The sequence below is a fragment of the Aliiglaciecola lipolytica genome, from assembly GCF_018860635.1.
In the GTDB taxonomy this organism is placed as follows: domain Bacteria; phylum Pseudomonadota; class Gammaproteobacteria; order Enterobacterales; family Alteromonadaceae; genus Aliiglaciecola; species Aliiglaciecola lipolytica_A.
The window spans coordinates 1-57,671 of record NZ_JAHKPT010000007.1 but is presented as its reverse complement, the minus strand read 5'-3'; the positions used below and the strand labels follow the sequence as shown (position 1 = coordinate 57,671).

The following is a 57,671-nucleotide window of genomic DNA, read 5'->3' as shown; positions in this document are numbered from 1 at the left end:
GCATTTTTTGTTCGCTGTGACCGCACCACTATGACTCAAAACGATTTAGATAACGGTCGTTTGGTTTGTTTAATTGGGATTGCACCAGTAAAACCTGCGGAGTTTGTGATTTTCCGGATTGGACAATATACAGCTGATGCAAGCTAACTAATTTACAAGAGGACTATTGTTATGGCGACATTTAGAGAAGATCCCTACAGCGCCTTTAATTTTCTAGTATCACTCAATGATGGACAGGAATCCGAGTTAGTCGGTGGTTTTTCTGATGTCAGTGGTTTAGGGGTAGAGGTGAGTTATGCCGAGTACCGAAATGGTAATGAAAAAGTCAATACTGTGCGCAAAATTGCCAATACTTTCAAAGTGGATGACGTCACTTTAAAACGAGGCTTAATTGGTTCTACTTCCTTATGGGAATGGTTGAGTAATGTCAGCGCAGGAGCCCATGAACCGCGATTAGTGGTGATTACCTTATTGGATGAAGCAAGAGAAGCTGTAGCCAGTTGGGAGCTTCGCAAAGCTCAACCGAAAAAATGGACTGGACCCTCGTTGGCCGCTAAAGGGGGCGGAGAAGTGGCGATGGAAGAACTTAGCTTAGTCTGTGAAGGCTGTAAATACAGTTAATTGGTTGGTAATTTAGGAGCAATTCAATGGCGTTAGGCATGGTACTTGGTGCACCTAATATCATCTCCATAGCAGATCGAACTCAGCGTCAACTGGGTCAGGTAAAAATGGATGTGTGCGCTTTTGTGGGCGTTGCTCCTAAGGGGCCGTCAAGGCGTCATCAAATTACTTCTGATGAAGAACTCGATTTGCAAAAAATTGCCAATAATTGGTTAGTTAGAGATAGAACCGTCGCTGTAAAAGTGAGTAGTTGGGAGCAGTTCAGACGTCTTTATGGCGGCTTTGAATCCCCAGCAAGATTGGTTTACGCAGTTGCAAATTTCTTCGAACAGGGTGGTCAAGAGGCCTACATCTGCCGGATTGTCCATGAATATGCAGACAACATCGTGAATGCTGATGCAGTGGCATCTTGCCAAATTCATAACCTGAGCGCTGATGGTTTAGCCATAGGTTTAAGTGCAAAGAACGAAGGTATTTGGGGAAATCAACTCAAGGCCGCGGCAGGCATTTCTTTTACTCCTATTGAGTTTTTAAGGGACATCAGTGACACCACTTCAGTGTGTTTTGCGGCAACTCAGGGGTTGGAAAGTGGATGTTTATTACGCTTGCTTAATGATGATGCTCATCATCCTGAGGAGCAATTCTCAGAATATCGCTTTATCAACCAAATCAAATGGCAAGGCAATACCCTCGCTGCATCGGAATTTTGGAAACTGGATTTCAGTACTGCTCCGTTACCTAGTAAACCCACGAAAATTGAATGGGTAGAAGGTCAATTTAGTATTATTGATAGTGCAACAGGAATAACCGAAGAATTTATAAAACTAGCATTCAGCCCTAGTCATCCGCGTTTTCTAGGACGGGTTTTATTGACTGAGTCGAATTTAGTCGATCCGCAACTTGACTGGTTGTTAACTGAGCTTGTTCCAGTGACCTTGGATCCCTTTAGTCAAAACTTAGACTCGCTAAGCAGTGCGCAGCAACTAAGCGTCAATCCTTGTTTGTTTAGTGGTGGAGAAGATCGTTATCAGGATATAGATCACGCAGATTTCTTTGATACGAGTTGGGTGCCAGGCGATGAGCGTTTTGGCAGCGGAGTACATTGTTTAGCGAACCTAGTTGATTGCTCACTATTGGCAGTACCAGATTTATATGCGCCTGAGTCTTTTGACAAGGTAGATCATAATCTTCAGCCTGAATTGTTGTCTGGCGCAGATTTCGCTCCTTGTTTTGAAGTGGAAACTGAGTTGCTGGAAGTTGACAAAGCGCTCCCTTCATTACCTAAATTACGCTTAGATCCGCAAGACCATCAAGACCGAGAACTCATAATAGCGCTGCAACAACAGCTCGTTTATTTCGCCAGTCAATTGAAAGAGTTTGTGGTGTTGCTAGACGTACCACCAGAGCAGACACCGCAACAAATATTGCAGTGGCGGTCTAAGTTCAACAGTGAATATTGCGCCGCATATCATCCTTGGTTAAAAGTGAATCAATACAATCCCGATGGCCAAGTTGGCGGCACACCTAAGATTATTAATCCTTCTGCGGTGGCAGCTGGCGTTATCGCGGCAAGTGAATTACAGCATGGATTGACCCATGGTCCTGCGAATCGACTAGCTAAATCGGTATTTTCTTTACAAATTAACGTCTCCGAAGATTTTCATAATCAGTTGCATCCAATAGGTATCAACGTCTTTGTGCAGCAGCGCGACGGCATTTGGCTAAGTGGCGCAAGAACCATTAGTCAGCAGCGCCAATGGAGGCAACTCAGTGTGGTCAGACTAATGGTGATGTTGAAAAGGGTGCTGTTACAACAGATGCAGTGGGTGGTATTCGAACCCAATACCCCAGCGTTATGGCTAGATGTGAAGTTCAAACTTGAGAGTTTTTTGAAACAACTGTTTATTGCCGGCGCCTTTCAGGGGGCAGCTCCTGAGCAGGCCTATTTTGTACGTTGTGATGAAACCTTAAATAACGCTCAAATTATCGATTCGGGGAGGTTAGTTGCGCATATTGGAGTTGCTCCAGCAGAGCCCTTGGAATACATCGTTTTACAGTTTAGCCGCGAAGCCGATGGGTCTTTGAAAATGGTGAGCAAATAATGGAAACACGATTTCTACTGTCAAATTTCAATTTTGAAATTAGCTTAATTAAAGCTGCAAATATTGAATCTGGGAGCAATCTTTCGCCAAGTGCAAATAGCAGCGGTAAAGATGTGTTGGGAGATGGAGGCTTCGCTGAATGCAGCGGTTTAGAAATACAAATGGACGTGCAACAGATTCAAGAAGGTGGACGAAATGATGGTGTAATCCAGCAAGTTGGTTACGCCAAATATCAAAATATAGTGCTCAAAAGAGGCATGTTTTATAACAGCGATAACAAACTTGCCACAGATGTTTGGGAATGGATTCAATCGGTGGTGGGAGGAAGCCTACCGGTTTCTCGGTATGACGGCATTATTAAGGTCTATGGTCATCGAAAAAACACGTCCAAAGATGCGCCAATTATTGCCACTTGGGCTTTTGACCGGGCATTGCCCACTAAAGTCAGTGGCCCCAGTCTCAATGCAAAAAGCGGTGATGTTGCATTAGAGGAACTGCACTTAGCCCATGAAGGTTTACGGATGTTAATTGACTAGTGTTTTAAGCATTGTGATAACAATATAAGGATTGTATTAGTGAGTAATTTAGTAAAAGCAACATTACAAAAGGTCTTGGCTGATGAAGCGGAAACCGAAGATGGTGAAGCTTTTCCTGTGCAGTTTAATCCGTCCTCTTTAAAAATTCGCATCACCAATCAAATTGAAGGTGGTCGTTCAGCTGCCAAACAGGTACGCCAACAAACGGGGAATAGCTCTCGTGTCCTTAGCATGGAACTTGTTTTTGATACTGCCGATGAAGGCAGTCAAAATGCGCCTGTTTCGGTGCGCCAAAAAACCAAACAATTAGAACAATTTATATCCACACCAGAAAACAATCCTGATCCGCCTCCTAAACTTAAATTCAGCTGGGGAGACCTTACCGTCGTTGGTATTGCTGACAGTATTGATGTCAGTCTGGAGCACTTTGCAGCTAACGGGTATCCGTTAAGAGCAAAGGTTAATTTAAGTATAAAAGAGCAAGACCCGACAATCGTTTTTAAGCCTGCAAATCGCGGTACTGGCAATGCAAAAAGTCCAGGAGCGAAGCTTGCATTACCAGGAGCTGGAACTAATTTAGGCTTCTCTGCAGGTGTGAGTATGGGGGCGGGATTAGGTGTCTCTGCAGGCATAGGTATTAGCGCTGGTATAGGTGTTAGTGCCGGTATCGACTTATCCGCTGGAGCAAAAGTGGGTTTAGCGTTAGAGGGGGAAATGGGCGCTGAGTTCGCTGCCAGAATGGGAGTAGACCCAGCCGCATGGCGAGGCTTGGATACTGGCTCAAATAGAGGGGGAAATCTTGCCGCCGGCAGTCAGGTTGCGTTTAATTCAGCCTCAGATAGTAGTCCTGGTATAGGTGTTAGTAGTGGTGTAAATGCCGATTCAGATGTTAACCAAAAAGCATCTTCGGCTTTAAATTTGTCCAATTCCTCAGAGTCAGATATTGCCGGCTCTATGGTTTCCGCAAATAACAAAGGCGATGCTGATTCTGCGGGCAAAGCAATGTCTAGTCTCGGTGGTATTGGTGCAACGATTAATGCCGTTAAATTTCAAAAGAATCAACAGCAAACCCAAATGAGTGTGTCTGCATTTGGCATCAATAGCGATTTGTTCAGTTCTGTTAGTTTGGCCGATCGAGATCTCGCCATTGCAACTGATAACAATGCGTCTATTACCCGTACCCCTCTGGTTCGAGCACACAATACAGGTGTTACAAAAGCATCAGATGAATCTGCTGTTCTCTCAGAAGTTATCGATCAAAGAGCGATCACCTATGGTCAAGGCATTCCATTAGAGCCTTTATTTGGCGTGTCGCAAACTCAAAGCCTTATGAAAGTGTACACAGACCGTGATAGTTCCATTGCTCGCAATACGCGAGATGTCCCTTTTAGTTCTAACGCCTCGACTCCGGCTTGGGTGGCTTTACCTCACAAAGATACTCAGCGACAAGCAATTGATTCTGGGTCAAAGGGGAGTTCAAGTTCGGGCCAATCGAGTGCATGTCTATGTAATGGAGTAATGAAATGACCGCCTATATTGAGCGCATTGTAACTGAAGTGGTTGTTCAACCTGAGCGTGAGCAAGGTAAACAAGAAACGGATATGCGCTATCTAGAACAACAAAAAATAGAAGCAGCGATTAAACGTCAATTTAGTAAATCACAACGAACTAAAGCAGAAGGTTTGGATGACTGACTCGCTATTTTTTAACGCCAAACCAGCATTTAACGTGGATGGTGAAGACATCAATGAACTGATTCGAGATGTGGTGTACATGAGTGTAAAAGAGGGGCTAGACGGACTCAAAACCCTTGAAGCAAGGTTTACCGCAATTGGACCAATGGCAGGGCAAAGAGCAGAGAGTTTGTTGTATTTAGATGGACGTTATTTGGATTTCGGCAAACAGGTGAAAGTAGCCATTGGTGCAGGTAGCCGGCAGCGATTGATTTTTAATGGCTATATCAGTGCGTTGGAAATCCATTTTGAAGAAGGACAAGAGCCAGAATTTAGTTTTTGCGCGGAAGATAGATTGATGGATTTGCGTATGACTCGTATCTCAAAAACCTACGAAGAAATGAGTGATCAACAAATTGTCGAGGAAATCGCCAACCAACATGGTTTACAAATTGAGGTGGATGCGGATGGACCTACTTATAACCAAATTCAGCAGTGCAATATGAGCGATCTTGCATTTTTGCGGGAGCGCGCCCGTTTATTGCAAGCAGAAGTATGGGTAGATGCTGAAACCTTACATTTTAAAACGCGAGATAAGCGCAGTGGCACTAGTTTAACGTTAATTCGAGGCACAGATTTGATGCAGGTACGGGTAAGTGCAGATTTAGCCCATCAAAAAACAAAAGTGCACGTTGCTGGATATGACGCTATGCAAAAACAACCCATCGATGAGTGGGTAGATGAAGATGCCATTAGCAGCGAAATCGGAGCAGGGCGTTCAGGTGTCAGTATCTTGAAAAATGCCTTTGGTGAACGGATTAGCAAACGCGTAATGGAAGTGCCCTTGCAAGCTGAAGAGGCTTCAGTTTGGGCGATAGCTGAGATGCAACGCAGGGCGCGGCAATTTGTAACTGTCAATGCCATATCGGTAGGTGTTGCAGATTTAGTAGTCGGTAGCTCTATTACTTTAGAGCAAATTGGAACACCGTTTTCTGGAGATGGTTATTACGTAACTAAGCTGGAGCAATTATTCACCTTGGCGGAGGGGCATCAAACTCATTTTGAAGCTCAACGAGCATATATTAATTAGCGAGATGGATTTATTTATACAATTTTCAATTGAGGATACAACATGCATTTAAGGAGTGGCAGATGACAAATCAATATGCGCCTGATGGCGGCAGACAACGCTATTTCGGTGTTTATCCGGCGATAGTGGTAAATCTTGTTGATCCTCAAAATTTGGGAAGAGTGTTAGTCAGTTTTCCTTGGTTGAGTGATTCAAATGTTGAAGCTTGGAGTACGTTGACTACACCTTATGCGGATGATGATCAAGGTTTACAAATTATGCCTGAAGTAGATTCTCAAGTGGTCGTTGCGTTTGAGGCAGGTAATTTGCGTCGACCTTATATTATCGGTTCTTGTTGGAACGGTGCGGCTGTGCCACCGGAACAAGCTGAAGATGCAAACAACATTCGTACCTTAAAAACCCGCTCGGGAAGTGAACTTAAATTTGATGATAGTCAAGGAGCGGCCAAAATTACATTAAAAACCGCAGGTGGGCATGAACTGATATTGGATGAGGCATCGAGTGCCATAACGTTGACACATTCAGGTGGGCATAAAATCGAATTTTCAGCGTCTGGTGCCATCGAAATTACCGCTAATTCTACGGTTGAATTGAACGCTGCGGCGTTTAACGTGCACGCACCAGTGGCTAATTTTGACGGTATTATCAATTGTACAACGCTCATCGCCAGTGCCGCTGTAGTGTCACCTTCTTATACTCCTGGGGTAGGTAACTTATGGTAACTCTGCCATGTTAAATACATCAGAGCATCCTTGGAAATTGGTTGGTCCGTGGTATCGGCCTTCTTCTTTAGGTGGTTACGCGGTCACCAAGACGGCTTTAAACCGCTTTTCTGCTCCTATTATTCAGAAATATGCGGATGCTAATTTTGCGAACAATCTTGTCAATGAACCGCAGCACTCATTGCGCTTTAATAGTGAAGATTTTGTTCAGCCCTTTAGCGGTGATCCTAATCAGGTGATTACTCCCATAGAGCGCGCGCAGTCTCACACTCCTTTGAAACTTTACCTAGATACCCATAGCCGTTTTTATGTTGTGGTGTGTGAATTGCATTGTGATGTGGCTGGGTTCCCGCAAGTCGAGCGTAACAAAGTGTGTGAAGCAGGATTTGTGGTTCGTCGTCGTGTGCCAGTTATCACACCGGAACTAAAAGGCAAAGTTGAGACCTTATTACAGCAACGCAGCCAACTGCAAAATGACCTCAATAAAGTCAATATGCAAGTAAAAACAGCACAGTTGCAAGAATCTCAACGGAGCAGCGATATTAGTGGACTGTTAAAAACCAAAAGCGCGCGATTATTTTCTGGTTTGCAATCTGGTACGGCTGAAAAACTCACTGAAAAGCTGCAAGACACCAATGGACAGTTAGACCAATTGAGCCAAAGCGGCGACATTAAAATTGAACTACAAGGTTGGAAGTCCAGTGATTTAAAAGGCGTGGGAAACTGGCTCCCAATTGAAGAAACACCTGAGCAGATTACAGAACAGGTAATTCCCATGTATCCGCTTATCGCTGATCCAACTAATCCTAATCACTCTGCCAATGGCAAAACCCTTTGGTTTGGCGTTATACCAACTAGTTTAGCTGATGTTGATAGCAACAATAATCCAAGGTTTGATGACGCTGATCTATATGAAATACGTTGTTTTGTGCGTCGACACCATAGTCAATTCCCCATTCAGAAAAACCACGCTGACTGTTGCGGTGATGTAATTTGGAGTGAAGCAACCGAAGGTTATCAAATTGCTGCTCATTTTGATCTAGATGGCACTAGCCATCGACCGGTAAATATCAAATTACCTGACTTACCGGCTATTCGTAATCAAGTCAATAATGCCCCTGCAGGGCGAGGAGCAAGTGCTCGGATTATAGCTCCAGCGGAGTCGTCCCTTAACTTTGCCACTGATAGTATGGATATGCCCCAAGGCGGAGAGCCGTTAACTCGTGCGGGTCAGCAAATCTGTTTCTTCTCGATTTTTCTTTTTTTCATTGTTGCGATGTTTTTATTCCGTCTGTTTTTACCTATTTTGCTATTCATTTTCAATTTATGGTTTTTGCTAAAACTAAAATTTTGTATTCCACCCTCATTTCAGTTTGATGCGGGCTTGGTGGGCAGCTTGAATTTTGACGGTTCTTTTGGCGCAGATTTTAATGCCTCGATTGATGCTCATGTCGAACTGATGACCGAATTTACGGCTGATTTAGCGGTTCAGGTGGCCATTGAAGGTCCCGATTTGGAAGCTAAATTTAATCAACCGAATTTCAGTATCACTGTAAATAAAGGAAAAGATAACGAAAAAACCTACGTGGATGAAGGGGTTTTGGCTAACGACTTAGGATTAATGATAGCCAACGGCATCAATGCTAGTGACGACATGCGAGCTGACATCAAAAATGGTGGCGATAGCCCAGGTTTAAGCAGTCTCAGTTTGAATGAACTGGCGGGCATTTTTATCGCTATGCAAACGGAGTATCAAGACGTAAAACACCCTGAATTAGCGGGGATACTGCCCACTCCTGATAGTGGCTTAGTGTACTTTGAAAAAGTTGAATTGAACAAGGAGGCTGCATGACCCAGTCGTCCCCACTGAAGGCATTTTTAGGCAAGGGCTGGGCATTTCCAGTCCAACCTAGCCAAGCAGATAAAACTATCGCTTATGTTGAAGGTGCTGAAAAAGTGCGACAGTCAATTTGGATGATTTTGCAGACTGAGCCTATGGAGCGAATTATGCGACCTAATTTTGGCTGTGGTTTACGACGTTACTTAATGCAACCGAATAATTCTGCTACTTGGTCTGGGATACAGCGGGATATTGAACGCGCGCTTAGCCGTTGGGAACCAAGAATAAAGCTCGAAGAAGTCAAAGTGAATGGTGGCGAAGATCCCTCTGTCGCAATGATCAGCATTCGATATTCTCATGTTCAGGACGGAAGTCGTGAAAATCTTGTATTTCCCTTTTATCTGGAGTAGCTAAGGATGAGCCTAAATAAACCGATTTTAGACGACCGATCATATCAGCAAATCCGTGATGAATTGATAGCACGTATCCCGGTCTACGCGCCCGAATGGACGGATCATAACCCTAGCGATCCAGGGATTGCTCTGATCGAATTATTCTCTTATTTGACTGAAAATCTGCTCTATCGTTTTAATCAAATACCCGATTCCACCAAAATAGAATTTTTGCGGCTGTTACAAATTCCATTAAAAAGTGCGTATCCAGCCACCGCAATGCTGTCTTTATCAACAAAAGAACCGCAAGGTGTTGCTGCCAAGCTAGCGAGTCAAGCTAGCGCTGGTGATCTGAAATTTACCACCTTGCAAGAAGTACATGTTTTACCGGTATCTGCCCTAGGTGTGCTCAAGGTAATCGATCAAGTTCCTGATGAAGATAGCGAAGAAGGTATTTTCTATCAACAGGCAGCGGCAAGTGTTGATGCAAGTGCAACCCAGCCCTATCACACCGAAACGATTTGGCAGGATGAGCCTGGACTTTCCAGGGATATGAATAGCTCAGTTGATGGGATTTTGTGGGTGGCCATATTGGCAGAAAAAGCCATAGAAACAGAATTGATTAAACAAAATTTATTGGCGCATCCCAAAGCGCCTCTTTTACTCAATATCGGTTTCATTCCTGAGATTAGATTAGAGGACGATCTTGATCACCATAGTGCCGATTTTGCACTACGTTTTCGTTGTCCTGGCGAAGGGATGCAAGCTACGGGGAGTCCGGTTAGTTGGCAAATATCTACGGGACGAATTAATAGTCAAAATAAACCTATCTATTATCCGTTGCAGATACAAGGAGATACCACCAACGGATTAGAAAAAGAAGGCGTCGTTCGTTTGCAAATGCCCACTGAACAGCAAAATATGTCGGTGTATCAACTCGATGATGTCAACATGCAGGGCGTTGGCGATTTCCCCCCCATTTTGGATGACGATACACAATCTCGGGTTATTTGTTGGTTGCGTGCTTTTCGCAATGATGACACTGCCATTGGTAAAATTACCTTTATTGGCGCTAATACCACATTGGCTGAACAAGCGGTTCAAGGGAAGTCTGAATTTATTGGCACCGGAAACGGCCAACCTAATCAAGTTTATGCACTAAATCATCAACAGGTATTGGCCAACTCAGTTAGATTGCAAGTTGAAGAGCCCCAAGGCTGGACCGACTGGCACGAAGTTGAAGGCTTTTATGCAAGCACTGAAAGTGATCGGCATTTTATGCTGGATAAGCAAGGTGGACAAATCCGTTTTGGCACAGGTATTAACGGAGCCGTTGTGCAAATAGGTCAACGGGTAAGAGTGATTCAATATCGTTACGGAGGTGGCAGAGTAGGTAATGTGGCGGCCGCAGCAATTAACAAACTTGTTGCTAATCCGCTAGTCAAAGTGAGTAATCCCCTTAATGCTTATGGCGGTACAGATGCAGAAACCTTGGAAGCCGCTTTAGAGCGGATCCCCAGTGAGCTGCGCAGACGCAATCGAGCTGTCACCCGTTCAGATTTTAAAGAATTAGCGCTGCAGGCACCTGGTGCGGATTTGGCTCGTGCTGAAGTTTTACCCCGTTATCATCCTCAACTACCACAATTAGAATCTGCCGGTGTTGTTAGTGTGGTGGTGTGGCCAAAAGAAGATAAACACAATCCTAATGCGCCACTTCCTAACAAGAATCAGCTTCGTAGTGTCTGTCGATTTTTAGATGCGAGACGTTTAATCACCACGGAAATATATGTGTTGCCGCCTAAGTATGTGCCGGTTGCCATTGCTGTGGGAGTCAAAGTGAAAAATGGCTTCGGTATTGATGCAGTTCGCCATTGGGTGGAACTGGCATTGCGTCAATTTCTAGCGCCCTTACCCCCTTATGGACCAGGCGGGCATGGTTGGCCGCTGGGACGTCGAGTGCATAACGCTGAATTGGAAGCCGCAGCCCATCAAGTCGAAGGGGTCGAATATTTAGAAGGTTTGGAATTGGTCGGGTGGGATTCTGCAGGCAATGAAATTCCGAATACTGTTACGCTGCAAAAGAATGAGGTACCGGAATTAATTGCTATCACTGTTGAAAACGGCCCCATTACCCTCAGCCCTGGAGAGATTATATCGCCCACTGAATCTGATGCCATAGCTGTGCCTGTGCCAGTGATTAAGGAAGTGTGCTGATGTCTCAGTTTGCCATGATTGCCGGTGTTGATCAGTGGATGCGTGTCGCTCACGAAAATACCAGTGTGGATATACAACAACAAATCGTTCAGTTGGCCTGGCATCATCAACACTTGCACGATTCCCATGCTTTTAAAGTGAAACCCGCAGGTCTGACGTTTGACCCTTGGTGTCGTCTTTATCATTCGGTTCCTGAAGACAATGGGATTAATAAATTATTATGGACTGAAAAGCGCCAGCCAAGTTTGGCTAAATCTCTGTTTCATAGATCGCAACAGGTTTATGGTGAATTTGTTGGTCAACAAGTGCAATCTGATTTAAGTCTTCCTATCGGTCTTGCTGTGGATAAAAAAGGACGACTATTTATTGCTGATAGCGGCAATCAGCGGATCTTAATATTTGATCTAATTGACAATACATTATTGCGCAGTGTTCATCTCGACGGCACCCCCAGTGTCATTCGTGGTGACGGCCAACAAGTATTTGTTGTTGTGTCGCCGGTGACACCCCCGGATATGGGCAATCAGCTCAATCAATCTACTAGCTTAGTCAGATTTGACGCCACTAGTATGCCAATTGAAATGGATCTTAAGTTTCCCAATGATGTCAGTGATTTAGCTATCAATAGTGTGACAGTCAATACAGATGGCCGCATCTTCGTATTATTAGGCGCAGGCGAGGAGTCTGCGGTGCTATGGGCGATAGATGGCGAAAATGAATTAATTGACGTCCCATTTGCCAGTGATATTTTAGCTACTGACGATAATATGATTGTTGTGTCTGGCGCGCCAAATGCAGATTTTCAGCGGTTTAGAATCACTCCCAACAGTATTGCGCAAATGCCTCACCTGCAAGCTCCTTATTATGACGGACGGGGCATGGCATTAGACCCCTTTGGCAAAGTGGTTTATTGGTCTGCTAAAGGATTGATGTATGCAACTGTGGCCAAAATTCAATATAGCAGCCAAGGTCGCATAGTGTGTTTTAGGCTCGATAATAATGAAATGCAACGTCGCTGGGGTAGGATATTCATTGATGCCTGTTTGCCGGTTGGGACCTCTATGAAACTGGGTTACATTGTTAGTGATGAACATTTAAATGGTCCCCAAGTAGACGCCACTGCACCACAAAATATTGGAGAGTATGAATTAACCAGACCTGATCTAACGCCGCCGCTGCCATCTAAATTAGCGGTAAATGAAGTGTTAGTTAGTCAAAAATTGCATAGACGTAGTCAAAACCGAGAATTACCTTGGTCGTTTAGCGACGAACCTTGGCGGACCTATGAAGCACCGGTTAATGCGCCGCCAGGGCGCTATCTTTGGTTAGTCATCGATCTCTTTGGAAAATCACATGCATCACCTAAGATCAAAAATATTCGGGTGGAATATCCTGCGCTGGATTTATTACGACGTTTACCCCGTGTTTTTTCAGAGCAAGGGGCTGCAAGTGACTTTTTACATCGATATTTAACCTTATTAAACACTAATTTTGATGAACTTGAACAACGTTCGGATACGCGCCATTGTTTACTCGATCCACTTTGCTCACCAATATCTGTATTGCCTTGGCTTAGCAGTTTACTTGGAATAGAGCTTGACAATCGTTGGCCTGAAACAACCCAAAGACAGATCATTAAACACGCAATGTGGCTATTTAAATATCGCGGTACTGTCGCTGGATTAAAGCGTTTTATCGAAATTTATTTACAGCGTGATATCACCATTATTGAGCATTATCAGGTGCGCGGTTTAGGTGGTGCATTTGTCGGTGAAGATGATTCCCTAGCGGCAAACTCGATTCTTGGCGCGGGCTTTCGGATTGGCGGAAAATTAGGGGAGGCTGATACTACCAGTGTTATCAATGAGCAAGATTCGAATGCAGCAGATGTACAATCGTCCTTTAGCTATTCTGATGCAATAGCACTGCACGCCCATAAATTCAGCGTCATAGTGCCGCTAATTCTAGATGAAGAAAAGCGTGCTGTAATTGAACATATTTTAGAGGTTCATCGTCCAGCGCATACGGTTTTCGATATATGTTCCGTTGACTCAGGTATGAGGGTGGGAACTGGCTTGCATTTAGGTATGTCTTCGGTGGTTGGTCAAAGTTCAGGATTTGGACAATTGCAAATTGGCAAATCGATTCTGGGTACAACTGATGTATTGGGGCAGGCCAAATATGGAACCATAGTCGGTAATAGTCAAGTGGGTTTTGACTCGAGGGTTGGCTGATGGACATTCAAATCAATCAAGTATTGCGTCGTTATCAGTTAAGCGCCTCTCAACGCACTTACAAGGCGAGATTAGATTACCTCACCGAACAATTATTACGTGAGTACGTTGATTTGGCGTTATTGCACAGTGGATATTCACAAAGAGATATAATCTGTATTCGCAATTGGTATCTGCCCATCGATTTTGATAACAGCAAAACTGATGTTGAGATATTTGAATGTTGGCTAATCGAGCTTGAATCATCTTTACAGAAGTTATTTGCAACTGCTGACGCTAAAAAATGGATTCATTATCGCTCAAAAGTTGAAGCCCTTAAATCCGTTGCTATTGATTTGGCAGCGCAACAACTTAGTCATGTTTGGGCATGGCATCAAATGGGGATTGTCTCTCAATCTAGCCTAAACCTGCAAGAAGCGAAATCACAATGGCTGGCCTATCTAATTAGGCAACCAACTCTGCTCAAAGCGGTGTTAATTGGACTCGCTGTTGAGGGCCGACTAGAGATTTTAATTGCACGAAGAATTATTGAGTTTGATGATGCCCTGAAACTGATTGGTGGATTGTTAGAATTTACGCCAAATTGGGTGTCTATTACAGCGCATATCAACACCCATGTAGAGATTAATTGGTCAGGCCTTGTTGTTACCTTTCGCCGCTATTTAGCGTCACAGAGTAATCGTCGTATTGATGAAATTACACTGTTGCCTGAATGGATCAAAGGTTACTTAAGCATGCAGTTAAATAACGGACATTCAGGAATTGACCTTAATAAAATAACAAAACTGAATGTGGATGATATTAAGTGTTTACTATTTTCCGGCGTTTTATCGGAATGGTCGGGTAGTGGTGTTCGTAAGGTTATTTCCAATAATCAGAGTTTAACTGCCTACGTGATGCAATTAGTTGAGGAAATTAAAACGGTGGCTGGAGTCGTTTCCACCGCATTTCCTTTCAACCACCAACATAACCAACCAAATAGCCTGCAAGCGACTAAACAGCAGAATGACAATAACTTCACTGTTTTTCGTCAGACAGAACCTATTTCCGTGCTAAGTGCAGAAAAAGTGGCGCTGTTAAGCAGCTTTGCTGGAATTTTGTATGTATTGAATATTCTTAAACAGCCAAAATGGCAACAACAATTAGCAACTTTAGTGGATAAACCTTACCCACTTATTCAGCAATTAAACCTATTGGGCCAATATCTACAGCCACAAGGGACATTCGATCCTGCGCTTAACGTATTCAGTGGTGAATTAATGGTGTTTGAGCCAACTCAAGATGATGATTGTGCTATCAGCACTGAGGATAAGGCTGACTATCAAATCTTTGCCGAGAAAATTAAATTAGCAATATACACAAGCTTAGCTAAACCTTTGAACAACAACGTGAGCAAGACATTTGACTGGTTATGTCAGCGTAATGCACGGATAGAGTATCAAGCCGGTTGGGTAAACATTGTATTTGAAATGGATGCGATTGATACGCAAATCCGTACTGCAGGTTTAGATTTGAATCCTGATTATGTGCCATGGTTAGGTTACGTAGTGAAGTTTTATTATGAATGACTCATTACATTATTTAGCGGGCGCCGCTAAGCAACCTGTTCCTTTATTTGATTCTGTTCTTGGTACTGAGCCATCGGCCGAGTGCAGAGGTCCTGTGCTAGAACAAGTAGTATTTCTCACCAATAACTTAATTCAGTTGTTAGAGGTGAATTTTAGTAAAGATGATACCTACATTCAATCTGGAGTGGACTTTTTGCATAGCTATTTGCAGTCCATCGACGATTACAAAAAAAGCGTGCAACAAGCTCACTCAAATGCATCTGAAACAACTTCCGCACAAAGTGCTTTGTCTCGTCTAGTCCTTGGCTTGAATCTTTCGCAATTGGAAATACAGTTGTTAGTACTAGGTGGAATGGCACAAGAACATGAAGGTTTTGCAAATCTGTTTTGTTCTTTACACCCGCGGCAACAGCCTTATCCCACAGCTGCACTGTTAGCAAAATTGGTGTGCACTGATCAGCCACTCCGAGAATCTTTGTGTAATTGTTTAAATGAGTCGGTTTTGTTCGACCTTGGGATTGTGGAAATAGCAGATCAAGCGCCAATTTTCACCCAATCAATTATGGTTAACGCCAATACTTGGTATGCAATAAATACCGGAAAGTCTTGCTTTTTACAGACGCCTGCTTTGAATATCCAGAGTTGTTTCCTGGGATTGTCTAAGTGGTTACAAACGGCGATTGTTGAAGATGCAAAGCTGTGTATTTCGAACTCACTTGAATCCCATATTATGATTCAAGATATGGATAATTTAGTCAGTTTGAACCGCGCATTAGCATTACTAGAAGAAACAAAGCGTAAATCCGTAGTGGTGCAACTTAACGACCAATTTAGCCAGCAAGAATATAAACAATTGGCATGTCATTGTGTATTGTCTGCTGCTGTCCCTATTTTACTTTACGACAGTCAACGCAGCACCACCGCATTGCATTTAGGTGTGCTCAATCAATTTTGTCCTTGTGTGATCATTTGCGCAACTAGCAATATCAATATCATCGAATCTGGCTGTATTAAACTAGATCTTCCCGTGCAACGCCTTGAACACAACGAACTTTTGCTTATGTGGCAGACGTTGTTACCCGAGTTTGCATCTGACGCTGGACAGCTTGCCTCTTGGTTTCCACTTGATCCTTATCACGCAATGCAGCGGGTCAAAAGTTGGCGTTCATTACATCAATCAACACAAAAAAAACACTCACTGAGCGACATTAGTCATGCATTTAAGCAGTATTCTGGCGCGCTGTTACCGCAAGGAATTAAACGAGTGACGCCGAGGTTAGGATGGTCAGATTTAGTGTTACCAGAGACTAAATTACAGCAGCTTCGAGAAGCCATTGGTCGTTTGAAATTACAATACAAGGTGTTAGATGAATGGCAGTTTTTGCAAAACCGAAGAGGAGCTAAAGGAGTACGGATGCTTTTTTCTGGTGTCCCCGGTACTGGAAAAACCCTATCTGCTGAAGTATTGGCAAATGAACTGCAGGTTGATTTGCTGGTTGTCGATTTGGCAGCCGTGGTCTCTAAGTGGATTGGAGAAACCGAAAAAAACTTGGCAAAAGTCTTTAGTTTTGCCGAGCAGTCTCAGGCGGTTTTATTGTTTGATGAGGCGGATGCCATTTTTGGCAGACGAACAGAGGTAACAGATTCCCACGACCGATATGCAAATCTTGAAACGGCTTATTTGTTAACCCGTTTAGAGGCGTATGACGGGATGACAATTTTAGCCACGAATTTTAGAAATAACATCGATGTGGCGTTCATTCGTCGACTTGATTTTATCGTGGATTTTCGTGAGCCCAATGTGACCGATAGGGAACACTTATGGCGTTGTCATGTTCCACAAACTGCGCCCTTAAACGCAGATGTGAATTTTACTCAACTGGCCTCTTTATTTCCGTTGGTCGGTGGAGAAATTAGAAATGCTGCCGTTGCTGCTGCTTTTTCTGCAGCGCAACAGCAACAAGATATACAACAAGAGCACTTCATTATGGCTGTTCGCAAAGAGTTTGAAAAAACCGGCAAGGCCTTCAGAGAAGTGAACCCATCATAAGGATTATTGGAGAAATATTGTGAGCGCAGAAGCATTAGTGAATCAAACATCTGGCACTGCTGGTTTATCTAACCAAATGTTGCCAGTGGATCCGTTTCGATCTCTGTATGTGCATTTTGGCATGCTCCTAGGGGTCGACGATTTTCAAACTTTAGATGCCTACCATCGTGGCAAAATGTGGTATCACAATGCTTGGTTGCACGGGCAGGGCGTTGTGTGGGGCCTAGATGTGAGTTTGCCGCAAGCGGATAGTGAAGATTCTGAGCAAACCCGGTTCTTGGGAGAAGTAAAAGTTACCTCTGGTTTGGCCATGGATGCCGCAGGCCGAGAATTACTTTTAGAACAGGCTGCGTGCTTAAATTTAGCTGCCTGGTATCAAGCCAATCAAGACGAGGTTGCACTGCAACAGGTCGTCACTGTGGATGAAGAAAGCGGTGACGTGATATTTGACGCCCATGTGACCTTGGAATTTCATGGTTGTTTAAGTCGCCAAGTGCCAGCACTGAGCGAAAGCTGTGATGCAAGCAGCACCTCAACGGCTTATTCTCGGGTTGTCGAGACTGTCAAAGTGTATTTGTCACCAGGTGGGTATCAGCAGTCTGCAAGCACTGACTATTATCGCTTGAATTTACTATTTGGTTTGGTTGAGGCCAGAGAAGATGATGACGGAATCATTTTAGAAAGTGACGCGGATGTTTTGCAAGCCAAAGCACAGATACTGGCAGCTGAACCCAGCGATAAAGCTGCGCTGTGCCAACATTGGTTTAATCATTTTGCGGTGTTAGATGGCATTGATATCAGACCACAAAGTAGCGTTGGCAGTAGCCAATTTGGCAGTTTTCCTCAGCCACCACCTTGCAAAGTGCTGTTAGCAAATTTACATGGTTTAAGGTTGCATAAAGACGAACAAGGGTGGCAACTGATAGAGGGGGAAGTCGATCCATTTGTGCGGCCCTATTTATTGCCCACCACAACTATTCAAGACTTATTGTGCGGTAGTTGCCATCCAACACAGGAGTCAGTCGCTAATATTTCTGTGACGCCAGAAGATGATGCTGGTGGCCCTCGAATTGATTCACAAAGCGTTGCTATGCAAGACAGCGAGTTTATCAATATGACAGTTGTTGGTTCCCCCTTAATGAAAGCCAGTGTCGACGTTAAAGGAATTAGTGTGACGGCTTTTGATACTCGAGATGGTTGGGTGAACTGCGATATCAAACGTGTTTCTTACCAAAGTGCGGAAAATCGTTTGCAGATAGAACTGCGTGATGCCCCAGCTGGTGTGCTTGTGAGATTGATTGTTAAAGGGACGGGAGAGACGCCGATTTTAGGGCGTAATCGCATCCCTTTAGCAGGAGGCATCGACAGCCCTGCAGGTAGCGCTTATCAGGGCAATGATTTTATCTACATGTTTAAAACAAGGAGCGGATCATGAGTAGTCTTAAACCTTCCAATGTGAGTAGTAAAATATCGAGTAATGCCGCTGGACAGGCCAACGCTAGCGGACACAATGTTATTGACAGTTCTAGTTCACTCACTCGTTTAAATTATTTTGATGGTAAGTTTCTACGTGCTCCTGATCTGCAATTAGAACAAGCTGCATTGTTGAACCAAATACGTTTGTCCAATCAGGCAGCCGGTGGTGGTATTGTAAATGGCTTTGACTGTACCCTTGCTTCTGGCCAACAGATAGCGATCAGCGCTGGGCTCGGATATGACTGGCAAGGCAGAGCGTTGGTGTTAAGTCAGGATATCGAAGTTGGGTTAGGCCAATTGCTGGTTCAAACTCAAAATACATCCACGGCAAAGCCTAAATCCAGCGAGTTCATTAGCAGTGACTTTATAGCCTGTGAGTTGCGCAAATCCGATACAGGTTCAAACAACGTACTTGCCAATCAAGAATTGTATTTGATTGTTTTGTATCACTTAGAAGCCTACTGCGGTGAAGAAGACGTTTACGGTAAATTATGCTCGGAGGCGTGCATAAGCAGTACCCAGCGCACTCATATCGTTGAAGGCTTAAGTATTCGAGCTGTGCCCCTTACATTAACTGAAGCACTTAAAAGTTCCACTCATGTTAGCTTGGCCCAAAAACATCTTCGCTCACGTACTGTGAGTGCTTATTTTGAGCAAGAAAAGAATGCCATTTCATCACTTATCAGCCAACAAGGACTCAACGCCGCGACTTGGTGTTTGGGAGCCGAAGGATTAAGTGGCGAAGGTATCGCCATTGGTATGTTATCAAAAATTGGTGAAACAGTGGTGTTCTTAGATGCTTGGAGCGTTCGCCGTGAGCGCATAGTACCTCCGGCTCAGCAATATTGGGCGGCTAGAATGGGCATGCGCAACTGGCAAATTTATCTGGCACAGATATTACAATTCCAATGTCAATTGAGGGATTGTCTAGGCAGTTTTGATCCCCTTGATCCCCCCGTTACCCATGATCCCTGTGCGGATGAAAAAGCCTTACTTAAAAGCGCAGCAGCAGACATGCAACGTTTGTTGTCTTACTACACGGACATGTCTGCAAAGCTTACCCAAATTGAAAAATTACCCAAAGCCAGTATAGAATCGCAAGTCAGTATTGCCACTTTAGATGTGGATGCATTGCGGGTTAGCATCGACAGGTTGCAAGCGGTAGGAAGTAGTCAAATAAGCCAACAATTATTAATTGATTGCGGCATTGTTGAATTACCCAGTGCTGGTTATTTGCCAGTGGTAGCAGACTCTGACTTATCGATTAATCAGCAAGTTTATCAATTAATGGGCAAGGGCGTAGATTTGCGCTTTTGCGCAGTTCGCGAAGACTTTGTTCATCATGCTTTAGAGGAAGCACAACATATGCAGCGCATATGTCTGCTCTCTGGTCTGGATAATGCTGCAAATATTCAAGAGGTCGATATATTGGTTCCTGAGGGGCAGATTAACCTCTTAGAACAAGCGCAAATTCAACCTGGATTTCAAGCGCACATTGACTCATCCGATGCTGGTCTTGGCATGATGTTGCACTTAGTTGCGGATGCCTTTAAAGGCACTTTGGACAAAAATAGTATCCGTGATGAAATGGTTTTACATTCTGCTTCAAAGAGGTCTAACCTTAATGCCAGCGACACTATCTTATCTGCTCAGCAATTTGATTTTGGTAAAGACATGACCGGTGCTGCTAGAGCCGAAAATAGTGACAACAAATTAGCTTTTTATTTGGCAACCGAAAATTCTGCTTCGACCACATTTGAAGGTCAAAAAGTAAATGCAGATATGAATTTATGGGGACAGATGCAATCTGATAAAGATGTATTTTCCCTAAACTCAGGTGCTAGGGCGCAAGTGTCTGCGCGCTTTATAATGGAGATGAGCTTGCGCTACACAGGCAACGATCGCGATGTTGCTCTGGATATCATTATTGAGCTGAACATCACTGGGCAGGTGATTATCGAAACTATTTCCCAGCGCAATGAAACCAAAAAATTAAATGGCCGGTTTGTGGGCAACAGCACATTGCAATACACCACAACACTTGACGGAACACCTATAAATCAAGTGACGGGCGCTAACCTCAATGACGATATTATATTAAGTCGAGAAACCACTGAGTTCGGTTCAAATATTGTGATTAACATACCTAGCCCCTCACTTTTTGGTAACTCTGATTTAGTTGATATGACCTATTCGCAAATATGGAATGCTGCAGGTGAATGTGAAGTAGTCGGTCAAATCAGCACGGTTGTAAATGGAACGCCGACACAAGGTAACTTTTTGTCAGGTAAATTTGTACCTGATGAAAGGGTGTTAATCCCAGGTAATCTTTTTTACAACAAGTCATTGCTTGCATTAAACCAAATCGCAGGCGCTCTGAATAATCAAGGATTTGTCGAAACTGCCAGTCATCTCTTATTCCCGCCACCGGAAAAAGTACCCAACGAACTTGTGGTTAAGGGACAATATCCGTGGGTTTTATTCCATCGAAGACGGACTAAAGCATGTGAAGGAGGATCTATTCCAGAGGTGTTTCAGGAAACGCGACTATACCAGATCTATCTTGTGGAAGTTGCCGCCGATGCGGATACAGAAAAGCTACTAGCGTCAATGGAACGGACGTTCGAAAGGACAATCGCCAATGCAAAACCTGTCGTTGATGTGCAGTTCTCAGCCAGTTCAGCGGTGATAAATACTGCTCATAAAGCCTTACAAGAAGCATGGAAAAGTGCAGTAACCAGTCAGGCGCAAGTGTTAATAGCCGCTATTGCAAGTGCTGGTGACGTGGTGAGTGAAGGGGATGCGATTGCTACTTCTCGAGTCAATAGTACTAACGCGGTACTTGATGATGTGAGCAATTTTGCCACAGGAATTCCAGTCGTGGTGAAACAAACACTACCGTCGTCTCTAAATGCCGGCGAAAGAGATGGCGCTATAGTGTATTTTGTTCAGCAACAGCAGCAACAAATAGCAACTGATTGTCATACTGTATACCACGTTCTGACGTCTAATCCTGAAGAAGTACTGATTAGGATTAACCAATTTGTATCGAAATATGTGCCGGGTTCAAATATCACCTTAGACAGTGTATTTGATAGTAACAATGATAAAAAATTAAATGTGCAGCCACTGTTTAAAAAGGGCACAGGTGATTTCATTTCAGAGCATCAAGTTGCTAACTTAAAAGATATTTGGCTGGAAGCTGGGAATTATATCATTACTCATGCTGGTGCCATTCACCCCTCAGAAGATAAGGATAACGCGCAAATTACCCGTGAGCAAACCAACACTATTGTTAACACGTTGGGAATAGCGACGGATGAGCCTGATGAAAATATGGACACGTTAACCATACCTAGAGGCATGTTTGGTGAGTGTCAAAAAGCCTCTGTACTGTTAAGTGCTACGCAGTGCCATCAAGTGTATCTAGTCACATCCTCGGACTTTGATATTGAAATCATTCCCGGCCAACAAGTCGATGAAGCGCAAAGAACTGCATTAGATCAAATTCTAATTGATTTTGATACTGGGGTTGGAAGTAACCAAGCCGCTTATTATGAGCTTAATTCAATGCAATTTTACTGGGACACTAATCAGCCTGAAGCGAGTTCTCGTCAATTGTTTATGAACAATTGGCAGTCACACTTGAGCACAAATATTGCCTTACGGGAACTTCTAAATAATGGTAGTGCAATTTCATTTTATTCCAGCATTAAACCTATTGCTGTTGCCCACGGCAATTTCGAATATAAACCGAATGTGGATCAAACTAAACGTCAGAATGAAGTTATAGCTGAGTTGCTTAACCTAAGTGACTCGCCAAATCATTCTATAATGGCGAGTCAACGCACTTCATTTCCGAGCAATTGTCCGGTGATCACCTTCGTTATAATAACGCCGAGTCTAATCATTGGTGTGGTACCGGGAGATTTAGCCCGCGTGGTTAGGTTTGACGATAATAACGAGGTAATTCGCGATGCAGCATTAGAGAAGGAAATAAAAAATTTAACTGAAAGCTCAACCCAAATAAAAACCATCGAATTAGTCAGTAAAGATGATTCAGCGGCATCGGTAAAAACCGCAGATAAGCAAGCTAGGGCGTTAAAAAAAGTATTGCAAGAAGCAGGGCTAGCAACACGAATGGCGACAATTAAAGCCCGCACGCCAACGTTAGCGGAAAAGAACATGGATAAAAAATTGTTGTTAAATCTTAATTAGTCAAAATTAGGTGAAAGCTATGCTGAAAGCTCAGTCAAGTGTTGCTAATCAGTGTGAAATATCCGCAAGACGAGCAGCAAAAAAGCCTGCTGAGGCTTTTCATGCTGCCAATTCGGCTGAGCATACATCAGCGAAACAAGACGCTACTGAACGCGCAGGGATAACGCCAATGAATCCCTTATGGGGAAGGTTGGTCAGTTCTCCCTTGCCAAGCAGCCCGATACAGCGAAAATGCGAACACTGTGAACAACAGCAAGAAGAGACATTAACACTACAAACAAAGTTAACCGTGGGGCCGGCCAATGATGCCTATGAACAAGAGGCAGATGCGATTGCCAATCAAGTGATGAGCGGCAATCGTGGTAAGGTTAGTTATATTTCAAGGTTTCAATCTCCGCGAGCCTCTGCCAAGACTGAAAATTCAACTTTAAATTCAAACACGGCTCATAATGGTAACCCGCAACCCAGTCACTTAAGTTTCTATGTTAATGGCTTGAATGGCAGAGGTAATCCGTTGTCTACAGCAGAGAACCGATTTTTCTCTAGCCGCTTTAATCGCTCGTTTGATGGAGTGAGGATACATACTAATAGTGAGGCCAATCAAGCGGCCAAAGGTATAAAAGCTAAAGCGTTTACCTATGCCAATCATATTGTTTTTAATCAAGGGGCTTACCAAGCCAATCAACCTAATAGTATGCATTTGTTAGCCCATGAATTGACTCATGTGGTTCAACAAAGTAAAGGGGGGAGCAGTGGATATAGCCATTCTGTACAACGTAAACCAAGTGAACAAAACTCGCCGCTAGTTGTATTGAATAACCCGCGCTTTGCAAATGACCCGCAACTCACAAAAATTGCTAATGGTCAGATTGAGGCATTAAGTAGCCAACAAAACGGTATTCATGGTGCAGTATCTAAGGTGCAAAGAGCGTTGGATGATATGGGATTCGATCTACCTTTACATCGCGTAGATGGTAGCTATGGAGATGAAACTCGTTTAGCTATCAGCCAATTCCGTTCGAGATATTTAAGTGATGATTTGGATAAGTGCGATAAGGATGCAATTATTCTTTTAGATCAGGTCGCGCCAGCTGTTGATCAGCGTCATGAGCATGTGTTTGATTACAGCAGATTGTTAGCCGACAACCGCTTAGACGTGACGGTTGCCTTTGGTCATGCAGGTGTTAATACCTCATTTGTCGATATTGATAATAAACGCAAGGATAGCGGCGAAGATAGTGGTACAGCCTCTGCTCGTATATTTCGTGACTGGCTGACAGCTCGTGGATTTGCTCTGGCTTTGTTAGGAATAAATTCAGATGAGTTTTGGGCACTACGCACGCCTATTCGCTTCCCTAAAAGTGATGGCAGTTTTGAAACAAGAGATATTCGTGTCTGGGTACACCTAATTGAACCTGGAGTAGGAGCCGCTAGTGCGTTTGGAGCTGGACTTTCATCATCGGAAATTACCCTTTATAACGGTCATGCTCGATACGGGAGCGGTCCAGATTTTGATGAAAAAGCATCTCCTTTAGAAAATTTTAGAATCGGAATTGATGCGGCTATGGCTGCTGCAGGAAGAGGCACTCGCTATCAAGAAGCCAAAAAACATGGTGTTGAAATGGATACTGAACATGATTTAAAAGAGATGGTAGCAAGTGATCAGTTTGACCCTGATAAATATCGTGTATTGTTTTTCCAGGCGTGTACATCAATGGCTTATTTGGATGAAGTCCGCAGCGAAATCGGAAATACTGAAAATACAGATGTGATTGGTTCTCGAGTACCCACCTATTTTACCACGGACGCTGCTAAGGTTAATCCCCACGAGATTATCGATATGCTTTCCGGTATTTTAGAGGGGAAAACCGTAGAAAATATCCTCGATGCAATAGAAAAACGTCAAGAAGTATTTTATGCAAATACCAAAGGAGGCATTCCATCAAAAGGAATTTATTCTACCTCTGGTATTGGTGATAACGAAATTGTTCCCTAGAAGGTAAATAGACTAATGGAATTTCGGCAACTGTTGTTGATAAATGGTTCTATGTTAGGTTTTACTATCACGACAGCTTTCATCTGAAAACTCAAACTCTATTGTGGTGTGCGCGAGGTTAAAGGGGGCTAATTGAGCATTAAGATCGGCTTTTAAATCTTTCATTAATTGAATGCCAATTTGTTCATTTAACACTAAATGTGCTGTCATGACATGTTGCTCGCCATCTAAGGACCAAATGTGCAGGTGGTGAACATCATCAACACTACTGGGAGATAATAGAATACTTTTCACAGCATCCCTGGTTGTATTGTCTGGTGTTGCCTGCAGAAAAAGTACTAAGGTGATTTTTAAATTTTTTAATACATTGATGAGAATAAATAGCGTAAATGCAATGGATAAAATGGGATCTAAAATTGGCCAAGGTTTAAACATCAACACCACAGACACAATTAGCACGGCTACCCAGCCTAAAACGTCTTCGATTAAATGCCAGTTCAACACGCGTTCGTTTAAAGTCTCGCCGTCACTTAATTTATAAGCAGCATAACCATTCACTAAAATACCGAAAATGGCTAAAGCAAACATACCTTCTGCCTGCGGCATTTCGGGGTTACTCAGTCTTGGAATTGCTTCAAACATTATCCACACTGAACCGACAATCAGTATCAAACTATTGATCAATGCACCTAATAACGAAAAGCGTTTGAAGCCATAGGTGAAAACCTGATTTGCATCTTTCTCACCTAATTTATTCAACCACCAGGCTGTGCCAATCGCTAAACTGTCACCTAGATCATGGACCGCGTCTGCCATGATCGCGGTGCTATTGGTTAACCATCCACCAATAAACTCTATAATGGTAAAAGTGACATTTAAAAAGAATGCCCAGCCAATACGATTGGATGCCGTATGTTGGTGAGCATGCATATGAGAATGCCCGTGATGATGGCTATGTGCATGCTGATGACTGTTTACGTGCTGCTCGCTCTTACCCATGGGGAATTCTCTGTTTCCTAATGTTGTATTTGTCGTTCAATTGCTTTTATTATTTTTTGATTGTCAGCGGATATCGGCATAGCTTTGAATGGACTGACATTCACACCACCAGTATTGCCCGTCGGTAATAAGCCAATACGTGTTTTTGTAAAAGCGCCGATTAATCGGAATGCTTGGCCAACGATTTCCATTAAATTTAGCTTACTAAAACCTTGTTTTAGCATTAAGTAATGAACTAGACAATGTAAGTACGTGGATTTTTGTCCAATGACGTGCGCGTCTTCCAAAAAGCCAAATGCTTTTTGTTCATTTCCGTTTTTTCTCGCCTGTTCAGCTAGCGCAATTTTTTCAAGAACAAATGGTTTTGCGTGATCAGTGTATCCCATAACAATTTATTTCCATATTGATGACTGAAGGATTGCAGTGTAAAGTCTATATCTACTATAGAGTCAAGGTTTCGATGCTAAAAATGAAAATAGGTATGCTCGCTACCAAGTCTGGTTGTTCTGTTCAGACAATTCGCTTTTACGAAAAACAAGGTTTACTGAAGCAACCGTTGCGCAGTGCCAGTAACTATCGCGACTATGATACCTCTGCACTAAAACAGTTAACATTTATTCGTCAATGTCGTTCGTTAGGTATCTCTATAAATGAAATCCAGCAATTAATTGCTTTACGGGAAGAGCCAGACAGAAGCTGTGAATCAGTCAATCAAATGGTTAACCACCACATCAATGAAGTTTCAGTACGCATTGACGAATTAACAAATTTAAAAGTCGTATTAACTGAAATTGCCTCCTCTTGTTCGGCGGGACATTCTATTGGTGAATGCGGTGTATTGAAAAAACTAGATGTATAAACTGATGGAAATCGTATACCATTTTTAAACGTGAGCCTTTGTTTAACAATTTGGGAAATTGAATGAAAAAAATTGAAGCTATAATTAAACCTTTTAAAATTGATGATGTTAGAGCTGCACTGACGGAGGTTGGTGTCACTGGCCTTACAGTCACAGAGGTAAAAGGTTATGGAAGACAAAAAGGTCACAAAGAAACCTATCGCGGCGCTGAGTACAGTGTGGATTTTTTACCTAAGGTTAAAATTGAACTAGTGGTAACTGACTCTGATGTAGAGCGTTGTATCGAAGCGATTATGGAAGTGGCTGCTACCGGTAAAATTGGCGACGGTAAAATTTTTGTCACCCCAGTTGCCCAAGCCATTCGTATTCGCACCGGTGAAGAGAATGATGAGGCACTTTAAGGTCTAATTAATCGGTTTCTACTCGACTAAAAGAAAATAGATTTTAAGCTGAATATTCAGCCATGCATCCAAGTTTGTTTGTAAAGGCAAAAGCTGATGTATTGCAATTACCCATGCTAGATACCTATGAAATTTTAGCCGAGTAAAAACGCCCTTATTTCTTCGTTTCATAGTGTGAAATGGATAAATCCTTTTATCCTCAAGATACTGCTAATCTAATTGATAAAAGTAGCCTACTGCAAGTCTGTCGTTGATTTAAATAATTTCAATGTGTTGATATCTAATTGTTTGATTATGTTGCGATTTAATGCCTGCGTTAATTAATTGTTAAATTAGATTAGGGTAATCTAATTTTCCAATAGCTAAACGCAGCTGATGTTTTCATTTTAGGTCTATAGTTTGTGTGAACTCATACAAACCTATTACAGGACTTAACAATGTTTAAACGTACTGTTCCTCTTTTTGCTGCTATTTCACTTGCCTTTTTACCGGCGGTGGCAATTCATTCAGTAACTGCCGCTGAAACTCAAAAAAATATGCATTTTTGGTGGCCCGATAAACTCAATTTGCAACCATTACGCCAACAAGATCCGCGATCAAACCCTTATGGGAATGATTTTAATTATGCAGAAGCATTCGAAACATTAGATCTTGATGCTGTAAGAAAAGACATTAAAGCTGTTTTAACAGACTCCCAACCTTGGTGGCCAGCAGACTATGGACATTATGGGCCTTTTTTCGTGCGCATGGCTTGGCATAGCACTGGGACCTATCGATTGTCTGATGGCAGAGGGGGCGGCGCAGGTGGACAACAACGATTCGAACCGCTGAATAGTTGGCCGGACAATGTAAGTTTAGACAAAGCGAGGCGCTTATTATGGCCAATTAAACAAAAATACGGACGTAAAATTTCTTGGGCTGATCTTATGGTATTAACCGGCAATGTTGCGATGGAATCAATGGGTTTCACAATTTACGGTTTTGCGGGCGGTCGCGAAGATGATTGGGAGCCTGATATGGTGTTCTGGGGACCAGAAAAAAGCTGGTTAGCAGACGAGCGTTATAGTGGTGATAGAGAGCTTCAAAAGCCCCTTGCAGCAGTACAGATGGGACTTATTTATGTCAATCCAGAAGGACCTAATGGTAATCCTGATCCCTTACTTGCAGCAAAAGATATCAGAGAAACCTTTGGTCGCATGGCAATGAATGACGAGGAGACAGTGGCGCTTATTGCTGGTGGACATACATTTGGTAAAGCCCATGGAGCGCACAAACCAGAAGAATGTTTGGATGCAGAGCCGGCTGCTGCGGGCGTCGAAGAACAAGGCTTTGGTTGGAAAAACAAATGTGGCAAAGGCCATTCTGAAGACACTATCACCAGCGGTTTGGAAGGGGCATGGTCGGTCAATCCAACAGCTTGGACAAGTCAATATTTAGATAATTTATTTGCTTTCGAGTGGGTAAAAACCAAAAGTCCCGCAGGTGCGACTCAGTGGATCCCTAAAGATAATGCTGGCGCAAACTTAGTGCCGGATGCTCATGATGCTTCTAAACGTCATGCACCCATCATGTTTACCACCGACTTGTCGTTAAAATTTGACCCTATTTATCGGAAAATTGCGAAGCGTTTTCATGAAGATCCTAAAGAATTTGAATTGGCATTTTCTAAAGCTTGGTTCAAATTGACCCACCGTGATATGGGACCGAGGTCACGATATGTTGGTGAAGATGCGCCCAAAGTCGATTTAATTTGGCAAGATCCATTGCCAGAAATGGATTACAAAGTAATTAGTGATAGGGATGTTAGAAAACTCAAAGCGGCAATACTCGATACTGATTTATCCATTGCTGATTTAGTGAGAACTGCTTGGGCCTCCGCTGCGAGTTATCGAGCAACTGATATGCGCGGTGGGGCAAACGGTTCACGTGTTCGACTTGCACCGCAAAAAGACTGGGATGTTAATAATCCACAGGAATTGGCACGGGTTTTAGCCACTTTAGAGTCAGTCCAAACAGAGTTCAATAAAAAATTGAAACGAGGTAAGAAAGTATCCTTGGCTGATGTCATTGTTTTAGGTGGTGGGGCGGCAATTGAAAAAGCGGCCGAAAATGCAGGTTTTAAAGTCGAAGTGCCATTTTACGCAGGTAGAGTCGATGCGACTCAAGCTCAAACAGACGTAGAATCCTTTGCGGTTCTTGAGTCAACTGCAGACGGCTTTAGAAACTATTACGCAAAAGGTGCAGCTTATTCACCGGCAGTGATGTTAGTAGATAGAGCCAATACATTAAATCTAACGGTGCCTGAAATGACAGTGTTGGTGGGGGGCATGCGAACCTTAGGTGCCAATGCCGACCTAAGTAAACACGGTGTGCTTACTGACAATACTGATAGCCTGAATAATGACTTTTTCGTGAATCTATTAGATATGTCTACCAAGTGGGCGAAGTCTAAAGACCAAGCGGGATTGTATGAAGGCAGAGATTGGGCGTCAGGTGAACTAAAGTGGACGGCAACACCTGTTGATCTGGTGTTTGGTTCTAATTCAGAGTTACGTGCCGTGTCTGAAGCCTATGCTTCTGATGATGCTAAACAGCAATTTGTAGACGATTTTGTTAAGGCTTGGTCAAAGGTGATGACTGCCGATCGCTTTGACATCCAATAGGCGATTAACAAACTAGCATAAAGTAACGGCAACCAATACGGTTGCCGTTTTTACTAGGCTACTGTTTATTTGCGTTTTAGTGAAATAGGAGCTCTAGTTATATGCGCCGCTAGAGTAAATTAATTCGTAGCTGTGGCTGTAAATTTCTAGAATATTTCCGAACGGGTCTTCCATGTAGATCATCCGGTATGGCTTTTCACCAGGGTAGTAGTAACGTGGCTTAGGCATGCGTTTGTTTAGGCTGTGTTGCTCACGCTTGTAGGCTTGCTCACTGCGAATAAGCAACCAATTTTGTTTCACACCGCCGTATTCACTGTCATAGCTGACGCCTTCATACCCTTGGGAAATAGGCGTAAACGTTAAGCTGGGAGCTTGCTTCACCAGCGCCTTAGCTTCTATGAGCGTTTGTGGTACACGCGTAATAAATAATTGCCCTTGCGCGTCTAAATCTATAATGGTTTCTTTCACATAAAGCGCTGCATCGGCCACTAAATAGCGACTCGTTTGGGCGGCCTTTAAACTGCTAATATGTGCTTTTACAATCTGTTTAAAACCTTCCATGTCGTTGCTGTTGCCACTGGCGGGCTTCATATATACCGGGATACCCGACTGATTCTCGCAAATAAGGTTGAGGATGACTTGGTTGAGCTCAGGCCGATGGTCACGCGAATATCCCTTGGCAATGCGGATGTGACTAGGCTCACCATCTTCAGTGGCTTGACCATCATAATGAAAGCTTGTCGAATCAAGATGTAGTGCTTCAGTCGCTAGGCCTAGCTTTGCTACGACAGCCTCACCCAACTGTTGATATAGTTTAGATACGCCATATTCATATAATGTATCTAAACAGCGTCCAAGCGCATCATCGTTAATGTGCTCAGCCAGCACGCCTTCCCCAATCAGCCTGTCGACGGGCTTGTTTCTAAAGTACTCGCTGTACATATGTAGCGTTCGGCCGGTAAAGCCAAGTCCATTTAGGACCATTGCGGTCACCAATTGACCACAACTAATTTTACGCTCAGGCGCATCGCCATTTACTGCGTTATCAATTATGTCGGCAAAACCAAGGCTATTGCAAAACCCTGCAACGAGTCCGTGGTGGTCGAGTATTTTGGAAGAAGGTACAGGCATAATATTACGCTCTCAAAAGAGAGTAATAGATCTAAACTGGGGATCGGCGTCAAGCTATTTTTAACAAACTTAGATCAACCGCTTAAATATTAAGCAAATTTAATTCCAAATTAGGGTGCGGAATGACAGCTAAATGCAACCAACTTCTCATGCTTGCAGTCGCCACACACCACGCGCAAAAAACCGTGCTCTAGTCGTCCACAACGCAAGAACTCATCAAACTCACGCTCAACATACTTGGGTAAATACTTGCCTTGGTCAGCTAAGTTTGCGGTAAAATCTGGGTAGTAACGTTCAACCAATTGATAGAGTAGCGTTGTTTCTGGTCGATGGCGCTTATAGGTTCGGCCTTGTTGCGTTGCCGGCACATCCATTCATCCTTGAATTTAATACTGACAAGTGTGGCAAAAACAGGCTCAATTTACGACTGGCTGACAGTCCGGTTTTGCCGTTAACTTGCCTGTCAGTAACAAAAATAGCCGCCCTAGCCGAAGTAACAAGGCAACACGCGCTTTGTGATTGAGTTAACGAGAGAATGCTTGCTCTCCTATAAATCTAAGTCTAAACCTTAGCAAAGCATAGACGAGATCTTGACCCTATTAGTATTTTGTAAAATGAGCAAAGTAAATTGTCCACAATATCATTGACTCGCTTTGTTGGTGGCATCACGGCGATAAAACAACACTCCAGCTCCCCATCGGTCAGCAAAACCGGGCCAAGCTTCACTTAGTTTACCATTGTCTTGTTTCGTTTGAGTGATATCTTCCCTAGTCGGGAGATAAGCACATCGCTTTGAATCCTCTTTGACGTGGCAATCAAGAAAGGCTAAAACCATATGTTCATTAACTCTATTTAGTCGCTCATTACTCCAAACCGGTTCTATATATTGTCCAATTTCAAATTCGCTGAGATAAGATATTTTAGGTGCAGGATGAGGGGCTACGTTATGCCGGGCATTTTCAAAAACCATTAAATAATTGTTGTGCATACTGGATTGTTCGAATAGCTTTTTCACGCCATGTTCGTACCCCACAATATCGTCTTCATCGCCTACAATATACAAACTGGGTACGTCTATGCTGGCAAGAGAATTTGCGTGATGCACATTATGTTCCTGACCCCAAGGTGCGAGCGCTACCATGGCTTTCCATTTAGGATCGACGAGCGAGCGTCCTGCATTGCAGAAGTTTAGTAATGGCAATAACGACTTCGTCAAATTTTCGGGGAAACCAATATTCTGTAGTCCGTTTGAAGTGAAGTTGTAACAACCACCTACTGTATTAATCGCGCCATAACCGCCCATAGAATAACCAATAACAGACGCCTGATTTGTATCAATTATTTGCCAAAGTGACGAATTGTCCTTGGAAAAGTAATCTAATACAAATTGTTGGTCGCGGGAACGATTAAATAGAGTACTTAAAAAACCGCCGCCTGGGTTGTTCTCAAAATCAATATCTGCATTAGTCGAATCTGTGTGGTCAATGGCCGCTACTACGTAGCCATGACTTGCCAAGTGTTCTCCCATATAAAACATAATAGAACGATAACCAGTATACCCATGAGAGAGTATTACAATAGGAAACTTACCTTTGCTCAACGCCGGCGCATCTCGGTAGGCTTCGCCTTGCAAGCTAAACGCGTTGTGGGCGCGAGTCACATCGTTATAAGAGGCTAAAGTTTGCTTAGAATCTAATTGCGCAGGATACCAAACCTCTAACGTTAAGGAGCGGTCTTTTGTTGCAGTGAAGTTTGTCAGTTCAAGTTGATTTTTATTGATGACCTTGATGGTCTTTACGCCAACTTTATATTCACCATTTTTAGACAGTTCAGGCATTATTGTTGGTTGCACAGTATATAATTCTTGAGGCTTGATTGTATCTGCATAAGCACAATTAAGCCCTATATTACTGAGCGCAAACAACACGAAGTAGGTCCTTAACTTTATTATACTGTTAGCGCCGCGATTGCTTAAAAATGTCAACATATGCCCTCCTAATTGATATAAAGTCATTAAATACTTACACTTTACCAATGTACTCATCTAGCTTCATCTGGGCATGCTCGCCAAACAATATTTCACAAGCTTCTATAATTCCTTGTGTTTTTACGATATCAGATTTTCTTAAGACCATTTCAATTTTTGATCGTCTGCGAAGAAAATCCTCTAGTTTTGTGATCATTTCGCGGCGTGCAGCATAATGTAATTCTGCACGAATATATTCAGCATTTTCCATTAATTGTTCAGCTTGGCTTGGATCACGTTGTATCTCGTCTAATATTTGTAATGCGTGGATATCATATCTGCGCCATAAACGAGTGGTAAGTTTTTCAGAAGAATAGTCAGGCGTCATTGAATCTAGATTTATGAGCCTAGCTCTAAATTCAAACTCTGATTTTATTTTTTCGTTAGATTCACCATACCAAATAGCTTTCTCAAAGGGGAGTGTTATACCCAATGACTTTATTATTTGACTGACTTCTTCTCCTACGTTGATACAGTCAGTCAGTTTGCCGCCAAATATACTTAAGAACTTTTCTTCTTTATTCACATCAATGGCATGTTTGCGAGATAACGCTACCCAATCAGCCTTGCCACCTTTTCCTTTAATTGCAAGAGGTCTAACACCACAACGTTCAGAAATTATATCCGCTGCGGTGAGCGGTTGGTCTAGGTCAAGTAAGGCATTTACATTATCGAGTATAAATTTACGGTCGCTTTCGGTAACGCTAATATCAGGGTCTTCTACTTTATCATCTGTCGTTCCGATGCATGTTTTTTGCCCCATTGGGATGACAAAGAACAAGCGGCCGTCGGAAGCGAAAAATGCCAAGACTTTATCTACTTTGGTTATTTTATCTACAACCAAGTGCACCCCTTTCGAAAACAAATGCCTGTGATCTGTATATTGGTCAACTTGTTTATTATAGGCGTCTACCTTTGGTCCACAGGCATTTATTATGACTTTCGATTGAATATTTAATGTTTGCCCACTAATTTGGTCAACGGCTTCAGTTGTCCACCAATCGCCGTCCCGCTTACTAGATGAAGCACCAACATAGTTGGTGACAATAGCGCCATTATCCATTGATGTTCGAATAAAATTAAATACAAAACGGGCGTCGTTATCATGTAAAAATGCATCAGAATATTCAAAACCGCCTTGCGCGTTGCTTACATCAATAGCGGGTTCGAGTTCTTTAATGGATTTTGAACTCAAAAAATTAGGACGTTGCGTAAAAAATCGTCCCATTAACCAATATGTTAATGTACCTAGGTATACAAACCATGCCGGAAACCTAAACCCTTTTTGCAAAGTGGTTAAAAAACGGATTTCTTGAACCGTTGAAGGGTAGCTGCGCATTAAATGATTGCGACTTTTACATAATTTATTCACCAAAAGATACTCATGGTTTTCTAAATATTTAATGCCTCCCCAAGCGAGGTTTGATGAATTAGAAGAAGTCTTTCCTGCAAAATCACCTTTATCTATCATCGCGACTGATAATCCTTTTCTGGCCAATGACGCCGCTGAAACGGCTCCATTGATACCCGAACCAATAATAAGAACATCATATTTACCTTGATTTAGTTTAATTAGATTGGTTTCTCGCAACAACATTTTTACATTTCCTTTCCACTTTACATTATTGTATGATAAATAATATATTAACAATATATTGACATAAAACGCAAACTCCCTTGTTGATATATTTTCGTCAGTGAATGTTTACCAGAGCGGCTGATATTATTTACTGTCCTTGTTTATAAGTAAAACAAACTATACAAGAGAAAAAGATGAAGAAACTAGGCATCCTATCTATAGACCAAGGTACAACTTCTAGCAGAGCTATTGTGTTTGAGCTTGATGGTCATCAAGTTGCGAATGTGCAACAAGAGTTTAACCAACACTATCCTGCGAACGGGTGGGTTGAGCACAAATCTGAAGACCTTTGGCAAACAACCTTAGACAGTTGTAAAAATGCGATTGCTCAAGCTCAAGAGAAGTGTGTCGAAATTGCTTGTATAGCGATTACTAATCAACGTGAAACAACGCTGGTATGGAATAAGGAAACCGGTAAAACGATATACCCTGCAATTGTATGGCAAGACCGTCGCACCGCTAGCTATTGCGAATCAATTTCTGAACATCAAGATTTGGTGCGCAGTAAAACGGGATTATTATTAGACCCGTATTTTTCTGCAAGTAAGATTAAGTGGATTCTCGACGAAGTTGAGGGCGCGCGGCATTTAGCTAATCAAGGTAAGCTTGCTTTTGGCACTGTAGATAGTTTTTTGATTTGGCGCCTCACCAACGGTAAATCTCATGTTACTGACGCTACTAATGCATCTAGAACCAATCTATTCAATATTCATACACAGCAATGGGACCCTGAATTACTAGAATTGTTTACCATCCCTAAAAGCATGCTACCTGAAGTATTAGATTGTGCCGACAACTTTGGCATAAGCGACAAAAGGGTCTTGGGTGAAGCTATTCCAATATGCGGTGTTGTAGGCGACCAACAAGCAGCGCTAATTGGTCAATCTTGCTTTAATCCTGGTGACCTAAAAAGTACTTATGGCACAGGGTGTTTTGCGCTTATGAACACGGGAAATAAACCTGTCTTGTCTGAGTATAAACTACTGACTACAGTTGGTTACCGTCTGAAAGGTGAAACGACCTACGCGTTGGAAGGCGCCATTTTTACTGCGGGCGCTAATATTCAATGGCTTCGAGATGGTATTAAGGTGTTAAAACATGCTAAACAAAGCCAAGTTTTGGCTGAGTCCTTAGATTATGACCATGGTGTTTTTTTAGTGCCAGGCTTTGCTGGCTTAGGCGCGCCACACTGGCATCCACACGCGAGAGCGAGTCTATTTGGAATGACCAGAGGGACTGGACCCGCGCATTTTGCAAGAGCGGCTTTAGAAGCAGTGTGTTATCAAACTCACGAATTACTATGTGCAATGAATAAAGACGGCATGCCTTCTTCTGCAGTGTGGGTAGATGGTGGAATGGTGGCCAATGATTGGCTATGTCAGTTCTTAGCTGACATTATTCAAGTAGAGGTTAAACGGCCTAAAATTATGGAGTCAACTGCTTTAGGAGCTGCGTATCTAGCTGGTTTGCAATATGGATTGTACAAAGATTTAGACGACATAGCCTCATGCAAAACCGTCGACCGCACCTTTACGCCTGAATTAGGTGACCACACCCGCACTAGACTGCTGAATAAATGGAATTTGGCGGTTGAAGCTACGCTAGCGTTTGCAGAATAACGGTAGGGGAACAAGCTCCAAACTTTGATAGGACTAGTGTGAGTGTTTTCGTCAACATACTCAGCCTCATATGTTGATTTTCGCCCCTCGTGTGAACCTCTACAAAATGAGCATTAGTGGCCCCAGGACCTGCGTCACTCTGTTCATTAGATACCTATTAGTCGAATTTGTATTATAAATAATCTCATTCATAATAATATCATGTTTTTTACTTAAACTACGGGTAAACTGTAAGTCATTGATTAATTAGCTAATTATAACGATCTTTAAACATCACAATATTTATTTCCGCTTAAATCAATTCTTCTAAGTATCTTATATGTTAATTTTTTGTACATTTTTGTTGATAACTTCCTAGTTTTAGTTATATTGTATGATAAATAAGTTAATAGCTTATTGGCTGGTTTTACACGCACATTAATTTAAACAGGGTAAATCTGTAAAAGGGCACACACTATGAAAACCAAAAAAATAAAACAATTTGGCACATATACATCAATCGCAGCGGCTATTGCTGTTGCGTTATTCGCACCTACTACTGTTATTGCACAAGCAACAGATGCTAGTGGCGTAGAGATAATTGCTGTAACTGGTTATCGCAGCAGCTTAAAAGCGTCAATGGATGATAAGAAAAACGCGAATGTAGTGTCTGACGGCATAAAAGCTGAAGATCTAGGTAAATTTCCAGACCTCAATGTTGCCGAATCATTACAACGGATTACGGGCGTTTCAATAGACCGAAACGGCGGAGAAGGCCAGGCGGTTACAATTCGTGGTTTCGGTCCACAATTTAATACTGTGTTAGTAAACGGTCGCCAAATGGCTTCCGAAACAGGAGGTAGAGAATTTGCTTTTGACTCAGTTTCCGCGAACCAAATTGTTGGTGCAGACATTTTCAAAACCGGAACGGCTACAATGCAGGAAGGTGGTATAGGTGGCACCGTAAGTCTTATTACAGCGCGTCCTTTTGACTATAGCGGCTTCACTGCTGTAGTTTCAGCGAAAGGTATGTATGAAAGTTTGTCAGAAGAATTATCTCCCACAATTTCTGCTTTAGTTTCAAATACATTTAATGATGACACGATGGGCATCTTATTTTCTTTGAGTCATGAGAAACGTGATGTTCAAATTAACCGCATCGAAACAGCGGGTTGGCGTCCGGGTCAAACTATATCGAATTCACGCGATGGGGTATTGTATTCGAATGCATATATTCCTCGTAACTGGGATCAAATTGTAGATAACCAAGAACGCACAAGAACAAATGCGAACCTTGTTTTTCAATACGCACCATCAGATGATGTAACTATTACCTTAGACGGTTCAGTATCTACATTCGAAGTTGATTCTCAAGTGACCGATTTAGCGTCATGGTTTGAACCTGATCGCGTCGGTTCTGCCACCATTGATGAAGCTACGGGTACACTAACCTCATTCTCACAAGATACTGATTTATTCGTAAGCTCTGGTAATCCCGCGACAGATTTTGTATCGCATACACGTAACTCTCGTGATATTTCAAATGCAGCATTTGGTTTGAATGTTGATTGGGAAATTTCGGATTCACTTACTGCAGAATTTGATGTTTCATCATCAACTGCCGAAAACGATCGTGCTGGCAAAGACCGATTTAACGTGGTTGGAATTATTAATAGTTATCAATTTGATGGTACCGGTGGCACACCAACAGTTATTCATGATGGATTTGGTAACGGAAGCCTTCCAGATGCAAACTTAGCGCGTTTACACTATAACGAAAAAGGCAATCAACCAAGCTTTGAAGATTCAATTACTGAAGTAAAAGCTGATTTTCATTACCGTGCAGACGGCGATGTTTTTACCGGTGCTAATTTTGGTATATATAGTCAAGATCGCGAAAAGAAAGTATTCCAAATATTTGCTAGCCAGTGTGCATTTTGTGGTTATGCAGAGCCTGCACCACTTGATACTCTTAATTTTAGACCGTTTACCGCAAACAACTATTTCTCAGGTTTAATAGATACATACTATACTTACGATGGCGACGCGTATGTTGATTATTTAGCACAGACAGGTAATCCAATTACGCCTACATTGCAAAACAATCGCTATACGGTTAATGAAAAAATCACTTCGGTATATGCTGACTTTAATTTTGAAACTGACATTGGAGACATGCCTGTATTCTTAAATGTGGGCGCTCGTTACTCAAAAACGTCTGTTGATGTAAACGCTGTACAAAGTTTTATTGCTGACGTTATTCCAACAACTGATCAAACGTTATTTTCAAATGTATTTGGTCCGGCAACTGACATAGTAGAAAGCGGCTCTTATGCAACACTATTGCCAAGCGTTAATTTAAAGTTACAACTTCAAGATGACATGATATTGCGTTTTGCTGTTTATGACTCGTTAACTCGTCCAACTATGAGTGATTTATCGCCAGCAACCAATTATGGCGAGCCACGTCGTCAAAACTTGACAGCTAGCGGCGGTAACCCTGCGTTGAAACCGTTCCGTTCGTCAAACTGGGATATTTCGTACGAATGGTATTATGCTGACACAAGTATTTTAACCTTTGCTTTCTTTAGCAAAGAAGTAGAAGATTTTATTACTACATTAACGGGCATAGAGACGTTTACTCTGGCAAATCGAAGCGATCAAGTTGACTTTACATGTGCTGACGCAGCTTGTGCAACGCTAGATATTACCGACGAAACAACAGCCCAAGAGTTATACGGTTTGCAGGAAGACTACACAGTTAGCCGTCCTCAAAACGGTGAGTCTGCTCGTGTCACTGGTTTCGAACTGGCTTGGACACATGTATTTGACAACGGTTTCGGCGTAACGGCTAATGCTACGGTAGTAGATAGCTCAGTAGAAATTGGCTCTGACACCTCTACTACGTTTGCTTTAGAAGGTCTAGGCGATTCTCAAAACTTGGTAATTTTCTATGAAGCAGAAGATTGGCAAGCGCGAGTTGCTTATAACAATCGCGAAGGTTTCTTACGTAGTATCGACAATGGCTCTACAGGCGAACCCATAAATACGGATACGTTTGGTCAAATAGATATTAGCGCAAGTTATGATATTAGCGAATCAACCACTGTATTCTTTGAAGGAATTAACATTACTGAAGAAGAATTGGTTCAAACAGGACGTTTTGCTAATCAAACATATTCTGTAGAAGACAACGGTTCTCGTTATGCGATAGGTATTAGAACTAAATTCTAAAAGCTTTGTGTGAACAGAAGGGCGGCGGTAAACGCTACCGTCGCTTTTCTTTTTTAGTCATAAAATTCTAAAGATTGGTCTTATTACAATATTTGTGTTTAAGTTAAATCCTTAGCGTTTTATCCATTTATTGAGGATATTATGGCCAAAGATATAAGAAAAATTACAGTTGTAGGGGGCGGAACTGCGGGATGGCTAGCAGCTTCGGTTATAGCAGCTCATCATAAGAAAGCAACGACATCTGCTAAAGCATCACTAGAAATTATCCTAATCGAGTCGTCAGATATTCCAACGGTTGGGGTAGGTGAAGGTACTTGGCCAACAATGAAAAACACTCTAAAATCTATAGGGATTAAAGAAAGCGATGTGTTTTCTCGTTGCCATGCGGCATTCAAACAAGGTGGCAAATTTGTCAATTGGGTGAAAAGTGAAGGTGACTCTTATTATCATCCCTTTACCGTCCCGCTAGGGTATGGTCGAATTGATTTGGCGCCGTACGTGTCAAATATTCAAGAATATGCACTTGAGGCAAATTACCAACAAAGTGTATGTGAAGCAAACCTAGCTCCCCGATCCATTTCTGAAGGCGAGTACTCAGGACAGTGCAATTATGCCTATCATTTAGATGCGGGTGCGTTTGCTGATTTGCTCAAACAGCATGCCCGCGAAAATTTAGGCGTTAAGCACGTTATTGGAACAGTAGACAATGTCGTATTATCTGATGACGGAAATATTGCTAGCGTCCAACTTAAGGATGGTCAGCAATGTTCAGCCGATTTATTTATAGATTGCACAGGGTTTCAATCGCTATTACTTGGAAAAGCATTGGGTGTTGGTTTTAAATCAACAGACAAATATTTATTTAACGATACTGCTTTAGCGTTGCATGTACCGTATAAAGATGCCAACGATCCTATTCCCACACATACCGTGGCAACAGGCCAAAATGCGGGATGGATTTGGGATATTGGCTTATCTTCTAGACGCGGCGTTGGTCATGTTTATGCAAGTGAATATTTAACAGATGACGAAGCGCATTTGAATCTTGCTAACTATCTTGGTCAAAAACCAGAAGACATAAGCCCCAGAAAAATAGCCTTTCAATCAGGTCACCGGGAGAAATTTTGGCATAAAAACTGCGTTGCCATTGGCATGTCGGCTGGATTTGTTGAACCCCTTGAAGCGACTGCGATTATGTTGATAGAAATATCAGCTCGCTATGTGGCTGAAAATCTTCCCCCACATCACGGCGTTATGCCTACGATTGCGAAACGCTTCAATCAACAAATGGACTACAAATGGTCTCGAATTATTGATTTTCTTAAGCTCCACTATATGTTGACTAAGCGTCAAGAGCCCTATTGGCAAGCCCATACCCAAGCAGATTCAATTCCTGAAAGATTGAAAGAAGATTTAGCTGTTTGGGCTTACAGAGGTCCGACACAAGCCGATTTTGAAAGCGCTATTGAGTTATTTCCTGCAGCGAGTTACCAATATGTGTTATACGGAATGGGGTTTAAACCCGACTTCAGCAAGCATCAACATCTTTATAATGAACAACAACAAGCTTCATTGGTTGCGCGCAAAAACCAACAATTGACGCAACAAATGCTTGCGTCTTTACCTCAACATAGAGCGTTTATTCAAACATGGTTAGCAGCTGCTCAAGCCAAACAACAATTACAAAAAGGAATATAAACGATGACGCAATTGATAGAGTTAAGTAGCCGCATACACCAGAATCTTAAAGTAGTGCCTAGCGCTATTAATGAATTTGCGAGTAAACAACATGTGTTTTCATTAAATGCGGTTGAAATTGCACAAGCAGCTACTTGTTTTCCTATATTTTTGTCACGTAACAACATTAATGGAAACTTAAACTTTTCGGCAATGACGAGTTTTTTAACGGAACAAAATTTATTTGTTGAAAGTAATCAGTGGCTCCCTGTTTTTCAGCCCAGTGCATTACGGACATACCCACTGTATTTGATGCAGTCTAACAAAGCAGACGCTCAATTTACCGTTGGCTTTGACCCCCAAAACACAGCTTTCTCAGAAACCGAAGGTAAACCACTATTTTCGGCAGAAGGAGTAGCAAGTGACCACTTGACAGTGGTTACTAAGTTACTGCAAACGGAATTAGATAACATGCGACATAGCTTCCATCTTGTAACTAAGCTAGAAGAGCTTGATTTACTTAAGCAGATTGATTTGAAAGTAATGTTCGAGAACGGGCACGTTAACACCATCAAAGGCTTGTTTACTATAGACGAAGACCAATTCAAAATGTTACCCGCGAGCACACTTGCAGAACTAAATTCAGCAGGATACTTAATGCCGATTCATGCTTTATTAATGTCTATTTACCAACTTAATGTATTAATAAATAAACATAATGCGCGCCCTGATAATTTAGTCGTGAAAGCCATAAAAATGGAAGTCGCAAAAGATGTCGCCCACCACTAGACTTAACATAAGAAGATCACTATGACAGTTAACTTAATTCAAATCGGCGTGTTTTTATTTGTAACATTGTTGATCGCATTCCTTACTTATCTTCAGTGTCGCGGTAAAGGCCATACCACCGCTGACCAAAGTAAAGAATACTTTCTGGCTGGCGGGGGACTTGCCTGGTATTTTGTAGCAGGCTCTATTACTTTAACCAATTTGAGTACTGATCAACTTGTTGGCATGAATGGAAACCAAATGGCGCTACTTGCGTTATGGGAGTTTTCAGCCGTAGCGGGTTTATTTGTATTAGCCAAGGTGTTTCTACCTGTTTATTATCAGTACAACTGCACGACCACCACCGAACTACTTGAAAAACGCTACAATAATAAGCATATACGTGCTGTCATTAGCTGCTTGTTTTTTCTAGGCTCCGCTTTAATTTTTTGTCCCGCTGTAATTTATACTGGCTCTTTGTTCATGCAAAATATGTTTAACGTTGAACTACCCATTATTTACATCGCAGCTATTTTCGCCATTGTAGGGGCTTTATACGCTATATTCGGTGGCTTACGCGCTGTTGCGGTATCTGATACATACTCAGGTGTGATACTGCTGTTTATGGCGGTACTTATCGTTGTTTTGGCGCTTAATGCCGTTGACTATAATTTTGAAGGTATTCCAGCTGAAAGATTAACGCTAATTGGCGGTGATGATTCGCCTATTCCATGGCATACATTGTTGACAGGTATGATTTTTATCCAAATATTCTATTGGGGTACCAATCAGGTTATTACCCAACGCGCCATGGCTGCTCCGAATATTAAAGAAGCCCAAAAAGGTGTTTTTGCCGCGGCTGCAATTCGTTTATTAATAGTGCCTTCAATTATTGTTATTCCAGGAATAGTGTCCTATAAACTATATGGTGACATAGGTGATACGGCCTACGGGACTATCGTTTCTGACTTGTTGCCAAGTTGGTTAAGCGGTGTTTTTGCTGCGGCTATGGCAGCGGCCGTGCTAACAACATTTAACAGTAACTTAAATTCGGCGACTGCACTTTATGTATGTGATATTCATGAAGCATATTTTAATAAAACGCCTAATGTACAGAAACTGTCAGGTATAGTAACTATTTTGATGACCGTTTTGTCGTTATTATTAGTACTCGTTTATAAAGAGGCTGATAGTATTATTAATCTTATTCAACAGCTGTATGGCTTGTTGAGCATGCCTATTTTATCGGTGTTTATATTGGGATTAGCCTTTAAAAACGTACATGCTGGTGCGGGTATATTTTCCGTTGTATTCGGGGTTATATTATATGCGAGCGTTTCGTTTGAATTCTCACCCATCTATGCGCCATTTGATTTGCACTACATACACTTAATGTTTATTACATTAGTAAGTTGTTTGACTTTGTCGTTGCTACTGAACTGGGCGGTTTACGGACAAAGACCAGCGATCCAATGGGTTGGAAATGAGAAGAGACTTGCATAGAACTTAATTTAGTCGTGAAAAAATAACTTGGCGCTCCAATTATAAGATAATTAGAGCGCCAAGCGTCCTATTAAAAGTACCTTAAACCTGTTTAATTATACTTACTGAATACGGCGCAATTTTCAAAGAGCCTAGAATACATTTGTGTTCAAAGGGCAATTCCACAGTTTCGTGAGTATCACCATAGTTTAATAACACCCCGTAGTCTCCTCGCCATGATAAACGAATGTCTTGTGGTAATTGCACTGGACCAAGATTATGTTTATTAGCAATATCGGTAAATAAGGCTAATAAGAATGCGTCATTCGTTAAGCTTGCTATGTAAGTTACTTTCTCGTTTTGTGCGACTACAGCCTGTCCATTTGGCAATGATACTGCTACGGCAACGTCATCGCCCACGAGTAACTCTTCGTTCCAACGTTCCGACTGGTAAGCATTGTTGTTATAAATGAATTCAGTTGCGCAACTGTCACGAAGTGTTTCGACACTCAACACTTTTATATCTATTAATTGCTGTAATGCGCCAGGAGCTAAATTAGGTGCAAAGCATAGTTCGTCAGTTTTACTGCCCGTTCGTGGCCCAACAACTAAATGCACTTGCGCTAATTTAGCGCGCTCAATAAAACTAGCGTTAATAATGGGTAAGCACGGTGCTACCACTAGTTTGTATGAACTTAAGTCGCTATTTTGGTCAATAAAGTCGACGTTTAGGCCTAATTTTCTGAAAGCACTGTAGTAGGAAAATTCAACCTGCTGGTGCTGATAGCTATCACCTTGGCGTTCGATTTCTGTTACCCATTGATTATGCACATCCATTAAAATGGCAATGTCAGCTGATACTTTGGCAGACAAATCAAATTCTGTTTTTTGGAGGTCTAGATTAAACTGCTTTGCTTCGTGCCATGCTATTGATTTAGAATTATCAACACGTTTAATGCCTGCATGCATTTGTTCTTGAGCAAATGCGGCTTGCCGCCATCTAAAGTAACACACCGTTGATGCACCATGGGCTACCGCTTCCCATGACCACAAATACACCATTCCCGGGTGCGGTCTAGGATTATGACTTCCCCAATTTACAGGACCAGGTTGTTGTTCCATTACCCAAAAGTGGTCGTGCGAAATACCGCGAATTTGATCAAATGAAAAACTAGAAAAATCTGGGTGGCCGGTGCGCATATATTTCGCAAATGCCTTAGGTTCGCTATTTGCAAAAAACAAGTCAGTTCTTCCCAAAGGGTAATTATCGTAGCTGGCAAAGTCTAGTTTGTCTGCCAATGCAAAATTATCACACTGGGTGTCGACCATGGGAATAAAATTATGAGTGATAAATTGGTTGGGACAGTGTTGTCGAATCTCACTTATCATGGCATTGTGATAACGAATTACCTGATCAGAGCTAAATCGCCGGTAAGCTAATTGATGTGAAGGATGTGTTTCTGTCACTGCTAAAAAAGGGAGCTCTATTTGCGAGAAGTCTTGATATTCCATAGACCAAAAAATAGTCCCCCATTTTTTGTTTAAAGTATCGATATCGCCATATTGATTCTTACACCACGCTTGAAACGCAATTAGGGCATTTTGTGACCCGCTGTGCGTGGTATCGTGGCACGCTAGTTCATTGTCAGTCTGCCAGCCTACAACCGCAGGGTTATTAACATATCGCTGCGCCATAATCCGAGTGATTTTCATGGATGCATCAAAGTACTCATGCGATGAAAAATCATAATGTCTGCGCGAGCCAAAGCCACGAGTGACACCAGTATTGATATCGACTGGCAAGATAGAAGGGTGTTTATCGATGAGCCACTTGGGAGGTGTTGCTGTAGGTGTGCAAAGTATAATTTTAATATCTTGTTGCGCCAGTATCCTTATGGCTTTATCTAACCAATCAAAGTTAAATTCATTCTCTATAGGTTCAAGTTTAGACCAGCTAAACTCAGCCAAACGTACGAACTTAATGCCCAACTCCCGCATTTCCTCAGCATCTTTTTGCCACATGCGTTCGGGCCAATGTTCAGGGTAATAACAAACTCCAATCATAAAGCGTAATCCTTCTTGTTTTTGAAGCTAAGTGTGTAATCAATAAATAATACTTATAACATATTTATATGATAAAAATTAACATTTACGTGCATCTTGCTTTCATTTGTATGATAATATAAATAGGTATTTTTTATTTTTGAGACTTCACTATGCATCAGTTACCAAATTTTGTACGTTTATCAAGTAAAGCCACTAGCATTATTATTGATTGTCAGCGAAAAACCCCTGTTGTACTTTATTATGGTGAAAAAATACATTCAACTCAAAGTGAGCAGATGATTGCATTGTTGGCTACTCGTCAAGAACCGAAGTGTGGACTCGTGCAAGAGGTGCCATTAAGTTTATCGCCATGCTTGGGCAATGGATTTACCGGGTCACCGGGTATAGATGTTTTCAATAGTAGTAATGCTTGGTCGGTTGGCGCCCGACTCGTTTCAGTTGAGCAGCTGTCTGAACAAGAAGTACTTTTTATATCTGAAGATTCCATTCGTAAGATTCAAATTTCACATAGACTTGTGCTAGACCAAGATACTAATGTATTAACGGCATCAACAGCTGTTACGAACAATAGTGCAGTTCCTTTGCATATTAATTATTGTGCAGCGCCAACGTTTAATTTACCTGACCATATTGATAAGATTCTATCGTTTGAAGGGCGCTGGTCAATGGAGTTTCAACAAGCGTCGATAGATTTATTTTTAGGCGCGTTTGTTCGCGAAAATCGTAAAGGCAAAACATCGCACGACAATTTTCCCGGCGTTATCGTGCACGAAAAACATGCAAACGAATCTCAAGGTGACGCATATGCATTTCACCTAGGGTGGAGCGGTAATCATCGTACACGAGTAGAGTTGTTGCCTGAACAACGCACTTATGTACAAATGGGTGAACTACTTGGCAACAATGAAATAGTATTAGCAAAAGGGGCCTCTTATAATAGCCCCAATTTGTATGTAAGTTTCTCTGCAAATGGCTTTGGTGAGTTATCGCACAATTTTCATCAGTACGTTAGGCAACATCTGCTGCGCGCTAAAATTACCTCAACACCAAGACCCGTAATGTATAACACGTGGGAAGGCATCTACTTTGAACACAAAACCTCTACACTAATGGAACTGGCTTCTATTGTAGGTGAGCTAGGGACGGAACGTTTCGTGTTAGACGATGGTTGGTTTAAGCATCGCAGACATGATCGTGCAGGACTGGGCGATTGGTCGGTTGATGAAGGCATTTATCCCGACGGTTTGCAGCCCATTATAGATCATGTCGAATCATTAGGTATGGAATTTGGTATTTGGTTTGAACCAGAAATGGTCAACCCTGACAGTGACTTGTACAAGGCTCACCCAGATTGGGTGTTGAGCACTGAAGGTAATCCACAAATTGCATTTAGACACCAATTCGTATTGGACTTAACTCGACGTGAAGTGACTGACTACTTGTTTTCAAAAATCAACAAAGTACTTTGTGACTACCCATCAATTAAATACATAAAATGGGACATGAATCGTGATATTAATCATACTGGTGACCAATATGGTATTAGCGCTATTCACGAACAAACCAAAAACGTTTATAAATTAATAGAAAAAGTAAAATCACATCATCCTCATGTTGATATCGAAAGTTGTTCTTCAGGTGGAGCACGAATAGATTATGGTGTACTAGCGCACACAGATCGAGTTTGGACATCAGATTCTAACGACGCGCTAGAACGGCTAGATATACAACGAGGCTGCTCATTTTTCTTTCCAGCAGAAATAATGGGTTCGCATGTCGGACCTCGTGATTGCCATATAACAGGTCGACGAATTAGCATGGAAACACGCATTGCCGTAGCAATGTTCGGTAGTTTCGGAATGGAAATGGATCCTCGTGAGTTAACTGAAGCAGACAAAACACAACTGCGCGCCGGTATTGAATTATACAAGTCGCACCGAGAACTAATTCATTCTGGTAGATTATACCGTTCAAATAAGAACGGTAACTCCATTGATTTTGGCATTGTAGCGCAAGACCAATCGAGCGCTTTGTTTTCTTACAATAGTGTGATTGAGTCTCGCCGTTCTTTCCCTAAAAAATATCGGTTTGAAGGGCTGTCACCGGATGCGACATACAGGTTTAACCTTGTGTGGCCCCAAGCGTTGCAGGAGTATAGTCCATCATTATTAAGGACTATTGAATCGCAAAGCTTTACAGGTGAGTCACTCATGCAATTTGGCATGCAACTTCCTATTACGAATCCACAAACGAGCCTTATTTTTAAGTTGACGAAAGTACAAAGTTGAATTGAGGGAATATATATATAAATATAATGAATGTTTATTTACTATGGTGCGTATATTCATCATAATAAGGTAATTTATATGATAAATGCCTTGGATAAGAAGTTTAAATGACCAGCAATTTGACACAACAACTCACGCATACATTGGGAGAAGCAATAGTAGCCGGCGTTTACGGGGTTGGTTTGAGTATGCCTTCTGAAGCTGTCCTATGTGAACAATTTAATATAAGTCGCAGTGCAACCAGAGAAGCAGTGAAAATGCTATCTGCTAAGGGCTTGATTTCATCAAGACCGCGTCAAGGGATTAGAGTAAACCCAGAAAAGAAATGGAACCTTTTTGATACAGACGTGCTCGAGTGGATACTAAAAAGCAAGCCCTCGCTAAATTTACTAAGAGAATTCACGCAAGTTCGTTTTGCAATTGAACCTGTGGCGGCTAAATTAGCGGCAGAAAATGCAACACCAATACAAATCAAAAACATGGAACAAGCATTAATTCGTATTTCACAAACCGATGATATAATCGAAGATCAACTCGATGCCCACCTTAATTTTCTAAATACAATGTTATTGGCCAGCGGCAATCGATTCTTTATTCAATTAACACAGTTTGTAAATGCAGCGCTGCGCGTAAGTATTCGTTATGTTAATGACGTAAAGGGTGTTTCAAACACTGATGTAACGTTTCACAGCAAGGTGTTTGAGGCCATTAAAAACGGCGATGCCGACACGGCTCATCAGGCGGTGCACGATATTCTCACCGATGCCTTGAATGTAATAGAAGCGAGACTTTAACTTTATAAAGTAGCGCTTACGTTATTGGCGCTGCTTGAATATAGGGGGCTGCTGTGCACTAGGCCTTAAAAATACCGGAACCGACTTAGATGTGGGTGTGGCAGATTTATCTCCAACACTGTCTATGGCAATTAAGGCATTTGTTTCAGGATAATAAGCCGCTAAGTTGCCTCGCGGTATGTCATAAAAATGTAGCGTGAAGCCCTCTATTTTTCGTGTTATGCCGTCATCCCAAATTGATTCTATATCAACTGGTTGTCCTTCCTCGAGCGATAGCTTGTGTGCGTCTTGACTATTAATGAACACAACTTTGCGTGCATTCTTTACGCCACGATAACGGTCGTCCATGCCGTATATGGTAGTGTTATATTGGTCGTGTGAGCGCATGCTTTGCAAGGTAAACACTCGTTCTTTGTGTTTTACTACTGCACTTGTCACCAAACGAGGATATAAAAAGGTTGGTAAGGCTGTAGCACTAAAAGTTGCTTTGCCTGTTTTAGTTTGCCAGGTGAGTTGTGCTGCACTATTTGTTAAGTGAAAACCAAATGGGGTTTGAATTTTTTGATTGAAATTTTCAAAGCCATCGACGATATGCGAAATTAAGTCGCGAATTTTTGCATAATCATCTTTTAGCCCTAGCCAATCAGTATTATTTGCGCGTTTCTCTGTAAATAGATGATGGGCTATCTGTGCGATAATAGCCGTTACAGACAAACATAGTTTCGATGGGGGTTCGGTTGTACCACCAGAGGCGTGCACCATACTAAACGTATCTTCCACAGTCACCTTTTGTGAACCACCCAATTGTACGTATTCCTCAGTTCGCCCTATGCATGGCAGTATGAGACCATCATGAGCAACCATTAAGTGACTTCGGTTGAGTTTTGTACTTATTTGTACATTTAAGTCGGCATTTTGCATAGCCTGTGCTGTGTCGTGTGTATCGGGTGCAGCAGCGGCTAAATTACCGCCTAAACATATTAAGACTCTACTTCGCTTAGCGTATCGCGCTTTTATGGCTGCATGTACGTTATGACCATGTGACTTAGGCATAGGTAAGTCAAAATGGCTTTGAAGCCTATTAACAAAGCTCGCGCTAGGCTGTTCATTGATGCCCATTGTGCGATTCCCTTGCACATTGCTGTGCCCGCGCACCGGACTTAGGCCCGCTCCAGTTTTACCAATATGTCCAAGTAAGAGATGCAAATTACTTAATTCATGTATTGTTTCGACCGAGTGCTTATGCTGTGTTAAGCCCATCGCCCACGTGCTAATAACCGTTTTACTGGTAGCAAAAACAGCAGATGCTTGCTGGATTAAATCTTTACTAAGGCCGGTTTGTTCTATAATTGTTGACCAAGGCGTATCGCTCACGATGTTCCGATATGCACTCATATTAGTAGTAGGTTGCGCAATAAAATCTTTATTAATGTGCTCGGGGAAATCTTCAAATATCGCTTTAGCCATCCCGCGTATTAGTGCCATGTCAGTGCCAAGTTTCGGAGTTAGATATAAATGGCTAATACTGACGCTTTTACTGGTTAATAATTCTAAAGGTTTTTGAGGGCTTGCAAATTTTTCTAAGGCGACTTCTTTCAAATTATTAATCGATACAATTTTGCAGCCGGCTTTCGCTGCTTTCCTCAGCGCATTCATCATTCTGGGGTGGTTTGTACCAGGGTTTTGTCCGAATACAAAAATAGCTTCGGCGTGATTGAAATCTTTTAATACAACGGTACCCTTGGCTACGCCAATAGAGGAGCTTAGGGCACCTCCGCTTGCTTCATGACACATATTAGAACAGTCAGGAAAATTATTTGTGCCGTAAGTTTGGCCCATTAACTGATATAAATAGGACGCTTCGTTGCTGGCTCTGCCAGAAGTATAAAACTCTGCTTGATTTGGTGATGTTAGTTTATGTAGGTGCTGCGCTATTAGCTCAAAGGCATCTTCCCATTAAACCACTTCATAGTGGTCGCTATTTGCGTTATGGCGCATTGGCTGCGTTAGGCGTCCTTGGTATTCAAGCCAGTAATCACTCTGTTTTCATAAATCACTCACCGAATACTTTGCAAAAAAATCGCTGCCGACTTTTCGTTCTGTCGATTCCCATGCAATTGCCTTTGCTTCGCTTACTTTGTAGTAATTGTTTAATTGTAGAGGTAACCGAATCCATACCGCCTGCTTTTTGTGGTTTATTGGCTTTAGTCATTGATTGGCTCGTTCGCTAACTGTTGTTGGGCGTTTTGGGGACGCGGGAAATATACATTAGGCAGATCTTGTTTTGGGATATGAACTAAAGTCATTTTGTAACTTTGTGCTAACTTTAGTGCCAGAGTGCTTGGCGAAGCAAAACTAGCCAAGATAGAAATACCGAGAGCGCGTGTTTTTTGAACGAGTTCTGCACTACAACGACTTGTTCTTCTGCAAATGAATGGTGTAAATCATTCGATTGATGGCAATCATGGGATTGTGAAATTGAATAATTCGATATCAGCGAGACCCTAAAAGAATATTTTGAACTTGGCACTAATCTGCTATTTCAAATAGCTATATCCTTTTAGGGTACGCCTTTAATTCTTCAATGCAATTGTTCGCACTAAAAAACTAAATTTTTACTCGAAGAAAGCACCGTCTGAAGCGGTACATACATATATATCGGCAGTGAGTCCAGTACTTGCTGAATATTGGTCTTTAATCGCGTCATTTACCTGATCAACCAGCTCGTCGGGCGTTAGCGCAATTACGCAGCCGCCAAATCCACCGCCTGTCATTCTCGCGCCACCGCGGCTCCTTAATACTTTCGCGACAATATCTACCAGTGTATCTAACTCAGGTGTAGTAATGTCAAAATCATTCTTCATTGACTCATGTGACTGAGCCATAAGCACACTCATGGTGCTCATGTCATTCTTGTTTAAGGCAGTGAGTGCTTTCATGGTTCGCGCATTTTCGGTAACAATATGTTTTGCGCGTTGATATATTAAGGGCTCTAAGTTGTCTCGTTCGCTTTCTAATTCTTCAATAGTAACGTCACGCAATGCGGGCTTGTTGAAGTGTTTTGCACCGGCTTCACACTGTTGTCTGCGGGTATTATATTCGCTGCCTACCAATGTTCGTTTTACATTGGAATTAATAATAACTAAGGAAACCCCTTTTGGAATATCAGCGTATTGAAATTCTAAGCTTCTGCAATCGAGTAACATTGCGGTGCCTTCTTTGCCCATAGCGGAAACGAGTTGATCCATAATGCCGCAGTTGCACCCAACAAATGTATTTTCGGCTTTTTGCGACATCAATGCGGCAGCAACGCCGTCTAGTTCAATATTATTGATTGTAGAAAACGTTTTTAAAATCACGTTCTCAAAACTTGCTGAGGAACTTAACCCTGTGCCTTGTGGCACATTACCACTTACCAAAATATCAGCGCCTTTTATATCAGGATAAGTGTCTAGTAAAATTTTGAGCGTTCCACGCACATAATTACTCCACATATTTTGCTGATTGAATTCGATGGCGTCTAGGCTAAATGAATCAGTTTCATTATCTATATCGAGAGCTAGTACATTGACCGTCCTATCGTTGCGTTTTTTTACCGCGATAGTTGTGCCAAAATTAATGGCTGCAGGCAAAACAAATCCGTCGTTATAATCGGTATGCTCACCTATTAAATTAACGCGACCGGGGGCATGAAAGGTGTGCTCAGGAGCACTTTTAAAATGCTCTTTGAAATGCTCGGTAATTGATTGGCTATTTAACATTACTAAGCCTCCTTATAATGAATGTCAGATGCGTCTCGAAGTCTTTGTGCTGCTTGTTCGGGGGTAAGATCACGCTGCGATTCGGCCATCATTTCATAACCCACCATAAATTTACGTACAGTAGAAGAACGCAACAGTGGCGGGAAGAAACTAGCATGAAGTAGCCATTCAGGATGTTCTTCTTTGTCATATGGCGCTCCATGCCAACCCATTGAGTAAGGGAAAGAACAATTAAATAAATTATCGTACTTAATCGTGATGCTTTTTAGCGCATGAGCGAGCGACTCTTCCTGCTTTGTGCTTAACTCAGTCATTCTTGTAACGGGGAATCGCGGTAATAACATCGTTTCAAAGGGCCAACCTGCCCAATAGGGCACTAGTACTACCCAATCGTCGTTTTTGACAACAATGCGTTCTTTTAAGGAAACTTCTTTTTCCACATAATCTAGCAATAGGTTTTTACCATGGGTAGCGAAGTAATCCGACAAATTGACTTGCTTTTTACTCACAAGCGACGGTAAGTGCTGTTGTGACCAAATTTGACCGTGAGGATGCGGATTAGAGCAGCCCATCATTGACCCTTTATTCTCGAACACTTGCACCCAATTGTATTTTTCACCTAACTCTGCGCACTGTTCTTTCCAGGTTTTAATAACCTGCGTAATTTCTCCAGTGCTTAACTGCGGTAACGTTTTGCTATGGTCGGGTGAAAAGCAAATGACGCGACTTTCGCCTTGTTCGGTCGTCATCCGAAATAAAGGGTCGTTTTGTTCAAATTGTGGCGTATCAGTTTTTAGTGCCGCAAAGTCATTTGTAAAGACAAAGGTATTTTCATATTTATCGTTTATTTCACCATTTATGCGCGTGTTGCCTGAACATAGAAAACAATCTTTATCGTATTGCGGACGTTCGTCTTCATCAACGGTTTCAACTTGACCTTGCCAAGGACGCTTAGCGCGATGAGGAGAGACCAAAATCCATTCATCTAACAGTGGATTAAAACGTCTATGTGGATGTTCAGTTGGATCAAAAATGGTGTTCATAAATTTCTCAATTAAACTTAAATGATTTCTAATGCCAAGAGGGTAATCGTTTACCCTTAAAAATGCAACGTAAAATTTACAATGTACAAAATAGTGATTTTGATGTATATTGTATGACAATAATTGAGGGTAAACGATTTCCTTAAATGACAACAATTAAAGATGTAGCCCGAATTGCTGGTGTGTCAGTTGCTTCAGTTTCTAGGGTAATAAACAACGGGCCAAAAGTTAGTCAGCAAACCCGAGATAAAGTCAGCAAAATTATGCGCGATCTTGGGTACACACCTAACGCGAATGCTAGGGCTTTGGTTAAACGAAAAAGTATGACTATTGGTGTAGTTATCCCCGAACTAACAGATCCTTTCTTTGCAAATTTAGCGCATAACGTTGATGTAATCGCACGTCAGAACAGTATGCAATTGTTGCTAAGTACAGCCTTGCAAAGCGCTGAGTCTGAGCAAGAGGCGATAAATCTTTTGGTAGAGCAACGTTGTCAAATAATAGTCTTGCATAGCAAGCAATTGTCAGACGACGCGCTAATTTCACTGTGTAACAAGATGCCACAACTAGTGCTAATTGATAGGTTCGTTGAACGTATAAAGCATAAGTGCATATGGCTCGATAATAGAGAAGGCGGAAAAATTGCTGCGCGCCATTTAATGTCTTTAAATCATCGCGCAATGGCGTGCGTTAGTAGTAAATACACTATTGAAGATCCACTTCTTAGGCTAACGGGATTCCAAGACGAATTAAACAAGTCGGGGATTATCTTAAACGACGAATTAATTCAATATGCCGAACCAAATCAACAAGGCGGGGAAAAGGCAACGCAGTATTTACTTGCATCTGGCAAACCATTTACTGCTATTTTTGCGTACAACGACGCAATGGCGATTGGGGTAATTACGGCACTAGAAGATAATGGTTTTCGGGTGCCTCACGACGTTTCAGTATTAGGGTTTGATGATGGACTAATAGCTCGTTATGCAAAACCGCGATTAACAACCCTGCATTACCCTATAGATGAAATGGCGCAGAAGGCTGCGCTGCTGGCTTTTAACTCTGCCAATGAGCCACAAAATAGCGGTGCTGAAACGTTTAAATACTTGCCGTATTTAGTAAAACGTGAATCTACTAGCTATGTAATAGAAAATAACGCAACACAAAGTAATCACGTGAACCAAAATATTAGTGTAAGTTTACAGGAAGCTGAAGAATGAAAGTACTCGTCACAGGCGGGGCCGGTTATATCGGTTCTCACACTACGCTGGCCTTATTAAAAAATAACTTTGACGTTGTTGTGTTGGATAACCTGACGAATTCAAATGTTGAGTCATTAAACCGAGTAAAGCAACTTACCGGAAAAAATATCGATTTTGTTCATGGCGAAATAAAAGACACAAAAATACTCGATGATATTTTTGAACAGCATAATATTCGAGCGCTTATTCATTTTGCAGCGTTAAAAGCGGTGGGTGAATCCAGCCAAATTCCCCTAGAATACTACCAAAACAATGTGTACGGAACGCTTAACTTATTGCAAGCGATGGCAAAGCATAGTGTGAATGATTTTATTTTTAGTTCTTCCGCTACTGTGTATGGAGAAGACAATAGTGTTCCCTACATCGAAACTATGCCATTAGGGAATCCTACAAGTCCATATGGTGCAAGCAAAGTAATGGTGGAACGCATCCTAGGTGATAATGCGATTGCCAATACCAATTTTAGAGGAGTATCGTTGCGTTATTTTAATCCAATAGGCGCACATCCTAGCGGTATAATTGGTGAAGACCCTAAGGGAATCCCCAATAATTTACTCCCATACCTTGCACAAGTGGCAGTGGGCAAACTAGCCAACTTGAACGTGTTTGGTAATGACTATGCAACGAAAGACGGTACCTGCGAAAGGGACTATTTGCATGTTATGGACTTAGCTGAGGGGCATGTTGCGGCGCTCCAATGGTTGCAAAAAAATCAGTCTTTTACGGGCCTTGAAACGTTTAATTTAGGCACTGGAAGCGCGGTTTCAGTACTTGAAATTATTAGTGCTTTTGAAAAAGTGACAAACACCGCTATTCCATATGTTATTGCAGATAGACGAGCAGGGGATTTACCCGCTTTCTGGGCAAATGCAGAAAAAGCAGCAAGCGTCCTGAATTGGCATGCAAAGCGAGACTTAGACATGATGATGGCCGATACGTGGCGTTGGCAATCAACTAATCCAAACGGTTATAGCTCATGAGCGCGGTAAAATGTTTTACCTTAACAAACGACTTTGGGGTTCTGGGGACATCCCCGCCTAATGTAACACTTATCGCTACAACCCACAGCTAACATGACATTCACAGGCCTCTTAATTTTCATTCTGCACTATTGATTGCATAATTTCATCTAAATCAAGTAAGTTTTGCTCAAAGCTAAAGCTGTAAGTTCCGTTCAAGTTTATATTATGCCATGCCACTGGTGAAACTTGCTTAATGATTTCCAATTTTTGGTCGTCACCCTCTGCCTTAAAGTGCTCTAGTAATCGGCTCAAGATCAGCGAATTAAAATAGATAATAGCGTTCGTTAAAAGCCTTGCACATTCGTTCCATAAGACGATTTCATCGTCTGACTTTCCTTGAAAACGATTTCCATTTACATGAGCAATAGCGCGACGTAATTGATGATAGGCTTCCCCGCGATTCAAAGCTCGTTGGACATAAGTTCTTAGGCTGGCGTCATCAATATAGTCTAATAAGTACGTGGCCTTGAGCATTCGGTTGTACTCAGTTAACGCTTTCAGTAAAGGGTGGTTTTGACTGTAGCCAGAAAGCTTTCTCACAAGCATTGCCTGCGTTATCGTCTTTTGCGGTAACGATATTATGATCCGTTGAATACTATCCCACTCATCGACAATTAACGTGGTATTGATAGGCTTTTTCAACGAGAGTGTCGCCTTGTTTTCTTCCCCCTCACTCACATCAAAAAGATCTGATATTACTGTTCCAAACTGGGCATAACGGGGTGCAAATGTGTACCCAAACAAGTCCAGCAAGGCAAAGTTCACATGATTAACACCATGTGTATCGGTGGATAATATGTCCGGCTTAATTTCAGAGGTATTGTTATGAAGCAGGTCTAAAATAAAGTGTGATTCATGTTCGTTGGCACCGATAATTTGTGCATTCAAGGCTACATGGTTGGCTATCAGGTTCATCGATGTCAGCCCTTTGTTGGTACCAAAATATTTGGATGAATAACGGGTTTTAAACGTCTCTAACCGTGATTCAAATTTCTGCCCATCGGCGCTGGCATGGATGAGTCCTTCTTGAATATTGTAATGTTTGAAGATGGATAATTTCGCAGTCGCATCGTTAATTGCATCATTACCGAGGTTTAGCGTTTCAGGTCGCAGATAATTTGCTTGTACTGTGCGAAGATGATCATATGAGCGATCGGAGATACTGGCCATGCCATGCAAGCCGTAATAAGTGCCATTGCCAATAATGGCTGCCAGCAAATCATTTAAATGGCCGGTCTGTCCAGACTGTAATTGACGGACGTGTTCGAAGTACTGTAAAAACCCTGTTTCCTGATGAACGAAGCGCAGTACATCGGTAATATTAATTGGTTTCATGCGCGCAAAAAAGGGATTGTTTAAAGCCGATTTCGTGCCTGAATACGGCAATCTCCACTGCGTTTTGCCCGAGCGATTGCGCAGTATTACATTTCGATTGTCACCATCATCAATACGCTGACAAACCCGTTGCAACTTTTCGTTCATCTTCTGCTCCATCGACCTAACAAACTTGGCAGGCTCTGTATTCATGCTGTCTAGCATAGAATCTTTAAGGAGTTTGTTTTTCTGTGCCCATGAGACATCGCAAACGAGATCATCGTGTAATGCTCGGAATTTGATGACTGTGTGTATAAATAGTTGGCCATCAAGTTTATTCTGAGCTAACAAATACAGCATGATCTCGTAACGCTCCAGAAGTATGTTGTTATCCTCATCAATCACATACAAGTGTTGGTTGACCTTAATTAGCCGCCGATCTGTAGACGCTAACTTACCAGCCTCTAAGAACTCATTTTTCATGCTATTTAGCTGTTCAGCTAACACCTTAGTATTATCGGCTCCCTCAAACGGCAGGTATTGGCCAACTGACCATATTCACCCTCGGTGCTTGCAGGTAAGGTTTGCAAGGTAAACACCTTTTGACCTTGTCGTGGGCCTATTGCGATGCGGTAGCTAACTGATGCGCCTTGTAACTGGAGTAAACTATCTTCGTCATCTATCGGTAAATTCAGATAACTGTTTTCCATATCACGCTGCACTTGTAATGGTCTAATTATTCAAAACACTTTGTTGGAGGTATGATATCAAAAACCAATGAGGTAAGAATGAAGAAGTACACAGCCGAATTTAAATTAGAATGTATTGAGTTGATCACTGTTCAAGGTTATCCAGTTAGGCAAGCTGCCGATGCAATGGAAGTTGGATATTCCACCTTACAAAAATGGGTA

General features: G+C 42.1%; 42 protein-coding genes and 3 pseudogenes (1 of these 45 running past the window's edge). 31 read left to right on the top strand and 14 right to left on the bottom strand.

Annotated features, from left to right (window positions below; translation table 11 throughout):
- From KO530_RS03425 to KO530_RS03345, 17 genes are all read left to right on the top strand, one after another.
- A protein-coding gene (locus KO530_RS03425; protein ID WP_216046998.1) for a phage tail sheath family protein crosses the window boundary here: on the top strand, positions 1-147 show its 3' end. The gene continues 1,761 nt to the left of window position 1, outside the view; the window shows 147 of its 1,908 coding nt (coding positions 1,762-1,908); its start codon lies beyond the left edge, outside the window; it ends in the stop codon at positions 145-147.
- A 24-nt stretch (positions 148-171) separates the two neighbouring features.
- Positions 172-621, top strand: coding sequence for a phage tail protein (locus KO530_RS03420; RefSeq protein ID WP_216046997.1), 450 nt, complete (start codon positions 172-174; stop codon positions 619-621).
- A gap of 26 nt (positions 622-647) precedes the next feature.
- Positions 648-2,723, top strand: coding sequence for a phage tail sheath family protein (locus KO530_RS03415; RefSeq protein WP_216046996.1), 2,076 nt, complete (start codon positions 648-650; stop codon positions 2,721-2,723).
- Positions 2,723-3,259 carry a phage tail protein gene (locus tag KO530_RS03410; protein WP_216046995.1) on the top strand — a complete coding sequence of 179 codons (537 nt, stop codon included), beginning with the start codon at positions 2,723-2,725 and terminating at the stop codon, positions 3,257-3,259. The genes KO530_RS03415 and KO530_RS03410 overlap by 1 nt, the downstream gene beginning before the upstream one ends.
- Before the next feature lie 39 nt (positions 3,260-3,298).
- Positions 3,299-4,786, top strand: coding sequence for a CIS tube protein (locus KO530_RS03405; RefSeq protein ID WP_216046994.1), 1,488 nt, complete (start codon positions 3,299-3,301; stop codon positions 4,784-4,786).
- Complete coding sequence (locus KO530_RS03400) at positions 4,783-4,953, top strand: hypothetical protein (RefSeq protein ID WP_216046993.1); 171 nt, start codon at positions 4,783-4,785, stop codon at positions 4,951-4,953. Before KO530_RS03405 ends, KO530_RS03400 begins: the two co-directional genes overlap by 4 nt.
- On the top strand, positions 4,946-6,022 hold the full coding sequence (locus KO530_RS03395) for a phage late control D family protein (RefSeq protein ID WP_216046992.1): 1,077 nt from the start codon (positions 4,946-4,948) through the stop codon (positions 6,020-6,022). Before KO530_RS03400 ends, KO530_RS03395 begins: the two co-directional genes overlap by 8 nt.
- A 62-nt stretch (positions 6,023-6,084) precedes the next feature.
- Complete coding sequence (locus tag KO530_RS03390) at positions 6,085-6,744, top strand: phage baseplate assembly protein V (RefSeq protein ID WP_216046991.1); 660 nt, start codon at positions 6,085-6,087, stop codon at positions 6,742-6,744.
- Positions 6,745-6,751: 7 nt separating this feature from the next.
- Complete coding sequence (locus KO530_RS03385; RefSeq protein WP_216046990.1) at positions 6,752-8,596, top strand: hypothetical protein; 1,845 nt, start codon at positions 6,752-6,754, stop codon at positions 8,594-8,596.
- Positions 8,593-8,994, top strand: a complete 402-nt coding sequence (locus tag KO530_RS03380; protein ID WP_216046989.1) for a GPW/gp25 family protein — start codon at positions 8,593-8,595, stop codon at positions 8,992-8,994. The genes KO530_RS03385 and KO530_RS03380 overlap by 4 nt, the downstream gene beginning before the upstream one ends.
- A gap of 6 nt (positions 8,995-9,000) precedes the next feature.
- Positions 9,001-11,190 carry a putative baseplate assembly protein gene (locus KO530_RS03375; RefSeq protein ID WP_216046988.1) on the top strand — a complete coding sequence of 730 codons (2,190 nt, stop codon included), beginning with the start codon at positions 9,001-9,003 and terminating at the stop codon, positions 11,188-11,190.
- The gene (locus tag KO530_RS03370; protein ID WP_216046987.1) at positions 11,190-13,424 is read left to right on the top strand and encodes a phage tail protein; all 2,235 of its coding nucleotides are present in this window, start codon (positions 11,190-11,192) and stop codon (positions 13,422-13,424) included. The genes KO530_RS03375 and KO530_RS03370 overlap by 1 nt, the downstream gene beginning before the upstream one ends.
- The gene (locus tag KO530_RS03365) at positions 13,424-14,992 is read left to right on the top strand and encodes a hypothetical protein (RefSeq protein WP_216046986.1); all 1,569 of its coding nucleotides are present in this window, start codon (positions 13,424-13,426) and stop codon (positions 14,990-14,992) included. Before KO530_RS03370 ends, KO530_RS03365 begins: the two co-directional genes overlap by 1 nt.
- On the top strand, positions 14,985-17,042 hold the full coding sequence (locus KO530_RS03360) for an ATP-binding protein (RefSeq protein WP_216046985.1): 2,058 nt from the start codon (positions 14,985-14,987) through the stop codon (positions 17,040-17,042). The genes KO530_RS03365 and KO530_RS03360 overlap by 8 nt, the downstream gene beginning before the upstream one ends.
- 19 nt (positions 17,043-17,061) lie before the next feature.
- On the top strand, positions 17,062-18,477 hold the full coding sequence (locus tag KO530_RS03355) for a hypothetical protein (protein WP_216046984.1): 1,416 nt from the start codon (positions 17,062-17,064) through the stop codon (positions 18,475-18,477).
- Entirely contained in the window at positions 18,474-22,736 is a 4,263-nt protein-coding gene (locus KO530_RS03350; RefSeq protein WP_216046983.1) for a hypothetical protein, read from the top strand. Before KO530_RS03355 ends, KO530_RS03350 begins: the two co-directional genes overlap by 4 nt.
- Before the next feature lie 19 nt (positions 22,737-22,755).
- On the top strand, positions 22,756-24,732 hold the full coding sequence (locus KO530_RS03345) for an eCIS core domain-containing protein (RefSeq protein WP_216046982.1): 1,977 nt from the start codon (positions 22,756-22,758) through the stop codon (positions 24,730-24,732).
- 54 nt (positions 24,733-24,786) lie between these two features.
- Here KO530_RS03345 and KO530_RS03340 read toward each other — a convergent pair whose 3' ends face one another.
- A complete protein-coding gene (locus tag KO530_RS03340) occupies positions 24,787-25,731 on the bottom strand; it encodes a cation diffusion facilitator family transporter (RefSeq protein ID WP_216046981.1) in 945 nt (314 codons plus the stop codon).
- A gap of 17 nt (positions 25,732-25,748) precedes the next feature.
- Entirely contained in the window at positions 25,749-26,117 is a 369-nt protein-coding gene (locus KO530_RS03335; RefSeq protein WP_216046980.1) for a DUF3703 domain-containing protein, read from the bottom strand.
- 83 nt (positions 26,118-26,200) lie between these two features.
- On the opposite strand from KO530_RS03335, the gene KO530_RS03330 reads away from it, so the two are divergent.
- The 3 genes from KO530_RS03330 (at position 26,201) to katG (ending at position 29,654) form a co-directional block, all read left to right on the top strand.
- Positions 26,201-26,590, top strand: a complete 390-nt coding sequence (locus KO530_RS03330; protein WP_216047043.1) for a Cd(II)/Pb(II)-responsive transcriptional regulator — start codon at positions 26,201-26,203, stop codon at positions 26,588-26,590.
- A 62-nt stretch (positions 26,591-26,652) separates the two neighbouring features.
- Positions 26,653-26,991 (top strand): P-II family nitrogen regulator, encoded by a 339-nt coding sequence (locus KO530_RS03325; RefSeq protein ID WP_216046979.1) that lies wholly within the window; start codon positions 26,653-26,655, stop codon positions 26,989-26,991.
- 437 nt (positions 26,992-27,428) lie between these two features.
- A complete protein-coding gene (gene katG / locus KO530_RS03320; protein WP_216046978.1) occupies positions 27,429-29,654 on the top strand; it encodes a catalase/peroxidase HPI in 2,226 nt (741 codons plus the stop codon).
- Between the two features lie 93 nt (positions 29,655-29,747).
- Here katG and KO530_RS22280 read toward each other — a convergent pair.
- The 5 genes and pseudogenes from KO530_RS22280 to KO530_RS03295 form a co-directional block, all read right to left on the bottom strand.
- Positions 29,748-29,888: pseudogene (locus KO530_RS22280) on the bottom strand (glyoxalase); the annotation flags it as partial.
- A pseudogene (locus KO530_RS03310) lies at positions 29,874-30,785 on the bottom strand (IS1634 family transposase); the annotation flags it as partial. The pseudogenes KO530_RS22280 and KO530_RS03310, both read right to left, overlap by 15 nt.
- Before the next feature lie 125 nt (positions 30,786-30,910).
- Positions 30,911-31,159: pseudogene (locus KO530_RS03305) on the bottom strand (transposase zinc-binding domain-containing protein); the annotation flags it as partial.
- Positions 31,160-31,425: 266 nt separating this feature from the next.
- On the bottom strand, positions 31,426-32,772 hold the full coding sequence (locus tag KO530_RS03300) for an alpha/beta hydrolase family protein (RefSeq protein WP_216046977.1): 1,347 nt from the start codon (positions 32,770-32,772) through the stop codon (positions 31,426-31,428).
- Positions 32,773-32,806: 34 nt separating this feature from the next.
- Entirely contained in the window at positions 32,807-34,408 is a 1,602-nt protein-coding gene (locus KO530_RS03295) for a glycerol-3-phosphate dehydrogenase/oxidase (RefSeq protein WP_216046976.1), read from the bottom strand.
- A gap of 176 nt (positions 34,409-34,584) precedes the next feature.
- Here KO530_RS03295 and glpK point away from each other — a divergent pair, with 176 nt between their 5' ends.
- The 5 genes from glpK (at position 34,585) to KO530_RS03270 (ending at position 43,230) form a co-directional block, all read left to right on the top strand.
- On the top strand, positions 34,585-36,069 hold the full coding sequence (gene glpK / locus KO530_RS03290) for a glycerol kinase GlpK (protein ID WP_216046975.1): 1,485 nt from the start codon (positions 34,585-34,587) through the stop codon (positions 36,067-36,069).
- A gap of 456 nt (positions 36,070-36,525) precedes the next feature.
- Entirely contained in the window at positions 36,526-39,282 is a 2,757-nt protein-coding gene (locus tag KO530_RS03285; protein ID WP_216046974.1) for a TonB-dependent receptor, read from the top strand.
- Positions 39,283-39,423: 141 nt separating this feature from the next.
- Positions 39,424-40,980: a tryptophan halogenase family protein gene (locus KO530_RS03280; RefSeq protein ID WP_216046973.1), complete on the top strand. Its 1,557-nt coding sequence runs from the start codon at positions 39,424-39,426 to the stop codon at positions 40,978-40,980.
- 3 nt (positions 40,981-40,983) lie between these two features.
- Entirely contained in the window at positions 40,984-41,748 is a 765-nt protein-coding gene (locus KO530_RS03275) for a SapC family protein (protein WP_216046972.1), read from the top strand.
- A gap of 21 nt (positions 41,749-41,769) precedes the next feature.
- Positions 41,770-43,230: an SLC5 family protein gene (locus KO530_RS03270; RefSeq protein ID WP_216046971.1), complete on the top strand. Its 1,461-nt coding sequence runs from the start codon at positions 41,770-41,772 to the stop codon at positions 43,228-43,230.
- Positions 43,231-43,311: 81 nt separating this feature from the next.
- Here KO530_RS03270 and KO530_RS03265 read toward each other — a convergent pair whose 3' ends face one another.
- Positions 43,312-45,273, bottom strand: coding sequence for a beta-galactosidase (locus tag KO530_RS03265; protein ID WP_216046970.1), 1,962 nt, complete (start codon positions 45,271-45,273; stop codon positions 43,312-43,314).
- Between the two features lie 152 nt (positions 45,274-45,425).
- Between KO530_RS03265 and KO530_RS03260 the strand changes: the two genes are divergently transcribed.
- Complete coding sequence (locus KO530_RS03260; protein ID WP_216046969.1) at positions 45,426-47,564, top strand: alpha-galactosidase; 2,139 nt, start codon at positions 45,426-45,428, stop codon at positions 47,562-47,564.
- Between the two features lie 107 nt (positions 47,565-47,671).
- Positions 47,672-48,358, top strand: coding sequence for a FadR/GntR family transcriptional regulator (locus KO530_RS03255; protein WP_216046968.1), 687 nt, complete (start codon positions 47,672-47,674; stop codon positions 48,356-48,358).
- A gap of 21 nt (positions 48,359-48,379) precedes the next feature.
- Here the strand turns inward: KO530_RS03255 and KO530_RS03250 are convergent, their stop codons facing one another.
- Positions 48,380-50,293: an FdhF/YdeP family oxidoreductase gene (locus KO530_RS03250; protein ID WP_303499815.1), complete on the bottom strand. Its 1,914-nt coding sequence runs from the start codon at positions 50,291-50,293 to the stop codon at positions 48,380-48,382.
- Between KO530_RS03250 and KO530_RS21880 the strand changes: the two genes are divergently transcribed.
- Entirely contained in the window at positions 50,266-50,589 is a 324-nt protein-coding gene (locus KO530_RS21880) for a hypothetical protein (RefSeq protein ID WP_252728803.1), read from the top strand. The genes KO530_RS03250 and KO530_RS21880 overlap by 28 nt on opposite strands.
- Here KO530_RS21880 and KO530_RS03245 read toward each other — a convergent pair.
- The 3 genes from KO530_RS03245 to KO530_RS03235 form a co-directional block, all read right to left on the bottom strand.
- Entirely contained in the window at positions 50,563-50,790 is a 228-nt protein-coding gene (locus tag KO530_RS03245; RefSeq protein WP_216047042.1) for a formate dehydrogenase accessory sulfurtransferase FdhD, read from the bottom strand. The two genes, KO530_RS21880 and KO530_RS03245, sit on opposite strands and share 27 nt — an antisense overlap.
- Before the next feature lie 183 nt (positions 50,791-50,973).
- Entirely contained in the window at positions 50,974-52,119 is a 1,146-nt protein-coding gene (gene galK / locus KO530_RS03240; RefSeq protein ID WP_216046967.1) for a galactokinase, read from the bottom strand.
- A 2-nt stretch (positions 52,120-52,121) separates the two neighbouring features.
- Positions 52,122-53,162, bottom strand: coding sequence for a UDP-glucose--hexose-1-phosphate uridylyltransferase (locus KO530_RS03235; RefSeq protein WP_216046966.1), 1,041 nt, complete (start codon positions 53,160-53,162; stop codon positions 52,122-52,124).
- A gap of 146 nt (positions 53,163-53,308) precedes the next feature.
- Between KO530_RS03235 and KO530_RS03230 the strand changes: the two genes are divergently transcribed.
- Positions 53,309-54,382, top strand: coding sequence for a LacI family DNA-binding transcriptional regulator (locus KO530_RS03230; protein ID WP_216046965.1), 1,074 nt, complete (start codon positions 53,309-53,311; stop codon positions 54,380-54,382).
- Entirely contained in the window at positions 54,379-55,404 is a 1,026-nt protein-coding gene (gene galE, locus KO530_RS03225) for a UDP-glucose 4-epimerase GalE (RefSeq protein ID WP_216046964.1), read from the top strand. Before KO530_RS03230 ends, galE begins: the two co-directional genes overlap by 4 nt.
- 111 nt (positions 55,405-55,515) lie before the next feature.
- Here galE and KO530_RS03220 read toward each other — a convergent pair whose 3' ends face one another.
- Positions 55,516-57,243, bottom strand: a complete 1,728-nt coding sequence (locus tag KO530_RS03220) for a Tn3 family transposase (RefSeq protein WP_436792291.1) — start codon at positions 57,241-57,243, stop codon at positions 55,516-55,518.
- A gap of 17 nt (positions 57,244-57,260) precedes the next feature.
- Positions 57,261-57,470: a hypothetical protein gene (locus KO530_RS03215; RefSeq protein ID WP_252728816.1), complete on the bottom strand. Its 210-nt coding sequence runs from the start codon at positions 57,468-57,470 to the stop codon at positions 57,261-57,263.
- 51 nt (positions 57,471-57,521) lie between these two features.
- Between KO530_RS03215 and KO530_RS22185 the strand changes: the two genes are divergently transcribed.
- A partial coding sequence (locus KO530_RS22185; RefSeq protein ID WP_216047041.1) for a transposase occupies positions 57,522-57,671 on the top strand: 150 nt, incomplete at its 3' end.

Coding starts and splice junctions, on each gene's coding strand:
- KO530_RS03340 (WP_216046981.1), bottom strand. CDS start 25,731: ATGGGTAAGAGCGAGCAGCACGTAAACAGTCATCAGCATGCACATAGC.
- KO530_RS03415 (WP_216046996.1), top strand. CDS start 648: ATGGCGTTAGGCATGGTACTTGGTGCACCTAATATCATCTCCATAGCA.
- KO530_RS03270 (WP_216046971.1), top strand. CDS start 41,770: ATGACAGTTAACTTAATTCAAATCGGCGTGTTTTTATTTGTAACATTG.
- KO530_RS03385 (WP_216046990.1), top strand. CDS start 6,752: ATGTTAAATACATCAGAGCATCCTTGGAAATTGGTTGGTCCGTGGTAT.
- KO530_RS03395 (WP_216046992.1), top strand. CDS start 4,946: ATGACTGACTCGCTATTTTTTAACGCCAAACCAGCATTTAACGTGGAT.
- KO530_RS03390 (WP_216046991.1), top strand. CDS start 6,085: ATGACAAATCAATATGCGCCTGATGGCGGCAGACAACGCTATTTCGGT.
- KO530_RS03365 (WP_216046986.1), top strand. CDS start 13,424: ATGGACATTCAAATCAATCAAGTATTGCGTCGTTATCAGTTAAGCGCC.
- KO530_RS03345 (WP_216046982.1), top strand. CDS start 22,756: ATGCTGAAAGCTCAGTCAAGTGTTGCTAATCAGTGTGAAATATCCGCA.
- galE (WP_216046964.1), top strand. CDS start 54,379: ATGAAAGTACTCGTCACAGGCGGGGCCGGTTATATCGGTTCTCACACT.
- KO530_RS03265 (WP_216046970.1), bottom strand. CDS start 45,273: ATGATTGGAGTTTGTTATTACCCTGAACATTGGCCCGAACGCATGTGG.
- KO530_RS03230 (WP_216046965.1), top strand. CDS start 53,309: ATGACAACAATTAAAGATGTAGCCCGAATTGCTGGTGTGTCAGTTGCT.
- KO530_RS03235 (WP_216046966.1), bottom strand. CDS start 53,162: ATGAACACCATTTTTGATCCAACTGAACATCCACATAGACGTTTTAAT.
- KO530_RS03300 (WP_216046977.1), bottom strand. CDS start 32,772: ATGTTGACATTTTTAAGCAATCGCGGCGCTAACAGTATAATAAAGTTA.
- katG (WP_216046978.1), top strand. CDS start 27,429: ATGTTTAAACGTACTGTTCCTCTTTTTGCTGCTATTTCACTTGCCTTT.
- KO530_RS03375 (WP_216046988.1), top strand. CDS start 9,001: ATGAGCCTAAATAAACCGATTTTAGACGACCGATCATATCAGCAAATC.
- KO530_RS03255 (WP_216046968.1), top strand. CDS start 47,672: ATGACCAGCAATTTGACACAACAACTCACGCATACATTGGGAGAAGCA.
- KO530_RS03350 (WP_216046983.1), top strand. CDS start 18,474: ATGAGTAGTCTTAAACCTTCCAATGTGAGTAGTAAAATATCGAGTAAT.
- KO530_RS03220 (WP_436792291.1), bottom strand. CDS start 57,243: ATGAAAAATGAGTTCTTAGAGGCTGGTAAGTTAGCGTCTACAGATCGG.
- KO530_RS03215 (WP_252728816.1), bottom strand. CDS start 57,470: ATGGAAAACAGTTATCTGAATTTACCGATAGATGACGAAGATAGTTTA.
- KO530_RS03275 (WP_216046972.1), top strand. CDS start 40,984: ATGACGCAATTGATAGAGTTAAGTAGCCGCATACACCAGAATCTTAAA.
- KO530_RS03260 (WP_216046969.1), top strand. CDS start 45,426: ATGCATCAGTTACCAAATTTTGTACGTTTATCAAGTAAAGCCACTAGC.
- glpK (WP_216046975.1), top strand. CDS start 34,585: ATGAAGAAACTAGGCATCCTATCTATAGACCAAGGTACAACTTCTAGC.
- KO530_RS03400 (WP_216046993.1), top strand. CDS start 4,783: ATGACCGCCTATATTGAGCGCATTGTAACTGAAGTGGTTGTTCAACCT.
- KO530_RS03360 (WP_216046985.1), top strand. CDS start 14,985: ATGAATGACTCATTACATTATTTAGCGGGCGCCGCTAAGCAACCTGTT.
- KO530_RS03410 (WP_216046995.1), top strand. CDS start 2,723: ATGGAAACACGATTTCTACTGTCAAATTTCAATTTTGAAATTAGCTTA.
- KO530_RS03380 (WP_216046989.1), top strand. CDS start 8,593: ATGACCCAGTCGTCCCCACTGAAGGCATTTTTAGGCAAGGGCTGGGCA.
- KO530_RS03295 (WP_216046976.1), bottom strand. CDS start 34,408: ATGTTGTTGCGAGAAACCAATCTAATTAAACTAAATCAAGGTAAATAT.
- KO530_RS03370 (WP_216046987.1), top strand. CDS start 11,190: ATGTCTCAGTTTGCCATGATTGCCGGTGTTGATCAGTGGATGCGTGTC.
- KO530_RS03285 (WP_216046974.1), top strand. CDS start 36,526: ATGAAAACCAAAAAAATAAAACAATTTGGCACATATACATCAATCGCA.
- KO530_RS03335 (WP_216046980.1), bottom strand. CDS start 26,117: ATGGGATACACTGATCACGCAAAACCATTTGTTCTTGAAAAAATTGCG.
- KO530_RS21880 (WP_252728803.1), top strand. CDS start 50,266: ATGTTAGTTTATGTAGGTGCTGCGCTATTAGCTCAAAGGCATCTTCCC.
- KO530_RS03420 (WP_216046997.1), top strand. CDS start 172: ATGGCGACATTTAGAGAAGATCCCTACAGCGCCTTTAATTTTCTAGTA.
- KO530_RS03325 (WP_216046979.1), top strand. CDS start 26,653: ATGAAAAAAATTGAAGCTATAATTAAACCTTTTAAAATTGATGATGTT.
- KO530_RS03280 (WP_216046973.1), top strand. CDS start 39,424: ATGGCCAAAGATATAAGAAAAATTACAGTTGTAGGGGGCGGAACTGCG.
- KO530_RS03330 (WP_216047043.1), top strand. CDS start 26,201: ATGAAAATAGGTATGCTCGCTACCAAGTCTGGTTGTTCTGTTCAGACA.
- galK (WP_216046967.1), bottom strand. CDS start 52,119: ATGTTAAATAGCCAATCAATTACCGAGCATTTCAAAGAGCATTTTAAA.